General features: G+C 73.8%; 46 protein-coding genes and 1 tRNA gene (1 of these 47 running past the window's edge). 30 read left to right on the top strand and 17 right to left on the bottom strand.

What is annotated here, in order from left to right; all coding sequences use genetic code 11:
- Window positions 1-356: 356 nt before the first annotated feature.
- The 14 genes from ABD345_RS11130 to ABD345_RS11190 all read left to right on the top strand — a co-directional run bounded on the left by ABD345_RS11130 (window position 357) and on the right by ABD345_RS11190 (window position 15,719).
- Window positions 357-968, top strand: a complete 612-nt coding sequence (locus ABD345_RS11130; RefSeq protein WP_344551821.1) for a TIGR02234 family membrane protein — start codon at window positions 357-359, stop codon at window positions 966-968.
- Between the two features lie 313 nt (window positions 969-1,281).
- Entirely contained in the window at window positions 1,282-1,530 is a 249-nt protein-coding gene (locus ABD345_RS11135; protein WP_344551822.1) for an HGxxPAAW family protein, read from the top strand.
- Between the two features lie 132 nt (window positions 1,531-1,662).
- Window positions 1,663-2,115 carry a DUF2752 domain-containing protein gene (locus tag ABD345_RS11140; protein WP_344551823.1) on the top strand — a complete coding sequence of 151 codons (453 nt, stop codon included), beginning with the start codon at window positions 1,663-1,665 and terminating at the stop codon, window positions 2,113-2,115.
- A gap of 152 nt (window positions 2,116-2,267) precedes the next feature.
- Window positions 2,268-3,080, top strand: coding sequence for an indole-3-glycerol phosphate synthase TrpC (gene trpC, locus ABD345_RS11145; RefSeq protein WP_344551824.1), 813 nt, complete (start codon window positions 2,268-2,270; stop codon window positions 3,078-3,080).
- A gap of 9 nt (window positions 3,081-3,089) precedes the next feature.
- Window positions 3,090-3,239, top strand: coding sequence for a tryptophan biosynthesis modulator TrpM (gene trpM / locus ABD345_RS40275; RefSeq protein WP_198544994.1), 150 nt, complete (start codon window positions 3,090-3,092; stop codon window positions 3,237-3,239).
- 52 nt (window positions 3,240-3,291) lie between these two features.
- Window positions 3,292-4,524 (top strand): tryptophan synthase subunit beta, encoded by a 1,233-nt coding sequence (gene trpB, locus ABD345_RS11150; protein WP_344551941.1) that lies wholly within the window; start codon window positions 3,292-3,294, stop codon window positions 4,522-4,524.
- A 1-nt stretch (window position 4,525) separates the two neighbouring features.
- Window positions 4,526-5,335 (top strand): tryptophan synthase subunit alpha, encoded by an 810-nt coding sequence (gene trpA, locus ABD345_RS11155; protein WP_344551825.1) that lies wholly within the window; start codon window positions 4,526-4,528, stop codon window positions 5,333-5,335.
- Window positions 5,336-5,528: 193 nt separating this feature from the next.
- Window positions 5,529-5,699: a hypothetical protein gene (locus ABD345_RS11160; protein ID WP_344551826.1), complete on the top strand. Its 171-nt coding sequence runs from the start codon at window positions 5,529-5,531 to the stop codon at window positions 5,697-5,699.
- A 129-nt stretch (window positions 5,700-5,828) separates the two neighbouring features.
- On the top strand, window positions 5,829-6,341 hold the full coding sequence (locus tag ABD345_RS11165) for a MauE/DoxX family redox-associated membrane protein (protein ID WP_344551827.1): 513 nt from the start codon (window positions 5,829-5,831) through the stop codon (window positions 6,339-6,341).
- Between the two features lie 52 nt (window positions 6,342-6,393).
- Window positions 6,394-7,251: a DsbA family protein gene (locus ABD345_RS11170; RefSeq protein ID WP_344551828.1), complete on the top strand. Its 858-nt coding sequence runs from the start codon at window positions 6,394-6,396 to the stop codon at window positions 7,249-7,251.
- Window positions 7,252-7,329: 78 nt separating this feature from the next.
- Window positions 7,330-8,292, top strand: a complete 963-nt coding sequence (lgt, locus tag ABD345_RS11175; protein WP_344551829.1) for a prolipoprotein diacylglyceryl transferase — start codon at window positions 7,330-7,332, stop codon at window positions 8,290-8,292.
- Between the two features lie 187 nt (window positions 8,293-8,479).
- On the top strand, window positions 8,480-9,220 hold the full coding sequence (locus ABD345_RS11180) for a VIT1/CCC1 transporter family protein (RefSeq protein WP_344551830.1): 741 nt from the start codon (window positions 8,480-8,482) through the stop codon (window positions 9,218-9,220).
- Window positions 9,221-9,685: 465 nt separating this feature from the next.
- Window positions 9,686-14,266 (top strand): glutamate synthase large subunit, encoded by a 4,581-nt coding sequence (gltB, locus tag ABD345_RS11185; RefSeq protein ID WP_344551942.1) that lies wholly within the window; start codon window positions 9,686-9,688, stop codon window positions 14,264-14,266.
- Window positions 14,259-15,719, top strand: coding sequence for a glutamate synthase subunit beta (locus ABD345_RS11190; RefSeq protein WP_344551831.1), 1,461 nt, complete (start codon window positions 14,259-14,261; stop codon window positions 15,717-15,719). Before gltB ends, ABD345_RS11190 begins: the two co-directional genes overlap by 8 nt.
- 321 nt (window positions 15,720-16,040) lie before the next feature.
- Here ABD345_RS11190 and ABD345_RS11195 read toward each other — a convergent pair whose 3' ends face one another.
- Window positions 16,041-16,403: a nuclear transport factor 2 family protein gene (locus ABD345_RS11195; protein ID WP_344551832.1), complete on the bottom strand. Its 363-nt coding sequence runs from the start codon at window positions 16,401-16,403 to the stop codon at window positions 16,041-16,043.
- A gap of 96 nt (window positions 16,404-16,499) precedes the next feature.
- Here ABD345_RS11195 and ABD345_RS11200 point away from each other — a divergent pair, with 96 nt between their 5' ends.
- From ABD345_RS11200 to ABD345_RS11210, 3 genes are all read left to right on the top strand, one after another.
- Window positions 16,500-19,163, top strand: coding sequence for a helix-turn-helix transcriptional regulator (locus ABD345_RS11200; protein WP_344551833.1), 2,664 nt, complete (start codon window positions 16,500-16,502; stop codon window positions 19,161-19,163).
- 128 nt (window positions 19,164-19,291) lie between these two features.
- Window positions 19,292-20,161, top strand: coding sequence for a helix-turn-helix domain-containing protein (locus tag ABD345_RS11205; RefSeq protein ID WP_344551834.1), 870 nt, complete (start codon window positions 19,292-19,294; stop codon window positions 20,159-20,161).
- A 57-nt stretch (window positions 20,162-20,218) separates the two neighbouring features.
- The gene (locus ABD345_RS11210; protein ID WP_344551835.1) at window positions 20,219-21,676 is read left to right on the top strand and encodes an aldehyde dehydrogenase family protein; all 1,458 of its coding nucleotides are present in this window, start codon (window positions 20,219-20,221) and stop codon (window positions 21,674-21,676) included.
- A gap of 70 nt (window positions 21,677-21,746) precedes the next feature.
- Here the strand turns inward: ABD345_RS11210 and ABD345_RS11215 are convergent, their stop codons facing one another.
- Window positions 21,747-22,703 carry a hypothetical protein gene (locus ABD345_RS11215; RefSeq protein ID WP_344551836.1) on the bottom strand — a complete coding sequence of 319 codons (957 nt, stop codon included), beginning with the start codon at window positions 22,701-22,703 and terminating at the stop codon, window positions 21,747-21,749.
- A gap of 141 nt (window positions 22,704-22,844) precedes the next feature.
- Window positions 22,845-24,680 (bottom strand): bifunctional metallophosphatase/5'-nucleotidase, encoded by a 1,836-nt coding sequence (locus ABD345_RS11220; protein ID WP_344551837.1) that lies wholly within the window; start codon window positions 24,678-24,680, stop codon window positions 22,845-22,847.
- A 347-nt stretch (window positions 24,681-25,027) separates the two neighbouring features.
- Between ABD345_RS11220 and pyk the strand changes: the two genes are divergently transcribed.
- The gene (gene pyk / locus ABD345_RS11225) at window positions 25,028-26,455 is read left to right on the top strand and encodes a pyruvate kinase (RefSeq protein ID WP_344551838.1); all 1,428 of its coding nucleotides are present in this window, start codon (window positions 25,028-25,030) and stop codon (window positions 26,453-26,455) included.
- A 169-nt stretch (window positions 26,456-26,624) separates the two neighbouring features.
- A complete protein-coding gene (locus tag ABD345_RS11230; protein ID WP_344551839.1) occupies window positions 26,625-27,554 on the top strand; it encodes a hypothetical protein in 930 nt (309 codons plus the stop codon).
- Window positions 27,555-27,598: 44 nt separating this feature from the next.
- Here ABD345_RS11230 and ABD345_RS11235 read toward each other — a convergent pair.
- Window positions 27,599-27,672 (bottom strand) — tRNA-Leu (locus ABD345_RS11235).
- Window positions 27,673-27,741: 69 nt separating this feature from the next.
- Here ABD345_RS11235 and ABD345_RS11240 point away from each other — a divergent pair.
- The gene (locus ABD345_RS11240; RefSeq protein WP_380272879.1) at window positions 27,742-28,425 is read left to right on the top strand and encodes an ANTAR domain-containing response regulator; all 684 of its coding nucleotides are present in this window, start codon (window positions 27,742-27,744) and stop codon (window positions 28,423-28,425) included.
- A gap of 70 nt (window positions 28,426-28,495) precedes the next feature.
- Here the strand turns inward: ABD345_RS11240 and ABD345_RS11245 are convergent, their stop codons facing one another.
- The 6 genes from ABD345_RS11245 to ABD345_RS11270 form a co-directional block, all read right to left on the bottom strand.
- On the bottom strand, window positions 28,496-29,212 hold the full coding sequence (locus tag ABD345_RS11245) for an ABC transporter ATP-binding protein (RefSeq protein WP_344551841.1): 717 nt from the start codon (window positions 29,210-29,212) through the stop codon (window positions 28,496-28,498).
- Window positions 29,209-29,970, bottom strand: a complete 762-nt coding sequence (locus ABD345_RS11250; RefSeq protein ID WP_344551943.1) for an ABC transporter ATP-binding protein — start codon at window positions 29,968-29,970, stop codon at window positions 29,209-29,211. The genes ABD345_RS11245 and ABD345_RS11250 overlap by 4 nt, the downstream gene beginning before the upstream one ends.
- 80 nt (window positions 29,971-30,050) lie before the next feature.
- Entirely contained in the window at window positions 30,051-32,012 is a 1,962-nt protein-coding gene (locus tag ABD345_RS11255) for a branched-chain amino acid ABC transporter permease (RefSeq protein WP_344551842.1), read from the bottom strand.
- Between the two features lie 5 nt (window positions 32,013-32,017).
- Complete coding sequence (locus ABD345_RS11260; protein WP_344551843.1) at window positions 32,018-32,947, bottom strand: branched-chain amino acid ABC transporter permease; 930 nt, start codon at window positions 32,945-32,947, stop codon at window positions 32,018-32,020.
- 94 nt (window positions 32,948-33,041) lie between these two features.
- Window positions 33,042-34,292 (bottom strand): branched-chain amino acid ABC transporter substrate-binding protein, encoded by a 1,251-nt coding sequence (locus ABD345_RS11265; RefSeq protein ID WP_344551844.1) that lies wholly within the window; start codon window positions 34,290-34,292, stop codon window positions 33,042-33,044.
- Between the two features lie 727 nt (window positions 34,293-35,019).
- A complete protein-coding gene (locus ABD345_RS11270) occupies window positions 35,020-35,472 on the bottom strand; it encodes a PaaI family thioesterase (RefSeq protein ID WP_344551845.1) in 453 nt (150 codons plus the stop codon).
- A gap of 150 nt (window positions 35,473-35,622) precedes the next feature.
- Here ABD345_RS11270 and polA point away from each other — a divergent pair, with 150 nt between their 5' ends.
- Complete coding sequence (gene polA / locus ABD345_RS11275; protein ID WP_344551846.1) at window positions 35,623-38,355, top strand: DNA polymerase I; 2,733 nt, start codon at window positions 35,623-35,625, stop codon at window positions 38,353-38,355.
- A 43-nt stretch (window positions 38,356-38,398) separates the two neighbouring features.
- The gene (locus tag ABD345_RS11280; RefSeq protein ID WP_344551847.1) at window positions 38,399-38,977 is read left to right on the top strand and encodes a GNAT family N-acetyltransferase; all 579 of its coding nucleotides are present in this window, start codon (window positions 38,399-38,401) and stop codon (window positions 38,975-38,977) included.
- 46 nt (window positions 38,978-39,023) lie between these two features.
- Here ABD345_RS11280 and ABD345_RS11285 read toward each other — a convergent pair whose 3' ends face one another.
- On the bottom strand, window positions 39,024-41,855 hold the full coding sequence (locus ABD345_RS11285) for an ATP-dependent RNA helicase (protein WP_344551848.1): 2,832 nt from the start codon (window positions 41,853-41,855) through the stop codon (window positions 39,024-39,026).
- A 5-nt stretch (window positions 41,856-41,860) separates the two neighbouring features.
- Window positions 41,861-42,766, bottom strand: a complete 906-nt coding sequence (locus ABD345_RS11290; protein WP_344551849.1) for a class I SAM-dependent methyltransferase — start codon at window positions 42,764-42,766, stop codon at window positions 41,861-41,863.
- Between the two features lie 497 nt (window positions 42,767-43,263).
- On the opposite strand from ABD345_RS11290, the gene rpsA reads away from it, so the two are divergent.
- From rpsA to coaE, 4 genes are all read left to right on the top strand, one after another.
- Entirely contained in the window at window positions 43,264-44,757 is a 1,494-nt protein-coding gene (gene rpsA / locus ABD345_RS11295; RefSeq protein WP_344551850.1) for a 30S ribosomal protein S1, read from the top strand.
- A gap of 345 nt (window positions 44,758-45,102) precedes the next feature.
- Entirely contained in the window at window positions 45,103-47,208 is a 2,106-nt protein-coding gene (locus ABD345_RS11300; protein ID WP_344551851.1) for an MMPL family transporter, read from the top strand.
- Between the two features lie 56 nt (window positions 47,209-47,264).
- Window positions 47,265-47,909 carry an MBL fold metallo-hydrolase gene (locus tag ABD345_RS11305; protein WP_344551852.1) on the top strand — a complete coding sequence of 215 codons (645 nt, stop codon included), beginning with the start codon at window positions 47,265-47,267 and terminating at the stop codon, window positions 47,907-47,909.
- 132 nt (window positions 47,910-48,041) lie between these two features.
- On the top strand, window positions 48,042-48,638 hold the full coding sequence (gene coaE / locus ABD345_RS11310) for a dephospho-CoA kinase (protein ID WP_344551853.1): 597 nt from the start codon (window positions 48,042-48,044) through the stop codon (window positions 48,636-48,638).
- 7 nt (window positions 48,639-48,645) lie between these two features.
- Here the strand turns inward: coaE and ABD345_RS11315 are convergent, their stop codons facing one another.
- The gene (locus tag ABD345_RS11315) at window positions 48,646-49,251 is read right to left on the bottom strand and encodes a hypothetical protein (protein WP_344551854.1); all 606 of its coding nucleotides are present in this window, start codon (window positions 49,249-49,251) and stop codon (window positions 48,646-48,648) included.
- Between the two features lie 850 nt (window positions 49,252-50,101).
- On the opposite strand from ABD345_RS11315, the gene ABD345_RS11325 reads away from it, so the two are divergent.
- Complete coding sequence (locus ABD345_RS11325) at window positions 50,102-51,478, top strand: helix-turn-helix domain-containing protein (protein ID WP_344551855.1); 1,377 nt, start codon at window positions 50,102-50,104, stop codon at window positions 51,476-51,478.
- 88 nt (window positions 51,479-51,566) lie between these two features.
- Window positions 51,567-52,058, top strand: a complete 492-nt coding sequence (locus tag ABD345_RS11330; protein WP_344551856.1) for a toll/interleukin-1 receptor domain-containing protein — start codon at window positions 51,567-51,569, stop codon at window positions 52,056-52,058.
- Between the two features lie 254 nt (window positions 52,059-52,312).
- On the opposite strand, the gene ABD345_RS11335 is transcribed toward ABD345_RS11330, so the two are convergent.
- Together ABD345_RS11335 and soxR are read right to left on the bottom strand one after the other, a co-directional pair.
- The gene (locus ABD345_RS11335) at window positions 52,313-53,161 is read right to left on the bottom strand and encodes an SAM-dependent methyltransferase (protein WP_344551857.1); all 849 of its coding nucleotides are present in this window, start codon (window positions 53,159-53,161) and stop codon (window positions 52,313-52,315) included.
- Between the two features lie 91 nt (window positions 53,162-53,252).
- A complete protein-coding gene (soxR, locus tag ABD345_RS11340; protein ID WP_344551858.1) occupies window positions 53,253-53,750 on the bottom strand; it encodes a redox-sensitive transcriptional activator SoxR in 498 nt (165 codons plus the stop codon).
- A 67-nt stretch (window positions 53,751-53,817) separates the two neighbouring features.
- Between soxR and ABD345_RS11345 the strand changes: the two genes are divergently transcribed.
- Both ABD345_RS11345 and ABD345_RS11350 read left to right on the top strand, forming a co-directional pair.
- Window positions 53,818-54,525 carry a transketolase gene (locus tag ABD345_RS11345; RefSeq protein ID WP_344551859.1) on the top strand — a complete coding sequence of 236 codons (708 nt, stop codon included), beginning with the start codon at window positions 53,818-53,820 and terminating at the stop codon, window positions 54,523-54,525.
- Window positions 54,526-54,568: 43 nt separating this feature from the next.
- Window positions 54,569-55,459, top strand: a complete 891-nt coding sequence (locus tag ABD345_RS11350) for a transketolase family protein (protein WP_344551944.1) — start codon at window positions 54,569-54,571, stop codon at window positions 55,457-55,459.
- A 50-nt stretch (window positions 55,460-55,509) separates the two neighbouring features.
- On the opposite strand, the gene treZ is transcribed toward ABD345_RS11350, so the two are convergent.
- Both treZ and treY read right to left on the bottom strand, forming a co-directional pair.
- Window positions 55,510-57,246, bottom strand: a complete 1,737-nt coding sequence (gene treZ, locus ABD345_RS11355) for a malto-oligosyltrehalose trehalohydrolase (protein WP_344551860.1) — start codon at window positions 57,244-57,246, stop codon at window positions 55,510-55,512.
- Window positions 57,246-57,671: the 3' portion of a malto-oligosyltrehalose synthase gene (gene treY, locus ABD345_RS11360; protein ID WP_344551861.1), read on the bottom strand. The gene runs 1,965 nt beyond the window's last position; the window shows 426 of its 2,391 coding nt (coding positions 1,966-2,391); its start codon lies off the right edge, out of view — the gene reads right to left on this strand; its stop codon occupies window positions 57,246-57,248. Before treY ends, treZ begins: the two co-directional genes overlap by 1 nt.

Here is a 57,671-nt window from a genome sequence, read left to right on the forward strand (position 1 = left end):
GGGTGGGGCGGCGGAGATTTCGGCTGCGCGGGGCGGGGACGGGTGTCTGCCCGTTGGGCTCGGCTCGGTTGCGCCGGTGGGTGGGTGGGGATGAGGTTTTCGGCTGCGCTGGGCGGGGGCGGATATTCGCCCGTTGGGCCTGACCCGGCTGCGCCGGTGGGTAGGTGGGTGGGGTGGGGATTTCGGCTGCGTCGGCCGGGGTCTGCCCGCTGGGCCTGGCCCGGTTGCGCCGGTGGGTGGGCAGTGGGCCGGGCTTCGGCTGCGCCGGGCGGGGGGTGGGGGCTTGCTGCCGTTGGGCGGGGCGGCTCCGGCGGGGCGGCCATCAGGGCGGGGGTGAGGTCGGGGACACTGGGGGGGTGAGTGAGACGTCTGCTTCCCCCGCCGGTGCTTCCCCCGCCGCGAAGTCCCGCGGCACGTTGGGCCTGATGCTGCTGCTGACCGCGGTCGGTGCCGCGCTGGTGCTGACGGCGGTGGGGCGGACCTGGGCGGAGGGGGTGGCGCTCGGGATGGGCGGCGGCCGGGTCCCGGTGAGTGCGAGCGGGAGCAAGCTGACCGCGCTGCCGACCGGGATGGCGCTGGTGGCGATGGCGGCGGCCGTCGCGGTGTTCGCGGTGCGCGGCCGGACGCGGGTGCTGGTGGGCGTGCTGACGGTACTGGCGGGGGTGGGGGCGGTCGTCGGGGCGGTGATCGGGTACACCGATACCGCGGGCCTGCACGCCGTCGCGGCGGGGCAGCTCGCGCTGAGCAGCGGTCGGGCCGAGCAGATCACCCGGACCGCCTGGCCGTGGGTGGCGCTGGTGGGCGGGGTGCTGCTGGTGGCGGCGGGGGCGTTGACGGCGCGGTTCGGCAGCGGCTGGCCGGCCATGGGCTCGCGGTACGAGGCGCCGACCCGGAAGGCCCCGGTGCGCGCGGACAGCCCGTCCGACCTGTGGAAGGCGCTGGACCGGGGCGAGGACCCGACCGGCTGAGGCCGTCGTCCGGGGCTGTCGAGCGGTTGGCCGGCCATGGTGTCGCGGGCTGGTGGCCTTCTTCCGGTGGGCTCTTTCCCGGGCGTGGCGGCGCCGTTCGGGCTTCGGCCTCCGCTCCTTCCTCCGGCCGCCGGTCGGGGGCGGCGCCCGCTGCTCCGGCCCGCTGTTCGGCGGGGGGTCGAGTGTGCGCGGCACCACGTCCGCCCCGGCTTGGGGCTGTCGTGTTCGGCCCGGCACAATGGAGGGGTCAACCCGTCGAGCGCCGCCCAGGACCGCCCGACCGGGACCCGGAGAAACAAGGAGCACCAACAAGATGGCTGCAGCAGCGCACGGCCACACCCCCGCCGCGTGGACCGGCGTGGTCATTGCTTTCGTCGGCTTCTGCGTGTCGGGTGTCGCGATGATCATTCCGAACGTCGTGCTGGTCATCGCGGGCCTCGCCGTGGTCCTGATCGGCGGCGTGGTCGGCAAGGCCATGTCGATGGCGGGCATGGGCAAGCAGCCCAGCAAGAACTTCGCCCCGGCCACCACCGAGGAGCGCAGCGCGGTCGCCGCGGGCTGACCCCGGCGCGGAGCGGACCGAGCGGAACCGGACGGCGGGCCCCTGCGGCCCGCCGTCCGGCGTTCCCGGGGGCGGGCGGTCCGGCGTTTCGGTGCGGGCGGGCACCCGTGCGGCGGGGGCACAATCGTCCCCGTGAACGCTCCTGCCGCCCCCGGTTCCGCCGCGTCCGGTCCCGTCACCAGAGCGGGGCGGCTGCTGCGTCCGCTGGCCGCGCTGGCCGCGGTGGCGCTGCCCACCGCCTTCGTCGGGGTGGTGGACCCGAACGCGCCGGGGCACTACCCGGTGTGTCCGGTGCTGCGGGCGACCGGCTGGTGGTGCCCGGGGTGCGGCGGGTTGCGCTGCGTGCACGCGCTGACCAGGGGGGACGTGCTGACGGCGGCGCACGACAACCTGGTGGTGGTGCTGCTGGTGCTCGGGCTGGCGGTGCTGTGGGCGGGCTGGGTGGTGCGGGCGGTGCGCGGCCGGCCGGGGTGGCGGCCGCGCTGGACGGCCCGGCGGGCGGGGGCGCTGGTGGTGGTGCTGCTGCTGTTCGCGGTGCTGCGGAACCTGCCGATCGGTGCGGGGCTGGCCCCGCCGGGGGTGTGAGCGGGGCGCACGAGGCGTCCACCGGGGGGTCCGCCGTTCGAGACGCGCGCCGGGGGATGCGGAGTGCGCCCCCCGCGCCCGATACCATCGAAGAGCCGGGGCTGCGCTCGACGCCCCCGGCCTCACCACCGAAACACGATGGGGGCGCACGCGTGACTGTGCTCGACGAGATCATCGACGGGGTCCGGCAGGACCTCGCCGAGCGACAGGCCCGGGTCTCCCTGGACGAGCTCAAGGAGCTCGCCGCCAAGGCGCCCGAGGCGAAGGACGGCGTGGCCGCGCTGCGCGGCGACGGCGTCCGGGTGATCTGCGAGGTCAAGCGCTCCAGCCCGTCCAAGGGCGCGCTGGCGGCGATCGCCGACCCGGCCGCGCTGGCGGTCGACTACGCGGCCGGCGGCGCCGCCGCGATCAGCGTGCTCACCGAGCAGCGCCGCTTCGGCGGCTCGCTGGCCGACCTGGACGCGGTGCGCGCGGCGGTTCCCACCCCGGTCCTGCGCAAGGACTTCATCGTCACCGCCTACCAGCTGTGGGAGGCCCGGGCGCACGGGGCCGACCTGGCGCTGCTGATCGTCGCCGCGCTGGAGCAGCCGGCCCTGGTCTCGCTGATCGAGCGGGCCGAGTCGATCGGGCTGACCCCGCTGGTCGAGGTGCACGACGAGGAGGAGATCGCCCGCGCGGTGGACGCCGGCGCGCGGATCATCGGCGTCAACGCCCGCAACCTGAAGACCCTCGAGGTCGACCGGAACACCTTCGGCAACGTGGCGGACGCCATCCCGGCGCACATCGTCAAGGTCGCCGAGTCGGGCGTGCGCGGGCCGCACGACCTGATCACCTACGCCAACCAGGGCGCCGACGCGGTGCTGGTCGGCGAGTCCCTGGTCACCGGCCGGGACCCGAAGGCCGCGGTCGCCGACCTGGTCGCGGCCGGCGCCCACCCGGCGCTGCGCAACAACGGGCGGGGCTGAGTCTCCGCCGTGTCGATCGCCACCCGTCTCGCCCCCGGCTGCCGCCCGCGCGGCTGCCGCGCGCCCGCGCGCCGGGCGCTGGGGCGGCGGGTGCGCTACGTGATCGGCTGCGAGCCCGGACAGGTCCCCGGACGCCGATGGCGCGGTACCCGCGGCTGACCACCCGCCGCGCGTTCCACGTCCACGCCGTCAATCCTTCATCCGAGGACGGATCATGTCCGAGCACTACCTTCCGGGCGCCCAGGTGCCCGACGCCCGCGGTTACTTCGGCGCCTACGGCGGCCGCTTCATCCCGGAGGCGCTGGTCGCCGCCGTGGAGCAGGTCGCCGAGGAGTACGAGAAGGCCAAGAACGACCCGGCGTTCGCCGCCGAGCTGGACGTCCTGCTCAAGGACTACACCGGCCGGCCGAGCCCGCTGACCGACGTCCACCGGTTCTCCGCGGAGGCCGGCGGGGCGCGGGTCCTGCTCAAGCGCGAGGACCTCAACCACACCGGCTCGCACAAGATCAACAACGTGCTGGGCCAGGCGCTGCTGACCCGCCGGATGGGCAAGACCCGGATCATCGCCGAGACCGGCGCCGGCCAGCACGGCGTGGCCACCGCCACCGCCTGCGCGCTGTTCGGCTTCGACTGCACCATCTACATGGGCGAGGTCGACACCCGGCGCCAGGCGCTGAACGTGGCCCGGATGCGGATGCTGGGCGCCGAGGTGATCCCGGTGACCTCCGGCAGCCGCACCCTGAAGGACGCCATCAACGAGGCGTTCCGCGACTGGGTCGCCAACGTGGACTCCACCCACTACCTGTTCGGCACGGTGGCCGGCCCGCACCCGTTCCCGATGATGGTGCGCGACTTCCACCGGGTGATCGGCGTCGAGGCCCGCCAGCAGGTGCTGGACCGCACCGGGAAGCTCCCGGACGCGGTGGTGGCCTGCGTCGGCGGCGGCTCCAACGCGATGGGCATCTTCCACGAGTTCATCCCGGACGCGGGCGTCCGCCTGATCGGCTGCGAGGCGGCCGGCGAGGGCGCCGAGACCCCCAAGCACGCGGCCACCCTGACCAAGGGCGACCCGGGCGTGCTGCACGGCTCGCGCACCTACGTGCTGCAGGACGAGGACGGCCAGACCATCGAGTCGCACTCGATCTCGGCCGGCCTGGACTACCCGGGCGTCGGCCCGGAGCACGCCTGGCTGAAGGACAGCGGACGGGCCGAGTACCGCCCGGTGACCGACGCGCAGGCGATGGAGGCGCTGCGGCTGCTGTCCCGCACCGAGGGCATCATCCCGGCGATCGAGTCCGCGCACGCCCTGGCCGGCGCGCTCGAACTCGGCCGCGAGCTCGGCCCGGAGGCGACGATCCTGGTCTCGCTCTCCGGCCGCGGCGACAAGGACATGCACACCGCTGCCGAGTACTTCGGCCTCTACGACGCCGAGGGGACCAACTGACATGGCCGACACCAAGCTCACCACCGCCCTGGCGGCCGCGAAGGCCGAGGGCCGGGCGGCCCTGATCGGCTACCTGCCGGCCGGCTTCCCGACCGTGGACGGCGGCATCGCCGCGATCAACGCCCTGATCGAGGGCGGCTGCGACGCGGTCGAGGTCGGCCTGCCGCACTCCGACCCGGTGCTGGACGGCGCGGTCATCCAGACCGCCGACGACATCGCGCTGCGCGGCGGCGTGAAGATCAAGGACGTGCTGCGCACCGTCGCCGAGGTCGCGGCGGCCCACCCGGCCGTCCCGGTCCTGGTGATGACGTACTGGAACCCGGTGGACCGCTACGGCACCGCCCGGTTCGCCGCCGACCTGGCCGCGGCCGGGGGAGCGGGCTGCATCCTGCCGGACCTGCCGGTGGAGGAGTCCGAGGAGTGGCGCAAGGCGGCGGCCGAGCACGGTCTGGACACCGTGTTCGTGGTCGCCCCGTCCTCCAGGGACCACCGGCTGGCCGAGGTCACCGCGGCCGGCTCCGGCTTCGTGTACGCGGCGGCCGTGATGGGCGTGACCGGCACCCGGGCGGCCGTCGGCAACCTGGCCGAGGACCTGGTGGCCCGCACCCGCGCCACCACCGAGCTGCCGGTCTGCGTCGGCCTGGGCGTCTCCAACGCCGACCAGGCCGCCGAGGTCGCGGCCTTCGCGGACGGCGTGATCGTCGGCTCGGCGTTCGTCCAGCGGCTGCTGGACGCCCCGGAGCCGGCGGACGGCACGGCCGCGGTCCGCGCGCTCGCGGGCGAGCTGGCGCGGGGCGTCCGCCGCAAGTAGCACCGCAGTAGCACCGCACGCCGCCGAGGGCCGCCCGGGGAGCAACCGCCGCTCCCCGGGCGGCCCTTCGCGTCGCGGCCCCTTCGCGTCGCGGCCCTACTCCGCGAGGGTGAAAAACCGGTGGGGGCGGGTACTCCCGTCCCGGCCGGGGCCGTTGAACCCTCCGGTGGTTCGTCGGCGAAAGGGCATCCGGATGGCACGGGTTCACCGGGCGGTGCTGCTGCGGGCGCTGGCGGCCGGGCTGGCGCTGGCCGCCGCGCTGGCCGGGAGCGGCGGCGTGGAACGGGAGTTGGCCCGCCGGGGGGCGGAGCGGGCGGTGCTGTGCCAGCAGCCGGAGGCGGGCTGCGACGTGCCGGGACGATGATCCGGAAAATCGGACGTATGACCGTTTAGTGTCACTCATACGGCTTAATTCGCCAATGTGGAGGAACCGCCCGGCATCCCCTACGGTTCATCAGGCAGGAAACGGTGGAGCGCGTCCGAGGGGGAACTGATGGCCAGTCAGCAGGCTGACCGGGGCCGGGTCGGCGGACTGCGCCGGGCGGTGGACGGCGCGGCGGCCGAGTGGTTCGGGCTGGCGGTGCGACTGGGCCTGGCGGTGGTGTGGGGCTGGGCGGGCCTGGCGAAGGTCTCCGACCCGGCGGAGGCGGCGCAGGCGGTGCGGGCGTACGAGATCCTGCCCGAGTCGCTGGTGAAACCGGTCGGCTGGGGGCTGCCGTTCCTCGAACTGGCGCTGGCCCTGCTGCTGGTGCTCGGCCTCGGCACCAGGATCGTCGCGGTCGTCTCGGCCGTGCTGCTGCTGGTGTTCATCGCCGGCATCTCCTCCGCGTGGGCGCGCGGCATCTCGATCGACTGCGGCTGCTTCGGCGGCGGCGGCGCGGTGGACGAGTCGCAGACCAAGTACCTGCAGGAGATCCTGCGCGACACCGGGTTCCTGCTGCTGTCGGCGTGGCTGGTCTACCGGCCCCGGACCAGGCTCTCGCTGGACGCCTGGCTGGCCGCCTGAGCCGTCCGCCGACCCCGACGACCCCAACCCACTGGACTGGCAAGAGCACCCCATGAGCGAGAAGAACCGAGAAGGCAAGCGCAACGCCCGGGACAAGATGCGGGAGAGCCGGGCCGCCGAGGAGGCCAAGGCGCGGCGGACCAGGAAGCTGGCGGTCGGCGGCGTGGTGGTCGCGGTGATCGCGGCCGCCGTGGTGGTCGGCGTGGTGGTGCAGAACCAGCGCTCCAAGCCGGAGACCCCCACCGCCGCCCCGGCGGGCACCGTCGGCGACAAGAACCTGGTGATCCCGGTCGGCGCCGCCAACGCCCCGTCCACGCTGACGGTCTACGAGGACCCGCGCTGCCCGGCCTGCGGCAGCTTCGAGCGGAGCTTCTCGCCGACCATCGACCAGCTGGAGGACGCCGGCAAGATCGTCGTCCACTACCACATCGTCTCGTTCATCGACCGCTCGCTGGGCGGCAGCGGCTCCAAGTACGGTGCCAACGCGCTGGGTTGCGCGCAGGACGCGGGGCACTTCCGCGACTACCACGACGTGCTGTACCGCAACCAGCCGGAGGAGACCGAGGACTCCTTCGGCAGCAAGCAGACCCTGATCGACCTGGCCAAGCAGGTCCCCGGCCTGGACACCCCGGAGTTCCGGTCCTGCGTCAACGACAACAAGTTCGGCGGCTGGGTCTCCGCGGTGCAGCAGGACTTCGACAAGTCCAGCTTCAAGTCGACCCCGACGGTGCTGCTGAACGGCGAGGCGGTCTACCCGAAGAAGGGCGACGAGCAGATCAGCCCGGAGAACCTGGTGAAGTGGGTGGACGCGGCCAACCAGGGCAAGGAGCTCGGCACCGCCGGCTCGAACGGGCAGAGCCCGGCGCCCACCTCGACCGCCGGCGAGTCCAACAACCCGCCCTCGCCCTGACCGGTCGGTCGCGTGACGCTACCGTGACCCGCTCCGGTGCGGGTGGGGCCGGTGGGACACGGTAGCGTCGACAGTGCCATGGATCTCGCATACATTCCGAGCCCGTCGCGGGGCGTCCTCAACCTGGGGCCCATCCCGCTGCGCGCCTACGCCTTTTGCATCATCATCGGTGTCGTCGTGGCCGTGTGGCTCGGCAGCAAGCGGTGGGTCGCCCGCGGCGGCGGCCGCCACACGGTCGGCGACATCGCGGTCTGGGCGGTGCCGTTCGGCCTGGTCGGCGGTCGGCTCTACCACGTCATCACCGACAACCAGCTGTACTTCGGCGAGGGCAAGCACCCGGTCGACGCGCTGAAGATCTGGGAGGGCGGCCTCGGCATCTGGGGCGCCATCGCCCTCGGCGCGGTCGGCGCCTGGATCGGCGCCCGCCGCCGGGGCGTCCCGCTGCCCGCCTACGCCGACGCGATCGCCCCCGGCATCGTGCTCGCCCAGGCCTGCGGCCGCTGGGGCAACTGGTTCAACCAGGAGCTGTACGGCCGGCCGACCACCCTGCCCTGGGGCCTGAAGATCGACAAGACGCTGGCCGACGGCACCGTCGTCCAGGGCGTCTACCACCCGACCTTCCTGTACGAGTCGATCTGGTGCGTGCTGGTCGCGGTCCTGGTGATCTGGGCCGACCGGCGCTTCACCCTCGGCCACGGCCGGGCCTTCTGGCTGTACGTGGCGGCCTACACCTTCGGCCGGTTCTGGACCGAGTGGCTGCGGATCGACGAGGCGCACCGCTTCTTCGGCCTGCGCCTGAACGACTGGACCGCGATCCTGGTCTTCCTCGGCGCGATCGTCGCCTTCGTGCTCTCCGCCAAGCTCCGCCCGGGCCGCGAGGACCCGGACGAGATCGACCCGCAGGCCACCGAGGAGCGCGCCGCGGCGGCCGCCGCGGCCGCCGAGACGGAGCAGCCGCAGGACGGCGCGCCGGCCGCGGAGGCCACCGGCGCCGCGGCGGAGGACGCCGGGAAGCCCGGGAAGTCCGGCACCTCCTCCTGAGCGCAGCCGCTCGACCCCGTCGGGGCCGCCACCGCCGAGACCGGCGGAGGCGGCCCCAACTGCCTTTGGGCAGGCTTACTTTGCTGGAAAGCGGCAGGTCAAAACGGGTACGTTCGGGGGGCACCGGCAAGCCCGGCCGGAGCGCGGCCAGGGGGGTTCCGCCGTGCCCGGAAGGGGAGCCGCCCGCATGAGCACCATCACCGCCGAACCGCAGACCGACGGCCCGCAGCCCCGGATACCCGACGCCGACCACCACCGGGACGTCAACGGAGGCTGGCTGCGCCCGGCCGTGTTCGGTGCGATGGACGGCCTGGTGTCGAACTTCGCGCTGATGACCGGCGTGGTCGGCGGCGCCGCCGCGCCGAGCACCGTGGTGCTGACCGGCCTGGCCGGCCTGGCGGCGGGCGCGTTCTCGATGGCGGCCGGCGAGTACACCTCGGTGGCCTCCCAGCGCGAGCTGGTGGAGGCCGAGCTGGAGGCCGAGCGGATCGAGCTGCGCCGCAATCCGCAGGGCGAGCTGGCCGAGCTGGCCCAGCTGTACGTGGCCCGCGGCGTCGACCCGGAGCTGGCCCACGAGGTGGCCCGGCAGCTGTCCGCCGACCCGGACACCACGCTGGCCGTGCACGCCCGCGAGGAGCTGGGCGTCGACCCGGAGGACCTGCCCTCGCCGCTGGTGGCCGCGCTCTCCTCGTTCGGCTGCTTCGCGCTCGGCGCGCTGCTGCCGGTGCTGCCCTACCTGCTGGGTGCGACCACGCTGTGGCCTGCCGCGCTGCTGGCGGTGCTCGGCCTGTTCGGCTGCGGCGCGGTGGTGGCCCGGGTGACGGCCCGCAGCTGGTGGTTCTCCGGCCTGCGGCAGCTGGTGCTGGGCGGCGCCGCCGCGGGCGTCACCTACCTGCTGGGCCGGCTGATCGGCGGGGCGGTCGGCTGACCTGCGGACTCGTCCGCCGACCGGCCGCCACCCGGACAGCCTTGTACGAAAATCCAGACCTCTGTATAGTTATGCCATGGAACGCGTGATGTTCCGCACATGGGCCTGAGCCTGCGCCTTGCCCTAGTCTCGACACACGGCTGTCGACCCCCGGAATCAAAAGCGGGGGCGGCGTCGACTTCGAAGAATCCCAGGTGGGACTCCTGTGACAGGTGTGCCGGGGGCGTTTCGCCCCTGTTTCGCGCTGTTCGGCCCAGGGCACACTGGAGGGAACGCGCGACGCTGCGCCTACCCTCGATCCGCCCTCTGACCTGGGGTTCAGTCCGCGATGTGGACGCAGGAATCCACTTCCCGGGGCGAGCGGCATCATGTAACCTGCACCGACAAATCGCATCAGGGCCAACGTCGTCCCTTTGCATGAAGCAACTGTTTACGACGACGGGAGAGCCGATGCTGTCTGCATCCATGCACTCCGGCCACGAGGACGCCAAGGCCGCCGGCCCCTACGCCCTCGTTCCGGACGCGCGTCCCCAGGCCCAGGGTCTCTACGACCCGCGCAACGAGCACGACGCGTGCGGTGTCGGCTTCGTGGCCACGCTGACCGGCATCGCCGACCACAAGATCGTCGAGCAGGCGCTGACCGTCCTGCGCAACCTGGAGCACCGCGGCGCCACCGGCGCCGAGCCGGACTCCGGTGACGGCGCGGGCATCCTGACCCAGATCCCGGACGCGTTCCTGCGCGCCAACACCGACTTCGAGCTGCCGGCCGTCGGCTCCTACGCGGTCGGCATCGCCTTCCTCCCGGACAGCGACGAGGAGGCCGCCGCCGCGGCCACCCGGATCGAGGTCATCGCGGCCGAGGAGGGCCTGACCGTCCTCGGCTGGCGCGACGTCCCGGTCACCCCCGACCTGCTGGGCGCCACCGCCCGCTCCGTCATGCCGCGCTTCCGCCAGCTCTTCGTGACGCACGGCGAGCGCACCGGCATCGCGCTGGACCGGCTCTCCTTCGTGCTGCGCAAGCGCGCCGAGCGCGAGGCCGGGGTGTACTTCCCCTCGCTCTCCGCCCGCACCCTGGTCTACAAGGGCATGCTGACCACCGGCCAGCTGGAGCCCTTCTTCCCCGACCTGTCGGACCGGCTCTACGCCTCCGCGATCGGCCTGGTGCACTCCCGCTTCTCCACCAACACCTTCCCGAGCTGGCCGCTCGCCCACCCGTACCGCTTCGTCGCGCACAACGGCGAGATCAACACGGTCAAGGGCAACCGGAACTGGATGACCGCCCGGGAGTCCCAGCTCGCCACCGACCTGATCCCCGGCGACCTGGACCGGATCTTCCCGATCTGCACCCCGGACCACTCCGACTCGGCGTCCTTCGACGAGGTCCTGGAGCTGCTCCACCTCGGCGGCCGCTCGCTGCCGCACTCGGTGCTGATGATGATCCCGGAGGCGTGGGAGAACCACGCCACCATGGACCCGGCCCGCCGCGCGTTCTACCAGTACCACTCCAACCTGATGGAGCCCTGGGACGGCCCGGCCTGCGTCACCTTCACCGACGGCACCCAGATCGGCGCGGTCCTGGACCGCAACGGCCTGCGCCCGGCCCGGTACTGGATCACCGAGGACGGCCTGGTCGTGCTCTCCTCCGAGGTCGGCGTGCTCGACATCGACCAGGAGAAGGTCGCCAAGAAGGGCCGCCTGCAGCCCGGCCGGATGTTCCTGATCGACACCGCCGAGCACCGCATCGTCGAGGACGAGGAGATCAAGTCCGCCCTCGCCGCCGAGCACCCCTACGAGGAGTGGGTCGCCGCCGGGCAGATCCAGCTCGCCAAGCTCCCCGAGCGCGAGCACATCGCCCACACCCACGCCTCCGTCACCCGCCGCCAGCAGACCTTCGGGTACACCGAGGAGGAGCTGCGGGTCATCCTCGCGCCGATGGCCAAGACCGGCGGCGAGGCGCTCGGCTCGATGGGCACCGACTCGCCGATCGCCGCGCTCAGCGAGAAGCCGCGCCTGCTGTTCGACTACTTCACCCAGCTGTTCGCCCAGGTCACCAACCCGCCGCTGGACGCGATCCGCGAAGAGCTGGTCACCTCGCTGCACAGCAACCTCGGCCCCGAGGGCAACCTGCTGGACGCCAGCCCGGCGCACTGCCGCTCGGTCGGCATCACCTTCCCGGTGATCGACAACGACGAGCTGGCCAAGCTCGTCCACGTCAACGCCGACGGCGACCAGCCCGGCCTGAAGGCCGTCACCCTGTCCGGCCTGTACAAGGTCGCGGCCGGCGGCCAGGGCCTGGCGGCCCGGCTCGCCGAGATCGCCGCCGAGGCCGACGCCGCGATCGCCGACGGCGCCCGCATCGTCGTCCTCTCCGACCGGCACTCGGACGCCGAGCACGCGCCGATCCCGTCGCTGCTGCTCACCTCGGCGATCCACCACCACCTGATCCGCACCAAGCAGCGCACCCAGGTGTCGCTGCTGGTCGAGGCCGGCGACGTCCGCGAGGTGCACCACGTCGCGCTGCTGGTCGGCTACGGCGCCGGCGCGGTCAACCCGTACCTGGCGATGGAGTCCGTCGAGGACCTCGTCGCCCAGGGCGTCTTCGTGCAGGGCATCGAGCCCGAGAAGGCGATCCGGAACCTGATCTACGCGCTCGGCAAGGGCGTCCTGAAGGTGATGTCCAAGATGGGCATCTCCACCGTCGCCTCCTACCGCGGCGCGCAGGTCTTCGAGGCCATCGGCCTCGCCCAGGAGCTGGTGGACGCCTACTTCGCGGGCACCACCACCAAGCTCGGCGGCATCGGCCTGGACGAGATCGCCAAGGAGACCGCCGCCCGCCACGCCAAGGCGTACCCGGCCTCCGGCATCTCCGCCGCGCACCGCGCGCTGGAGATCGGCGGCGAGTACCAGTGGCGCCGCGAGGGCGAGCCGCACCTGTTCGACCCGGAGACGGTCTTCCGCCTCCAGCACTCGACCCGCACCAAGCGCTACGACGTCTTCAAGCAGTACACGGACCGGGTCAACGCCCAGTCCGAGCGCCTGATGACGCTGCGCGGCCTGTTCCAGCTGGACGGCCTCGGCCGGGCCCCGATCTCCGTCGACGAGGTCGAGCCGGTCTCCGAGATCGTCAAGCGGTTCTCCACCGGCGCGATGTCCTACGGCTCCATCTCGATGGAGGCGCACGAGACCCTCGCGATCGCGATGAACCAGCTCGGCGGCAAGTCCAACACCGGCGAGGGCGGCGAGGACCCGGAGCGCCTGTACGACCCGGCCCGCCGCTCGGCGATCAAGCAGGTCGCCTCCGGCCGGTTCGGCGTCACCTCCGAGTACCTGGTCAACGCCGACGACATCCAGATCAAGATGGCCCAGGGCGCCAAGCCCGGCGAGGGCGGCCAGCTGCCCGGCCACAAGGTCTACCCGTGGGTGGCCAGGACCCGGCACTCGACCCCGGGCGTCGGCCTGATCTCCCCGCCGCCGCACCACGACATCTACTCCATCGAGGACCTGGCTCAGCTGATCCACGACCTCAAGAACGCCAACCCCGACGCCCGCGTCCACGTGAAGCTGGTCTCCGAGGTCGGCGTCGGCACGGTCGCGGCCGGCGTGTCCAAGGCGCACGCGGACGTGGTGCTGATCTCCGGCCACGACGGCGGCACCGGCGCCTCCCCGCTCACCTCGCTCAAGCACGCGGGCGGCCCCTGGGAGCTCGGCCTCGCCGAGACCCAGCAGACCCTGCTGCTCAACGGCCTGCGCGACCGCATCGTCGTGCAGACCGACGGCCAGCTCAAGACCGGCCGCGACGTCGTCATCGCCGCCCTGCTGGGCGCCGAGGAGTTCGGCTTCGCGACCGCCCCGCTGGTGGTCTCCGGCTGCATCATGATGCGGGTCTGCCACCTGGACACCTGCCCGGTCGGCGTCGCCACCCAGAACCCGGTGCTGCGCGACCGGTTCTCCGGCAAGCCCGAGTTCGTGGTCAACTTCTTCGAGTTCATCGCCGAGGAGGTCCGCGAGATCCTCGCCGAGCTCGGCTTCCGCTCGATCGAGGAGGCCGTCGGCCACGCCGAGCACATCAACGCCCAGGCCGCCATCGACCACTGGAAGGCCGCCGGGCTCGACCTGGCCCCGCTGTTCCACGTCCCGGCGCTGCCCGAGGGCGCGGCCCTGCACAACACCACGGGCCAGGACCACGCGCTCGACAAGGCGCTCGACAACCAGCTCATCGAGCTGGCCGAGGACGCCCTGGAGCGCGGCGAGGCCGTCCGGATCCAGCTGCCGATCCGCAACGTCAACCGCACCGTCGGCACCATGCTCGGCCACCGGGTCACCAAGAAGTACCGCGGCGAGGGCCTGCCCGAGGGCACCATCGACGTCACCTTCACCGGCTCGGCCGGCCAGTCCTTCGGCGCCTTCGTCCCCAAGGGCGTGACGCTGCGCCTGGAGGGCGACGCCAACGACTACGTCGGCAAGGGCCTGTCCGGCGGCGTGCTCGTGGTCCGTCCCGCCCGGGACGCCGCCGCGATCGGCGCCGACGCGCAGAACCACGTCATCGCCGGCAACACCATCGGCTACGGCGCCACCGCCGGCCGCATCCACCTGCGCGGCAAGGCCGGCGAGCGCTTCGCGGTCCGCAACTCCGGCGCTACCCTGGTGGTCGAGGGCGTGGGCGACCACGGCCTGGAGTACATGACCGGCGGCCGGGTGGTCATCCTCGGCGAGACCGGCCGCAACCTGGCGGCGGGCATGTCCGGCGGCATCGCCTACGTGCTCGACCTTCGCCCGGCCAACGTCAACAGCGGCATGGTGGGCATCGAGGCCCCCAGCGCCGCCGACCGGGAATGGCTGCGCGACACCGTCCAGCAGCACTACGAGGAGACCGGCTCCACCGTCGCCGCCGAGCTCCTGGCCGACTGGGGCAGCGGGGTCTCCCGCTTCTCCAAGATCATGCCCACCGACTACAAGGCTGTGCTCGCCGCCAAGGACGCCGCTGAGCGCGATGGCCTCTCCGAGGTGGAGACCACTCGCAAGATGATGGAGGCGGCAAATGGCTGACCCCAAGGGCTTCCTGACCACGCCCAAGCAGCTGGCGGAGCGCCGTCCGGTGGACGTCCGGCTCCGTGACTGGAACGAGGTCTACGTCGAGCGCAGCCTCCTTCCGATCATCACCAAGCAGGCCGGCCGCTGCATGGACTGCGGCATCCCGTTCTGCCACAACGGCTGCCCGCTCGGGAACCTGATCCCCGAGTGGAACGACCTCGCCTACCGGGACGACTGGACCGGCGCGATCGAGCGGCTGCACGCCACCAACAACTTCCCGGAGTTCACCGGCCGCCTGTGCCCGGCTCCGTGCGAGTCGGCGTGCGTCCTGGGCATCAACCAGGACGCGGTGACCATCAAGAACGTCGAGGTCACCATCATCGACAAGGCCTGGGACCGCGGCGGGGTCACCCCGCAGGTGCCCGAGCGCCTGTCCGGCAAGACCGTCGCCGTGATCGGCTCCGGCCCGGCCGGCCTGGCCGCCGCCCAGCAGCTCACCCGGGCCGGCCACACCGTGGTGGTGTACGAGCGCGCCGACCGCATCGGCGGCCTGCTGCGCTACGGCATCCCCGAGTTCAAGATGGAGAAGCGCCACATCAACCGCCGCATCGAGCAGATGCGCGCGGAGGGCACCCGCTTCCGCACCGGCGTCGAGGCCGGCGTCGACATCAGCGGCCAGGACCTGCGCTCGCGCTTCGACGCCGTCGTCATCGCGGCCGGCGCCACCACCGCCCGCGACCTGCCCGTCCCGGGCCGGGAGCTGAACGGCGTCCACCAGGCGATGGAGTACCTGCCGCTGGCCAACAAGGTCCAGGAGGGCGACTACGTCGACTCCCCGATCTCGGCCAAGGGCAAGCACGTGGTCGTCATCGGCGGCGGCGACACCGGCGCGGACTGCGTCGGCACCGCGCACCGCCAGGGCGCCCTCTCGGTCACCCAGCTGGAGATCATGCCGCGGCCGTCCGAGGACCGCCCGGCCAACCAGCCCTGGCCGACCATGCCGATGACCTACAAGGTCACCTCGGCCCACGAGGAGGGCGGCGAGCGGATCTACTCCGTCTCCACCACCCACTTCGCCGGCGACGAGGACGGCAACGTCCAGGAACTGCACCTGGTCGAGGTCGAGTTCAAGAACGGCAAGTTCGAGCCCGTGCCCGGCAGCGAGAAGGTCATCCCGGCCCAGCTGGTCACCCTCGCGATGGGCTTCACCGGCACCGACGTCAAGAACGGCCTCGTCGAGCAGCTCGGCGTCGACCTCGACGCCCGCGGCAACGTCGGCCGGGACGGCAAGTTCGGCACCAACGTCGACGGGGTGTACGTTTGCGGTGACGCCGGTCGCGGCCAGTCGCTGATCGTCTGGGCGATCGCGGAAGGCCGTTCGGCCGCCTCGGCGGTCGACGCCTACCTGGGCGGCAAGACCCCGCTCCCCGCCCCGATCAAGCCGACCGACCGCTCGCTGGTGGTCTGACCGACCACCGCCCCGAGAACGCCCACGCCCCCCGCGAGGGGGGCAAGGCCGACAAACACCGACCCGCCAGAGCCGCCGGGACCCGGTCATCACGACGCCTGCCCACTCCCCGACCAGGTAAGGGCAGGCGTCGTTGTCTGTTTTCCGAAGGACCCTCAGGGGCTCGGGGAACGGCGAGTCCGTGCTGCTGGTGGCCGGAGCCCATCGGAGGTTCGTGCTGCTGCGTGTCTTGAACGGAACCGGAAGCCGATGCGCGCTCCGGCAGTGAACCGTCAGCAGACCCGGGCTCGCCGTTCCCCGAGCCCCTGGTTCGTTCCCCTCCTAGGCCGTCGGGACCTTGTCCAGGAAGCCGACCACGGTGGCGATCCGGCCGTCCTCGGTGGCGGTGAGGACGTCGAAGCCGATCACCAGGGGCTCCGTGGCGCCCGCCGGGGCCAGCTCCCAGGTGAAGCGGGCCACGTCGTGGTGGGCGTCGACCGGGCCGAGGGTGAAGACCAGGCCGGCGAACTGGGCCTGGACGGCGGCCAGGGTGGCGTCGAACTGCTCGTGGCCGCGGGCCACCACCAGCGGGTCGGTGTAGCTGCCGTCGGCGGCCCAGGTCTCCTCGACCAGCTTGCGGCGGGCGGCCGGGTCGGTCTCGTTCCAGGCGGCGAGGTAGCGCTCGGCGAGGTTCCGCAGGTCCATCGGGGGCTCCTTCTGGGTGGTGGTTTCCCTTGCGGGACAAGAAGTTACGGAGATCGCCGGCCCGGGGAATCAGTCGCCTATAGGTAGGGTCGACCCATGCTGTACGGACGGGGGACGGAACGGGCGGCACTCGACCGGCTGCTCGCGGCGGCGGCCGGGGGACGGGCCGGGGCGCTGGTGCTGCGCGGCGAGCCGGGCATCGGCAAGAGCGCGCTGCTGGACGCGGCGGCCGCCGGGGCCGCCGGGTGGCGGGTGCTGCGGGCGGCCGGGGTGGAGTCGGAGGCCCGGCTGCCGTACGCGGTGCTCAGCCAGCTGCTGGCGCCCGTCCTGGACCGGACCGGCGCGCTGCCCGGTCCGCAACGGGCCGCGCTGGAACGGACGTTGGGGCTCGCCGACGGCCCGGCCGGGGACCGGCTGCTGGTCGGCCTGGCGGTGCTGACCCTGCTCGGCGACCTGGCCGAGCAGGGGCCGGTGCTGGCGCTGGTGGACGACCTGCAGTGGGCCGACCCGGAGTCCGCCGCGGCGCTGCGGCTGGCCGCCCGCCGGCTCGGCGCGGAGCGGGTCGCCCTGCTGCTCGCCACCCGGGAGGACGCCGGGCCCGACCCGGCCGGGCTGCCCGAACTGCCGGTGGGGCCGCTCGCGGAGCCCGACGCGGCGGCGCTGCTGGCCCACCTCGCGCCCGGACTCGCCGACCCCGCCCGGGCGTTGGCCGCCGCCCGGGGCAACCCGCTGGCGCTGCGCGAACTCCCGCAGGGCGAGGACACCGGGGCGCTGCCGCCCGACGGACGGCTGCGGCTGGCCTACCACGGCCAGGTCAGCCGGCTGCCCGGCCGCACCCAGCGGTGGCTGCTGTTGGCCGCGTTGGAGGAGACCGGCGAGGCGGAGGTGCTGCTGCGGGCCGCCGCGGCGAGCGGACTGGACGCCGCCGACCTGGCGCCCGCCGAGGAGCGGGGCCTGCTGCGGGTCGCCCTGGCGGCGGGCCGGGTCACCTTCCGGCACCCGCTGCTGCGCTCCGCCCTGGTCGACCGGGCGCCGCTCGCCGACCGGCTGGCCGCGCACCGGGCGCTGGCCGCCGCGTACGGGCCCGGCGAGCCGCTGCGCCGGGCCTGGCACCGGGCGCTGGCCGCCACCGGGCGGGACGCGGAGGCCGCCGCCGACCTGGCCGTCGCCGCCGCCACCGCCGCCTCCCGGGGCGGCCACCAGGGCGCCTGCGCCGCGTACGAGCGGGCCGCCCGGCTCAGCCCCGACCCGGTGCTGGCCCGCCGCTGGACGGTGGAGGCGGTGGAGGCCGCGCTGGAGGCGGGCGAGGTGGAGCGGGCCGAGCGGCTCGCGCTGGCCGCCGACCGGCCGGACGCCGACCCGGTCACCCGGGCGCACCTGCTGTTCGCCCGCGGCGTCGCCGAGTTCTGGCGCGGCGAGAACGCCTCCGCGCACCGGCGGCTGACCGAGGCCGCCGCCCTGGTCGCGGCCGCGCACCCCGGCCCGGCCGCCCGGGTCCTGGTGCAGGCCGTGCACGTCGCCTGGTACGACGGGCTCCCGGCCGTGCACCGCTCGCTGGACGCGCTGGCCGCCCTCCCGCTGCCGGACGGGGACCCGCTCGGGCCGGTCGTCCGCTACCTGGGCGCCGCGCTGGGCGGCGGGGACGGGCCGACGCTGGCCGGGGCCGAGCGGGCGGCCCGGGCGGCGGGGGCGGTCGTCCCGGTCGACCTGGTGCTGGCCTGCGGGGCCGGGCTGGTGCCCGGGCACGACGCCGAAGTGCTGGACCTCGCCCGCCGACTGGTCCGGGAGGCCCGGGAGGGTGGCGCCTTCGGGACGCTGCCCACGCTGCTGTTCTTCCTCGCCGAGGCGGAGCTGTTCGACGGCCGCCCCGGCCTGGCCGCCGACCACGCCGCCGAGGCGCTCGGGCTGGCCCGGGACACCGGACAGCCGCTGTGGACCGGCCAGTTGCACGGCTTCCAGGCGTACCTGGCGGCCGCCCGCGGCGACTCGGAGCCCTGCCGGGAGCAGGCCGCCGCGGCCTTCGCCCGGGGCGGGGCGGGCGTCCCCTGGGCCCGCTGGGCGCTGGGCCTGCTCGACCTGGGCGCCGGGCGGGCCGAGGACGCCCACGGGCAGCTGGCCGCGCTCACCGGCGGCCCGTTCGGCTACCAGGTCGCCGCCGTCCGGGCCGTGCCGGACCTGGTGGAGGCCGCGGTGCGGCTGCGCCGCGGCGAGGAGTGCGCCGAGCCGCTGGCCCGGTTCGAGCGGTGGGCGGAGCGCGCCGACCGCCCCTGGGCCCGGGCCCTGGTGGACCGCTGCCACGCGCTGCTGGCCCCCGACGAGTTCGCCGAGGAGCTGTACCGGCGGGCGCTGGCCCGGCACGCCGAGCAGCCCCGGCCCTGGGAGGCGGCCCGCACCGAGCTGCTGTACGGCGAGTGGCTGCGCCGGGGCCGCCGCAAGGCCGAGGCGCGGGCCCCGCTGCGCTCCGCCGAGCAGGCGTTCCGGCTGCTGGGCGCGGCGCCCTGGGCCGAGCGGGCCCGCGCCGAGCTGGACGCCACCGGCGGCCCGGCCGCCGGGTCCGGTCCGGTCCGGGCGGTGGCCGGGCTGACCCCGCAGGAGTCGCAGATCGTCCGCCTGGCGGCCCGCGGCCTGTCCAACCGGGACATCGCCGCGCAGCTGTTCCTGAGCGCCCGCACGGTCGGGCACCACCTGTACAAGGCGTACCCGAAGCTCGGGGTGGGTTCCCGGGCCGATCTCGCGCGGGTGCTCCCGGCACTGTCCTGAGCGGAGTCGAAACCCTCGCCCGTACAACGGATTGGCCAAATGCCGGAAGGACCTCGCGGAGTGTCGTCACGCAGTGGCAGACTGCTTCCCACGGGGTCCACTTGGCGTTCCTGGGGCGGAGGGTTTGCATGACGGGCCTGCAGACGGGCAGCGGTGCGACCGCGCGTCGCATCCAGTTGGGCGCCCAGCTCCGGCGCCTGCGCGAGGCCCGCGGCGTGACCCGGGAGGACGCCGGCTACTCGATCCGGGCCTCGGAGTCGAAGATCAGCCGGATGGAGCTCGGCCGGGTCGGCTTCAAGCAGCGCGACGTGGCGGACCTGCTGACGCTCTACGGCGTCGACGACGAGGAGTCCCGCGGCGCCCTGCTCGGCCTGGTCGGCGGCACCAACGCCCCGTCCTGGTGGCACGGGTACGGGGACGTGGTGCCCGGCTGGTTCCAGACGTACCTCAACCTGGAGGACGCGGCGAACCTGGTGCGCAGCTACGAGGTGCAGTTCGTGCCCGGCCTGCTGCAGACCGCCGAGTACGCGTACGCGGTGATGCGGGCCGGCAGCCCCGCCGCGTCGGAGGAGGAGATCGGGCGCCGGGCCGCGGTCCGGATGCGCCGTCAGCAGCGCTTCCTGGCCGAGGGGGCGACGGCCCGGTTGGAGCTGATCGTCGACGAGACGGCGCTGCGCCGCCCGTGCGGCGGGCCGGAGGTGATGCGGGCCCAGCTGGCGCGGCTGTCGGAGCTGTCGCTGCGCGGGACGATCAGCCTGCGGGTGCTGCCGCTGGGGATGGGCGCGCTGGCGGCGGACAGCGGGGCGTTCTCGGTGCTGTGCTTCCCCGAGCCGGACCTGGCGGACGTGGTCTACGTCGAGCAGTTCACCACCGCGCTGTACCTGGACAAGCCGGCCGAGGTGGCCGAGTACGCGACCGCGCTGGAGCGGGTGTCGGCGGCGGCGCTGTCGGAGGGGGAGACCAGGGATCTTCTCGCGGAGATCCTCCAAGGGACCTGAGCCGCAATTAAGATGATGATCCGTCAGTAGGTGTTCGCCAGCGCCGAAAGGGATCACATGTCCTTGATCGCCGAACTCGCCCAGCAGTACATCGACGGCCAATGGCGCCCCGGTAGCGGCTCCTGGGACATCGTGGACCTCAACCCCTTCAACGGGGAGAAGCTCGCCTCGTTCACGGTCGCCACCGCCGAGGAGATCGACCAGGCGTACCGCGCCGCCGAACGGGCCCAGCCCGCCTGGGCGGCCACCAGCCCCTACCAGCGCCGCCTGGTCTTCGAGCGCGCGCTGCGGGTGGTCGAGCAGCGCCAGCGGGAGATCCTCCAGGTGATGACCGCCGAGCTCGGCGGCACCCTGGTGAAGTCCTTCTTCGAACTCTCCCTGGTCAAGGACATGCTGCGGGAGGCCGGCTCGCTGGCGCTGCGCGCCGAGGGGAAGATCCTGCCCTCGCCGGTGCCCGGCAAGGAGAACCGGCTGTACCGCCTCCCGGTCGGCGTGGTCGGCGTGATCAGCCCGTTCAACGCCCCGGTCTTCCTCTCGCTGAAGGCCGTCGCCCCGGCGCTCGCCCTCGGCAACGCGGTCGTCCTCAAGCCGCACCAGGACGCCCCGGTGGCCGGCGGCACCCTGATCGCCAAGATCTTCGAGGAGGCCGGGCTGCCGGCCGGCCTGCTGAACGTCGTCCTCACCGACATCGCCGAGATCGGCGACGCGTTCATCGAGCACCCCGTCCCCAAGGTGATCGCCTTCACCGGCTCGGACGGCGTCGGGCGGCACGTCGCCGCCGTCGCCGCGGGCCACCTCAAGCGCACCGTCCTCGAACTCGGCGGCAACAGCGCGCTGGTGGTCCTCGACGACGCCGACCTCGACTACGCGGTGGACGCCGCCGTCGCCAGCCGCTTCGTCCACCAGGGCCAGATCTGCATGGCCGCCAACCGGATCCTGGTCGACCGCGCGCTGTTCGCCGAGTTCAGCGAGAAGTTCACCGCCAAGGTCGCCTCGCTGAAGGTCGGCGACCCGGGCGACTCGACCACCCAGCTCGGCCCGCTGATCAACTCCGCCCAGGCCGAGTCGATCACCGCCGAGGTCGACCGCGCGATCGCGGCCGGCGCCCGCCCGCTGCTGCACGGCGCCACCGTCGGCACCCTGGTCCGCCCGACCGTCCTCACCGACATCCCCGCCGACGACCCGATCCTGCGCCGCGAGGTGTTCGGCCCGGTCGCGCTGCTGATCCCGTTCGACGGCGAGGACGAGGCCGTCCGGATCGCCAACGACACGCCCTTCGGCCTGTCCGGCGCCGTGCACACCGCCGACACCGAGCGCGGCGTGCGGTTCGCGCAGCGGATCGACACCGGCATGATCCACGTCAACGACGGGACGATCGCGGACGAGGCGGGGGTGCCGTTCGGCGGCGTGAAGAGCTCCGGCAGCGGGCGGCTCAACGGCGAGGCCAGCGTGGACGCGTTCACCACCCTCAAGTGGATCTCGGTCCAGCACGGGCGCTCGCGCTTCCCGTTCTGAGCGGCGCGGTGAGATGAGGGGGCCGGGCAGCCGGCCCCCTCACGCTTCCCCTTCCGCCTTCCGCCTTCCGTCAGCGGCCCGCGGGCTGCGGTGGTGGCGGCAGTTGGGGCAGGCCGTCGGCGAGGCCCAGGACGACCCGGGTGCCGAGCGGGCGGGCGAGCCGGAACTCGACCGGGGCGGCGTTCAGGCTCGCCGGGCACCCCTCGTCCGGGGCGAGCGCGCGCGGGGTGGTGCGGCCGATCAGGACGACCGCCAGGTCGGTCTCGTAGACGCTCCCGGGGTCGACCGTGGCGCAGCCGAAGGGGACGTAGCCGGTGAGCAGCAGGCCGTCGGGGGAGACCGCGGTGAGGGAGACGGGGACGCCGTCGGCGCTCCACGCGCCGGTCCCGGTGGGCCACGGGCGGGGGAGCGACCAGCCCGCCCGGGGCAGCACGGCGGGGTAGCGGAACGGCTCGGCGTAGCCCGCGAAGGTGAACTCCCAGACCGGGACGGTGGCCTCGCCCCGGCTGGTGGCGACCCGGCGGGTGCCGGGCCGGGCGGCGGTGACGGCGAGCGAGGGGCAGTCGTCGGCGCAGCCCGTGGCGGCGGCGGGCAGCGGGTCGAGGACGTCCGCGGCGGAGCGCTGCGGCAGGGCGAGCGTGGAGCCGTCGGCGAACCGCACCTCGGAGAGGCCGGAGAAGGAGACCGGCAGCGGCACCTCCAGGTCGAACCGGCGCATCAGGTACGCCTGCTTGTCGGCGCCGCTGTGGAAGGCGTCCGGGGGCAGCCACTCGGTGGTGTCCTCGACCGGGTAGTAGCCGTGCTCCCACTCCTGCCGGGTGCTCGACCCGGGCCAGGCCGCCGCCACCTTCGCGGCCTGTTCGGCGGCCGCGCCGGTCGCGGGCCGCGGCTCGGGCCCGGCCGGGACGGTCGTGACGGGCGCGGCCTTGCCGCCCCCGACGCCGCCGGTGCCGACCGGCTCGCTCGCGCACCCGGTGAGCAGCAGGGCCGCCGCCGCGCCCGCCGCGAGTGCTGTCCGTACGCGCATCCTCCGTCATCCCCCCGGGTCGTGGTCCGTGGCCGGACGGGGCTTGGACGGGCCCGGGCGGGGAACGGTTCCCGGACGCGCGCGGGGCCGCCCGGGGACGGATCCCCGGGCGGCCCCGGCGGGTTGACGGCTCGTCAGTGACTAGAAGACCGGGACGCCGGCCCGGACCAGGCGCCAGGTGCTCTTGCCGTAGAAGTCGGCCGGGTCGATGACGCCCTTGGCCTTCACCCAGGCGATCATCGTGTTGCGGATCTCGTCGGAGTTGGCCCACACCTGCTGGGCGGCGGCGACGTGCGGGAAGTTGCCGCCGCCGCTGGCGCGGTAGTTGTTGACGGCGAGGACGAACCGCGCCGCCGGGTCGACCGCCGCGCCCTGGTACGACAGGTTGACGATCCGGCTGCCGACCGGCTGCGCGATGTCGATGTCGTAGGACAGGCCGTAGATCGAGTCGTAGTTGTAGTCGGGGGTGTTGTTGGCCTGGTTGGTCAGGGTGGCCGGGTCGACCGGGGCGCCGGGGGCGAGCTGGGCGTAGTACTTGGCGGAGTACTCCAGGTAGTCCTTGAGCTGGGCGCCGGTCAGGATCCGGGCCTCCAGGGTGTTCTCGTAGATGTACAGGCCGGCCGCGTCGCGCAGCTTGACCTCGCCGGCCGGGATGACCGCGGTGCGGTTGAACGGCGCGGCCTGGGCGAGCACCGGCAGGGCGGCGTACTGGCCGCCGGCCAGCGCGTCGCGGACCGCGTCGGCCTGGACGCGGCCGATCAGGTCGATGATCGGGGTGTCCTTGAACCGGGCGTCGGCGATGGAGAGGGTCTCCTCGCAGCTGCCGATGACCTGGTTGACGTAGGCGACGACCTTCTTGTGCTGGTCGGCGACCAGCTTGACGACCTTCGGGTCCTCGGCGACGGTGTTGGCGTTCAGCAGCCGGGCGCTGACGCCGGTGACGGTCCACTCGCCGCGGGCGAACTCGACCTCGAAGTCGAAGCAGGTCAGCCGCTCGCCCCAGAGCGCGGGCTCGGAGAGGACGACGCCCCTGCCGGTCTCCTCGTTGACCACGATCCGCTGCGGGACCTCCTTGTGGGCGTGGCCGACCAGGATCGCGTCGATGCCGGGCACGGTGGCGGCGGTCTCGGCGCCCGCGTTCTCCGAGTAGGGCAGCTGGTCGCCCCAGGAGGAGCCGCCGTCCACGCCGGTGTGCGCGGTGATCACGACCACGTCGGCGCCGGCCGCGCGGACCTTGGGGACCCACTTGGCGGCGATCTCCGGGATGCCCGGGAAGGCCAGCTGCCCCTGCACGTTGGCCTTGTCCCAGATGGCGATGCCGGGGTTGGTCAGGCCGAGGACGCCGACCCGGATCGGGCGGCCGTGGCCCAGGCGCAGTTCGCGGATGACGTACGGCGGGAAGGCCGGCTTCTCGCTCTTGGCGTCGACCGCGTTGGCGCCCAGCAGCGGGAAGTCCAGCTGGTCCTGGTAGGCGCGCAGCAGCGGGATGCCGTAGTTGAACTCGTGGTTGCCGAGCGCGGCGGCGTCGTAGCCGATGGCGTTCATCGCGGCGGCCATCGGGTGGCGCGGGGCCTTCTTGCCGGTGATCGGCTCGATCCGGGCGAAGTAGTAGGAGAGCTGGGTGCCCTGGATGGTGTCGCCGGCGTCGATCAGCAGGGTGCGGCCGCGGCCCTTCTCCTGCCGGACCTGCTCGACCAGGGTGGAGATCTTGGCCAGGCCGACGTCGTTGTGGGCGGCGTCGTCGTACTCGGAGTCGGTGAAGTACTCCCAGTTCAGGACGTGGCCGTGCAGGTCGGTGGTGCCCATCACGGTGAAGGCGGCCTTGAACGGGACGGGGCCCTTGCCGCGGGAGTCGTCCCGGTCGTGGTCCGCGGCGGCGGCGGGGGTGGCCGCGGCGGCGGACAGGCCGCCGGCCAGGGCGGCCCCGGCCGCGGTGGCGGCGGAGCGGGTGACGAAGTCACGGCGGTTCAGGGACATCGAGGACTCCAAGTGGGGCGTGCGGGCGGTCAGCGGGCGTCCGGGCCGGGGCGGCTGACACCCCGCCACCCGTGGTGACGCGCGTAGAAAACGCGTCTGGCAGTCTGCCGCTTTCCGGCCGCCGGGGCCAGACCCTCCGGCCATCCAACAGGTGAGACGTGGATGACCTCCGCGTGACGCCGCCCGTCCCGCCCGCACGCGCGTGCGTCAATCCGCCGCCCGGACGCTCACCCCGCGCGCCACCCGCCGCACGCTGCGGGCCCGTTCACCAAATCTTTCGCCAACTGCCATGGGGGGACTGGCCGGAACCGCTCTGTTACGTCCCGGTAATGCCTAGGCTCTGCTGTATGCGCCGAGCAAAAATCGTTTGTACTCTCGGGCCGGCCGCGGATTCGTACGACCAGATCAAGGCCCTGGTCGACGCCGGCATGGACATCGCCCGACTGAACCTCAGCCACGGCTCCCACGCGGAGCACGAGGACCGTTACCACCGGGTCCGCAAGGCATCGGACGAGTCAGGCCGCAGCGTCGGCGTGCTGGCCGACCTGCAGGGCCCGAAGATCCGCCTCGCCACCTTCGCCGACGGGCCCGTCCTGCTGGAGCGCGGGGACGAGTTCACCATCACCGTCGACGACGTCCCGGGCGACCGGGAGATCTGCGGCACCACCTACAAGGGCCTGGCCGCGGACGTCTCGCGCGGCGAGCGGATCCTGGTCGACGACGGCCGGGTCTGCCTGGAGGTCACCCACGTCGAGGGCCCCCGGGTGCACTGCATCGTCATCGAGGGCGGACTGGTCTCCGACCACAAGGGCCTCAACCTCCCCGGTGTCGCCGTCTCGGTGCCCGCGCTCTCCGACAAGGACGTCGAGGACCTGCGCTGGGCCCTGCGGACCGGGGCCGACGTCATCGCGCTGTCGTTCGTGCGCAGCGGGAAGGACGTCGAGGAGGTGCACCGGATCATGGCCGAGGAGGGCCGCCGGGTCCCGGTCATCGCCAAGATCGAGAAGCCGCAGGCGGTGGAGAACCTGGAGTCCATCGTGGACGCCTTCGACGGCATCATGGTCGCCCGCGGCGACCTGGGCGTCGAACTCCCGCTGGAGCAGGTGCCGATCGTCCAGAAGCGCGCGGTCAAGCTGGCCAAGCGCAACGCCAAGCCGGTCATCGTCGCCACCCAGATGCTGGACTCGATGATCAACGCCTCCCGGCCGACCCGCGCCGAGGCGTCCGACGTCGCCAACGCGGTGCTCGACGGCACCGACGCGGTGATGCTCTCCGGCGAGACCTCGGTCGGCAAGTACCCGGTCGAGACGGTCAAGACCATGGCCCGGATCGTCGAGGCCGCCGAGGAGGACATCCTCGCGGCCGGCCTGCCCGCCCTCACCGTCAGCAGCAAGCCCCGCACCCAGGGCGGCGCGGTGGCCCGGGCCGCCGCCGAGATCGGCGACTTCCTGGACGCCAAGTACCTGATCGCGTTCACCCAGAGCGGCGACACCGCCCGCCGGCTGACCCGCTACCGCTCGCCGATCCCGGTGCTGGCCTTCACCTACGAGCCCGCCGTGCGCAGCCAGTTGGCGCTCACCTGGGGCGTGGAGACCTTCCTCGGCCCGTTCGTCACCACCACCGACGAACTCGTCGCCCAGGTCGACTCCGCCCTGCTGAGCCTGGGCCGCTGCAAGCCCGGCGACGTCGTGATCATCACCGCCGGCTCCCCGCCCGGCCTGGCCGGCTCCACCAACCTGGTGCGCGTGCACCACGTCGGCGAACCGGCCAACTGACGCCGGGCACCGCGCGGCCCGCTCCTCCGGCCCGGCCGGGGGGACGGGCCGCGCCCCGCCTGACGCACCGTCAGGCACCCCGCGCCGGAGCGCGACACCTTGTCGGTAGCATGCCCTGGGTGGTGTCCCGGGGATCGGGCCCGCGCCGGGACCGGGGGGAAGACGCAGGTTGATACGCCGCCGCATCGCAGTGGTCTGGACCGCGGTCGTCCTCACCGCGGGCTGCACGCCCTACGGCGCGGACACCCTGCGGGCGGTGCAGACCAGCAGTCCCGGGCGGCCGCCGACCCGGACCGTGACGCTGGACCGGACCGCCTGGTGGGGCGGCGACTCCTACCGGCTCACCGCACTGACCACCACCCCGCAGCCGGACGGCCGGACCTCGGTCGAACTCGTCCTGGGCGTCGCCATCGAGTCCCCGGTGCCGGTCGCCGCCGCCCTGCCCCGGGCCACCCTGGAGTCCGACGGGGTCACCGTCAGCGGCCCGCTGGAGATGACCCCGCCGCCGTACGGCCGGGCCTCGCTGACCGCCACCGTGCAGGACGTCGGCACCGCCGGGCAGCAGCTCGACCCCGACCGGCTCGCCCTGGTGCTCACCGCCCCCGGCGCGGCCCGCGCGGTGATCCCGGTCGGCGCCCGGGCCGGCCAGGACCAGGTCGACCTGGCCCCGACCCCGCTGCGCCCCTCGGCGGACGGCGTGCGCACCGGCCGCCACCGGCTCGCGCTGGCCTCCGCCCGGCTGCGCGAGGACTGCAGCGGCGGCACCGGTAGCGCGCCGACCGTCCTGCTCGGCACCGTCCCGGTGGTGCCGCGGGTGCTGAGCGCCCCGAAGCCGGGCCGGCACGCGGTCGAGGTGCTGTTCGAGGCCCCGGCCGGCAGCACCGCCGACGGCCTGCTGCTACACCTGACGCTCCCGGACGGGCGGCGGCTCGCCCCCGCCGTCCCGGTCGACGCCACGCCCTACCCGGACCTGACCGGCCGGATCAGCCTGGCCGCCTGGTTCGACTTCTACGGGGACACCACCGGGACGTACACCCTGGAGGCGGCGGACGCGCAGCAGCCGGACGAGCCGACGGTGCTCACGCTGGTGGCCGGCTGAGGCCGGGACCGGCCCCGAGGTCGGGGCCGGGGAGCGAACTGGGGTGCCCCGAGTGGGATTCGAACCCACACCGGACGGTGTTTGAGACCGTTGCCTCTGCCGATTGGGCTATCGGGGCCCAGCGGATCGGAGGTCGGACCCCCCACCCGTGGTGAACCAAACATACCGTGTCTGGGTAGGCTCATGCATGCAGCACCCCGCCGGACCGAGGAGCCCCGTGAGCACCCCCGACGAGCAGCCACAGCCGCTTGAGACCGACTCGCCCCAGATCACCCGAATCGTCATCGCCGAGGACGAGGCACTGATCCGCCTCGACCTCAAGGAGATGCTGGAGGAGGAGGGCTACACCGTCGTCGGTGAGGCCGGTGACGGCGAGACGGCGGTCAAACTGGTCGAGGAGCTCAAGCCCGACCTGGCCATCCTGGACGTCAAGATGCCCGTCCTGGACGGCCTCTCGGCCGCCGAGCGGATCCACGAGCAGCACCTCGCCCCGGTGCTGATGCTCACCGCGTTCTCCCAGCGCGAGCTGGTCGACCGGGCCCGGGACGCCGGCGCGATGGCCTACATCGTCAAGCCGTTCAGCAAGAGCGACCTGGTGCCGGCCATCGAGATGGCGGTCTCCCGCTACACCGAGATGCGCACCCTGGAGCAGGAGATCGCGGACCTCTCGCAGCGCCTGGAGACCCGCAAGCTGGTCGACCGCGCCAAGAGCGTGCTGCAGACCAAGTTCGGCCTGAACGAGCCCGCCGCGTTCCGCTGGATCCAGAAGACCTCGATGGACCGCCGGATGACGATGGCCGCGGTCGCCGAGGCCGTGATCGAGGAGGGCGCGGCCCAGGACCGCAAGAAGGCCGAGACCGCCGAGGGCTGAGCCCCGCCCGCGCGCGAGCGCCCCCGCCCGGAGCGATCCGGACGGGGGCGCTGACGCGCGGTCGGCGCGGTCAGTCCTCGCCGAGGTACTGCCGGCGCACCGACTCGTCGCGCAGCAGGTCCGCGCCGGTGCCGGAGAGCGTGATCCGGCCGGTGGTCATCACGTACGCCCGGTCCGAGAGCGACAGCGCGGCCTGCGCGTTCTGCTCCACCAGCAGGATGGTGGTGCCCGCCGCCCGCAGCTCCACGATGGTCGCCATGATCTTCTGCATCATCAGCGGCGACAGGCCCATCGACGGCTCGTCCAGCATCAGCAGCTTGGGCCGGGACATCAGCGCCCGCCCCATCGCCAGCATCTGCTGCTCGCCGCCGGACAGTGTGCCCGCGGCCTGCTTGCGGCGCTCGGCGAGGATCGGGAACAGCGTGCAGGCCCGCTCCACGTCCTCGGCGATGCCCGCCGCGTCGCGCCGCAGGAAGGCGCCCAGCAGCAGGTTCTCCTCGATGGTCATCCGCGGGAAGATGTGCCGTCCCTCGGGGGAGTGCGCCAGGCCCAGGGCGACGATCCGGTGCGCGGGCACCGTGTCGATCGCCTGCCCGTCGAACAGCACCTTGCCCGCGGTGGGCCGCAGCAGCCCGGACAGGGTGCGCAGGGTGGTGGTCTTGCCGGCCCCGTTGGTGCCGATCAGGGTGGTGACCCCGCCCTGTTCGACGGTGAACGAGATGCCCTTGACGGCCTCGATCTTGCCGTAGGCGACACGGAGGTCCTCGACCTCCAGCAGAGCGGTCACTGGCCGTCCTCCTGAGCTGCGGTGGTTCCTTCGAGCGGGGCCCCCAGGTAGGCGGTGACGACCCGTTCGTCGTTCTGGACGGTCTCCCGGTCGCCCTCGACGATCTTGCGGCCCTGCACCAGCACGGCGGTGCGGTCGCACAGGTTGAAGATGAACTTCATGTCGTGCTCGATCACCAGCACCGCGGTGCCCAGGTCCCGGATCGCGAAGACCAGTTCCTCGGCGGCCCGGGTCTCCTGCGGGTTCATGCCCGCCGTGGGCTCGTCCAGCAGCAGCAGGCCGGGGTCGGAGGCCAGCGCCCGGGCGATCTCCAGCTTCCGCTGCTCGCCGTACGGCAGGTTGCGGGCCAGGTGGTCGGCCTTCGCGCCGAGGCCGCAGAACTCCAGCAGCTCCCGGGCCCGCTCCCGGCCCTCCGCCTCGGCCCGCCGGTAGCCCGGGCCGCGCAGGATCGCCGAGAACAGCCCCTCCTTGGTGCGGGTGTGCCGGCCCACCAGGACGTTCTCCAGCGCCGTCATGTTGGCGAACAGCCGGATGTTCTGGAAGGTCCGGGCGATCCCGGCCTGCGTCACCAGGTGCGGCTTCGGCGGCAGCACCCGGCCCTTGTACTTCACGGTGCCCTCGGTCGGGACGTACAGCCCGGTCAGGCAGTTGAAGAAGGTCGTCTTCCCGGCGCCGTTCGGGCCGATCAGGCCGACGATCTCGCCCTGGCGGACCGTCAGGTCCACGTCGTTCACGGCGGTCAGGCCGCCGAAGCGCATCACCACGCCGGCGGCCTCCAGCACGGGGGCGGCGAGCGGCTCGGGGGTCGGAACGGTCTCGGTCTCGGTGCTCACGGTGCTCACGCCCCCGCCTTGGTCGGTACGTCGTCGGCCGGGGCGGCCTGCGCGGGCAGCTGCACCTCGTGGAACTCCAACTGCTGCCGGCGGCCCGCGATCAGGCCCTCCGGCCGGAAGCGCATCAGCAGGATCAGTGCCAGGCCGAACGCCAGCAGCTGGTAGGACTGCAGGAACTCCAGCTTCGCCGGGATCAGGAACAGCAGCGCCGCGCCCACCAGCGGGCCGCTGATGGTGCCCATGCCGCCGAGGATCACCGCGGCCAGCAGGAACGCCGAGTTCGGCGGCGTCGGCCCGGTGAACAGGTACTGGTCGGGCGAGACCGCGCCCGACACGTGCGCCTGCACCGCGCCGGCCAGGCCCGCCAGGGTCGCGCCCAGCGCGAAGGCGATCAGCTTCACCCGGAAGCCGTTGATGCCCATCGCCTCGGCCGCCGTCTCGTCCTCCCGGATCGCCACCCAGGCCCGGCCGATCCGGGAGTTGGCGACCCGCGCGAACACCGTCACCACGACCGCGGTGGCCACCAGCATCAGCAGCAGGTAGTTGCCGTTCTTGCCCAGGTGCAGGGCCCCGAAGTCGTGCGCCTCGCCGAAGTCGAAGCCGAACAGGCTGACGTCCGGGATCGCCGCGATGCCGTTCGGGCCGTTGGTCAGGCTCGGGCCCGACCTGCCGTCCAGGTTGTTCATCGCGATCCGGAAGATCTCGCCGAAGCCCAGCGTCACGATCGCCAGGTAGTCGCCGCGCAGCCGCAGCGTCGGCGCGCCGATCACCACGCCGAACACCAGCGCCGCCAGCGCGCCGATCAGCACCGCGACCGGGAACGGCAGGTGCAGGTCCCGGAAGACCGAGAACTTCGACCCCGACACCAGCGCCGCCGCGTACGCGCCCACGCCCAGGAAGGCCACGTAGCCGAGGTCCAGCAGGCCCGCCAGGCCGACCACCACGTTCAGGCCGAGCGCGACCGTCGCGAAGATCAGGATGTTGGTGCCGATCAGCACGTACGTCTCGCTGCTCTGGGTGAACGGGAACGCGCCCGCCGCGGCGAACGCCGCGCCCGTGGTCACCGCCCGGTGCCGGGAGGTCAGTTCGCGCAGCCGGCCCACCGCGCCGGACGCCAGCAGCGCCGCGGTGCCGAAGCCGGTCAGCAGCAGGAAGCCGATGAACAGCTCGCCGTACTCGGTGGAGATGCCGAACTCGACCACGCCCAGGCCCACCGCGAACACCGCGGTCACCACCAGGATCTCCGCCCAGCCGGGCAGCGGGCGGGCGGCGGGCAGCGGGCGCTCGATCCGGCCGATCCGCAGCCACCCGTCCAGCAGCCGCCACAGCCGCAGCGCCGCGATCGCGGCCGGCAGGGCCACGAAGAACCACAGGTTCCCGGTGAACAGCGGCCGGATGCCGGGCGGCACCGCGTGCAGCGCCCAGCCCTGGCCCAGGCCCTGCCGCAGCACCGCGGAGACGACCAGGACCGCGTACAGGCCCCAGTGCAGCTCGGCGTGGCGGACGGCGCGCCGGCGGTCCAGCGGCAGGCCCAGCGCGCCCAGCACGGCCAGCAGCGAGCCGACCGCGGCCAGCCAGCCGCCCGGGTCCAGGTTGACCAGGCCGTCCAGCTCGACGGCGATCGAGCCCGCCGCGTACCAGCACACCGCGAGGGTGCCGAGCGCGGCGAACAGCACGCCGTTCGCGCTGCCGGACGGGTTCAGCCAGCGCAGGCCCTTCAGCCCGCGGTGGGCCAGCGCCAGCAGCGCGGTCAGCACGCCGCCGGCCAGCGCCAGCCACTGCAGGCCGGCCGGGGAGCCGTAGTACGTCAGGTCGCCGGGGAAGTCCGGCGTCCAGGTCCAGGACATCGCCGCGGAGGCGGCGGCCAGCACCCCGCCGCCGACCGCCGCGCCCAGCGCGAGGTGCGCGGGCAGCGGCAGGACCGGGGAGGTCTCGTGGATGCCCTCGTGGGTCGTCGTCTCGGTCATCGCGCTCACACCCGATCCGCGACGCGCTCGCCGAGCAGGCCCTGCGGCCGCACCAGCAGGACGACGATCAGCAGCACGAACGCCCACACGTTGGCCCAGGCGCCGCCGCCGAGCTGGTGCATGCCCGGGACGTCCTGCACGTAGGCGGTGGCCATCGACTCGGCGACGCCCAGCACCAGGCCGCCCAGCATCGCGCCGTAGATGTTGCCGATGCCGCCCAGCACGGCCGCGGTGAACGCCTTCAGACCGGCCAGGAAGCCCATCGCGAAGTCGACCTGGCCGTACCGCAGCCCGTGCGCGACCGCCGCGACGGCGGCGAAGGCCGCGCCCAGCGCGAACGCGACCACGATGATCCGGTCGGTGTCGATGCCCATCAGCTTCGCGGTGTCCGGGTCCTGCGCGGTGGCCTGCATGGCCCGGCCGGTGCGGGTGAGCCGCACGAAGCCGGCCAGCACCAGCATGCACAGCGGCGCCGCCACCAGCAGGAACAGGTCGTTGCGCTGCAGGTGGAAGGAGCCCAGGCCGATCGGGTCGCCGCCGAACTGCGGGAAGGACAGCGCCTTCTTGCCGTCCGGGTAGAACGCCCACACCACCTGCTGCAGCGCGATCGACAGGCCGATCGCGGTGATCAGCGGCGCCAGCCGGGGCGCGGTGCGCAGCGGCCGGTAGGCGAAGCGCTCGGCGGCGGTGGCGGTGAGCACGGAGGCGATCACACCGCCGAGGATCATCACCGGCAGCGCCAGCCAGAGGGAGGTGCCGTGCGGCAGCGCCGCGTAGGCGGTCAGCGCGCCGAAGCCGCCGACCATGAAGATCTCGCCGTGGGCGAAGTTGATGAGCTGGACGATGCCGTAGACCATCGTGTAACCGATGGCGATCAGGCCGTACATCAGGCCGAGCATCAGTCCGTTGGCCAGGTTTTGCGGCAGTTCGTGCACCGCGGGCCTCCGTGGATAGGGGGGTACGAGAAGGCGGAGGGCACTTGTGGTGCCCTCCGCCACACGGCTGTCTTGCGGGGAGGTGCGGTGCGGATCAGCCGCTGTACGTACCGCTCTTGACCTTCTTCCAGGCGCCGCCCTGGACGCTGTACACGGTCAGCTGCTTGTTGGTGGTGTCGCCGTACTCGTCGAAGGCGACCGGGCCGGTGACGCCGGTGAACTTCACCTTGCCGAGCTCGGTCAGCACCTGGGTGCGCAGGTCGGACGGCACCTTGCCGCCGTTGTGCTCGACCGCGGCCTTGACCGCCTCGATGATCGACCAGGCGGCGTCGTACGAGTAGCCGCCGTACGCCGCGTACGGCTCCGGGTACTTGGCCGCGGTGTAGTTGGCGACGAACTCCTTGGCGGTGTCCAGCTCCTCGACCGGGACGCCCACCGAGGTGGCCAGGTCGCCCTCGCCGTTGCCGTTGGCGAGCTTGACGAACTCCGGGTCGTAGATGCCGTCGCCGCCGAACAGCGGGACCTTGGCGCCGCCCTTCTTCAGCTGGTCGCTGAGCGGGCCGGCGTCCGGGTACTCGCCGCCGTAGTACACCGCGTCGGCGCCCGCCGAGGCGACCTTGGTGGCGATGGCGGAGAAGTCCTTGTCGCCCGGGTTGATGTGGTCGGTGCCGACCACGGCGCCGCCGAGCTTCTTGAACTCGTCCGCGAAGATGGCAGCCAGGCCCGCGCCGTAGGTCTTCTTGTCGTCGACGACGTAGACCTTGGTCTTCTTGGCGTCGTTGTACAGGTACTGGGCGGCGAACTTGCCCTGCACCACGTCGGTGGTGGCGGTGCGGAAGTACGACTGGTACTGGCGGGTGAACTTGCCGCTGCCCCAGTCCGGGCCCAGCGACAGGTCGGGGCTGGTGTTGGCGGGCGAGACCTGGGCCAGCTTGGCGTCGTCGAAGACCTTCTGCATGGTCAGCGAGACGCTGGAGTTGAGCGGGCCGACCACGCCGACCACGTCCTTGCTGTCGACCAGCGCGGTGGCGTTCTGCTTGCCGGTGGTCGGGTTGGCCTGGTCGTCCTTGGCCTCGATGGCGAAGGTCACGCCGGGGACGTAGTTCTTCGCGTTGGCCTGCTTGGCCGCGAGGTCCACCGAGTTCTTGATGCCCAGGCCCAGCGCGGACAGGCTGCCGCTGGTCGGCGCGTCGATGCCGATCACCACCTTGACGCTGCCCCCCTTGCCGCCGCCGCTCGCGTTGTCCGCGCCGGAGTCGGACTTGCCGCCCCGCGAACCGCAGGCGGACAGGGTGAGCGCCCCCGCCACGGCAATGGTCACGACAAGAAGTGAGCTCTTTCGCACGACGAGGGTCTCCTTCTGGATCTGGAGGACACGCGCACAGGGCAGGCGGTGCCGGGTCGCGGCGGCCGACCCGGGAACCGGACGGCGCGGTGACTGGGCGTGACTCTAGACCGCCCGTGCCGACTCGGGCAGTGGGACGGGGGAGGCTGTGATTCTCTTGTTATGACCACGGCGGATGTTGATCTCACATCATGGTCCAAAACCCCAGGTGGATCACCGGGTTCCGGGATCCGTCCCGAGTAGTGGATCTCCCTCCCGCTCAACTCCCAGGTCACACAAGGGTTCACCGATTATCGGACAGGTTTGTCCGGGGATCGCGGGCTGGTCACGTACGTCCGATAATCGGACGCGGGATGGTTCGGGTGCGGTACTGCGGGGACGTCCCGGAGGGGGTGGCGGCCGGCGGTCCGGCGCGCGGTCCTCATTGCACGCGTGTTACGCAGCGTTACATCGGGGAAAGGAAGGGGCCCGCCCGTCGGTGCCCCGGGCCGCTCAGCGTAGGCCGCGGCCCGCCGCGGCGGCAGGGGCGGGCCCGGGAGCGGCAAGAAACTTGCCGGCGGGCGCTCCTGACGCCCGCTCGACCCCGGCCCGGCCCGGGGTGGTTCGCGCTCTGCGGACACGGCGACGCCCCCTCGTTCCAGCCGAGACTGCCCCTGGCGGGGCACGGCCAAACCACGAGGGGGCGCGTGGGGCGGGCGGGCGCCCGCGCGGGGCGGGAGGCGCGCGCCTAGAGGTCGCGCAGCATGCAGGTCAGCCGGCAGGAGGTGATCCGGCGGCCGGTGTCGTCCGTCACCGCGATCTCGTACGTCGCCGCGGTGCGGCCCTTGAACACCGCCGTCGCCACGCCCGTCACCAACCCGGAGGTCGCCGAGCGGTGGTGCGTCGCGTTCAGGTCCACGCCCACCGCGTAGCGGCCGGGCCCGGCGTGCAGCATCGCGCCGATCGACCCCAGCGTCTCGGCCAGCGCCGCCGACGCCCCGCCGTGCAGCAGCCCGTACGGCTGCTGGTTGCCCTCCACCGGCATCGTTCCGACCACCCGGTCCGGGGACGCCTCGACGATGGTGATGCCCAGCTTCTCGCCCAGGTGCCCGCCGGAGAAGGTCTCCGGGTCCACCCCGAGCTTGGCGAAGTGGTCCAGCACGTCCTGGGGCACTTTCAGTACGGGCGCCGCGTCGGTCATGGTGCTCCCTGCTTCCGGGTTCGCTTCGTTGCGCGTCGATCGTACGACTGTCTACCCGCCAGTAGGGAGGCGCTCCGCGCCGCGCCGGAGATGTCGGCCGCGCCCCCTAGGATCGGGGAGGCAGAGCAACCGGCAGGAACGGGACGTGACGTGGCGACACAGGGTGCGGGCAAGAGTGCGGCCGGGCGGCCCCGGCTGATGCTGCTGGACGGGCATTCGATGGCCTACCGGGCCTTCTTCGCCCTGCCGGTGGAGAACTTCTCCACCGCGACCGGCCAGCACACCAACGCGGTCTACGGCTTCGCCTCGATGCTGGCCAACACCGTCCGGGACGAGCGGCCCACCCACCTCGCGGTCGCCTTCGACCTGTCCCGGCAGACCTTCCGGTCCGCCGAGTACCCCGAGTACAAGGCCAACCGCTCCGCCACGCCGGACGAGTTCCGCAGCCAGATCCCGCTGATCGGCGAACTCCTGGACGCCATGCGGGTGCCCCGGATCACCGCCGAGAACTTCGAGGCCGACGACGTCATCGCCACCCTGGCCACCGCCGCCGCGGCCGAGGGCTTCGAGGTGCTGGTCGTCACCGGCGACCGGGACTCCCTCCAACTGGTCACCGAGGACGTCACGGTGCTGTACCCGACCAAGGGCGTCTCCGAACTGACCCGCTACACCCCGGAGAAGGTCGCCGAGAAGTACGGCGTCCGCCCCGACCAGTACCCGGACCTCGCCGCCCTGCGCGGCGACCCGTCCGACAACCTGCCCGGCATCCCCGGCGTCGGCGAGAAGACCGCCGCCAAGTGGGTCAACCAGTACGGCTCCTTCGCCGAACTGGTCGAGCACGCCGACGAGGTCAAGGGCAAGATCGGCGAGAAGCTCCGCGAGCACCTCGACTCGGTCAAGCGCAACCGCTTCCTCACCGAACTCGTCCGGGACGTCGAACTCCCGCTCGGCGTCGCCCAGTTGGAGCGTGCCCCGTTCGACAAGGACGAGGTCGCCCGGCTGATGGAGGCGCTGGAGTTCCGCAACCCCAACTTCCGCGACCGGGTGGCCGGCATCGACCCGGCCGGCGCCGAGTCCGCCGCCGCCGTCGAGGTCCCGGCCGGCCCCGCCGTCGACGGCGACCTGCTCACCGAACCCGGCGCGCTCGCCGACTGGCTGGAGCGGCACACCGGCGAGGCCGGGCGCACCGCCCTCGCCGCCGACTACACCTGGGCCCTGGGCAGCGGCAAGGTCGACCAGATCGGCCTCGACACCGGCACCGCCGCCGCCTGGTTCGACCCCGCCGCCCTCGCCGAGGACGACGACCGCGCCTTCACCGCCTGGCTCGCCGACCCCAAGCGCCCCAAGGCCCTGCACATCGCCAAGCAGGTGATGCGGGCCTTCGCCGAGCAGGGCTGGCAGTTCGCCGGCGTCACCGCCGACACCGCGCTCGCCGCCTACCTGGAGAAGCCCGGCCGCCGCGCCTTCACCCTCGACGTCCTCGCCGAGGAGTACCTCGGCCGCTCGCTCGCCCCCGCCGCCGAGGCCGAGACCGGCCAGCTCAGCTTCGACTCCGACGAGCCCGACCCGACGGCCGGCGCCCAGGCCCTGATGACCCGGGCCCGCGCCGTCCACGACCTGGCCGTCCTGTTCGACACCCGGCTCGCCGAGGTCGGCGCGGTCGAGCTGTTCCACGACATGGAACTGCCGATCGCCGAACTCCTCGCCCGGATGGAACGGCACGGCATCGCCGCCGACCGCGAGTGGCTCCAGGGCCTGGAGGCCCGGTTCGCCGTCGAGATCCAGCGCTGCGTCGAGGAGGCGCACGCCGCCGCCGGCCGCGAGTTCAACCTCGGCTCGCCCAAGCAGCTCCAGGAGGTCCTGTTCGGCGACCTCGGCCTGCCCAAGACCAAGAAGATCAAGACCGGCTACACCACCGACGCCGACGCCCTCACCTGGCTCGCCACCCAGACCACCAACGAACTCCCGGTCATCCTGCTCCGCCACCGGGACCAGGCCAAGCTCCGCACCACCGTCGAGGGCCTGCTCAAGACCGTCTCCCCGCAGGGCCGGATCCACACCACCTTCAACCAGATGGTCGCCGCCACCGGCCGGCTCTCCTCCCAGGACCCGAACCTGCAGAACATCCCGGTCCGCACCGAGGAGGGCCGCGCCATCCGCCGCGCCTTCGTGGTCGGCGCGGGCTACGAGACGCTGCTCACCGCCGACTACTCGCAGATCGAACTGCGCATCATGGCCCACCTCTCCGAGGACGAGGCCCTGATCGAAGCCTTCACCAGCGGCGAGGACCTGCACACCACCGTCGCCTCCCAGGTGTTCTCGGTCGCCCCGGCGGACGTCGACGCCGAGATGCGCCGCAAGATCAAGGCCATGTCGTACGGCCTCGCCTACGGCCTGTCCGCCTACGGCCTCTCCCAGCAGCTCGGCATCAAGCCCGCCGAGGCCCAGGGCCTGATGGACACCTACTTCGAGCGCTTCGGCGGCGTCCGCGACTACCTGAACGACGTGGTCGAGGAGGCCCGCGCCGTCGGCTACACCGAGACGCTGCTCGGCCGCCGCCGCTACCTGCCCGACCTCACCAGCGACAACCGGCAGCGCCGCGAGATGGCCGAGCGGATGGCCCTCAACGCGCCCATCCAGGGCTCCGCCGCCGACATCGTCAAGATCGCCATGCTCCGGGTCGACGAAGCCCTGCGCGCCGCCGGGCTCACCACCCGGATGCTGCTCCAGGTGCACGACGAAATCGTCCTGGAGGTCGCCCCCGGCGAGCGCGAGCAGGTCGAGGCGCTGGTCCGCGAGCAGATGGCCGGCGCGTACCCGCTGCGCGCCCCGCTCGACGTCTCGGTCGGCGCCGGGGCGAACTGGGAGGCCGCGGCGCACTGATATCCCGTTGCGGACGTCCGGCCGGCCCTCCGAGACTGGCCGGATGACCGCCATCGCGACCTTCGCCGACAAGCCCACCCTGGTGGGGGAGAAGGTCCTCCTGCGGCCCGTCCGGCCGGAGGAGGACCTCCCCATGCTCCGCGCCACGATCGACGACCCGGACGTGCTCCGCTACACCTCCGACTCCTACACTCCGGTCGCCCCCGGGTGGGACGAGGCCAGGGAGCGCCACTTCGTCGACTGGTACACCACCCGCAACGACCAGCCCGACCGCCTCGACCTGATCGTCGTCGACCGCGCCACCGGCCGCGGCGTCGGCGAGGTCGTCCTCAACGAGTGGGACGAACCCAACCGCGCCTGCAACCTCCGGATCGCCCTCGGCCCCGACGGCCGCGACCGCGGCCTCGGCACCGAAGCCGTCCGCCTCCTCACCGGCCACGCCCTCCGCGCCCTCGGCCTCAACCGCGTCTCGCTCTCCGTCTACGCCTTCAACCCCCGGGCCCGACGCGCCTACGAGAAGGCCGGGTTCAAGGTCGAGGGGGTCCGCCGGCAGGTGCTGCGCCACGCGGACGAGTGGATCGACGACATCGACATGGCGGCCCTCGCGGAGGACTGGACCTGACGGCCCGCCGCCCACCCGCGCGCCCGCGGCACCGGGTGGCGCGGCCTCACTTGCGCGGGTTGGCCCGGCGGGTGGCCTCCGCCGTCGTCGGGTCCTCCGGCCAGGGGTGACGGGGGTAGCGGCCGCGGAGGTCGGCGCGGACGGCGGGGTAGCCGGTGCGCCAGAAGGAGGCGAGGTCACCGGTGACGGCGGCCGGCCGCCCGGCCGGCGAGAGCAGGTGGACGGTGAGCGGGACGCGCCCGCCGGCCAGGGCGGGGGCCGCGGACCAGCCGAACAGCTCCTGCAGCTTGACCGCGAGGACGGGCCGTTCGGGGTCGGACGCGTAGTCGACCCGGATCCGGCTGCCGCTCGGCACGGCGATCCGCTCCGGGGCGAGTTCGTCCAGCCGCCCGGCCTGGCCGCCCGCCCAGGGCAGCAGCCGCTGCAGCGCGGCGGCGGTGTCGATCCGCTCCAGGTCGGCGCGGCGCCGGGCCCGGGACAGCTCCGGCTCCAGCCACTGCCCGGCGGCGGCCAGCAGCGCCGCGTCCGCGACGTCCGGCCACGGCTCGCCTACCGCCCGGTGCAGGAAGGCGAGGCGCTCGCGCAGGCCGTTCGCGGCGGGCGACCAGCGCAGCAGCGCGGAGACGCCCTCCCGTTCCAGGCCCTCCAGCAGCGCGGACCGCACCAGCGCCGGATCGGGCGCCGGGAGCGGCACGGCGGCCAGTTCGACCGCCCCCAGCGCCTCCACCCGCCGGGCGGTCACCTCCCGCTGCCGCACCGACCAGTGCACCTCCTCGCGGGAGCCCAGCAGCGGCGCGGCCGCCCGCCGGGCGGTCGCCTCGTCCACCGCGACCGCCCGCAGCACCCGCGCGGACGGCGCCCCGGCGGGCCGGTCCGCCACCGCGACGGCCAGCCAGCCACCGGCCGGCAGCCGCGAACCGGGCGGCAGCTGGGCCGCCGTCCCGGACGCCATCAGGTACGCCCCGTCCCCGCCCTCCCGGGCCCGCGCCACCCGCTCCGGGTACGCCAACCCGACCACCAGCCCGGCCGCGACGGCGTCGGACAGCCCGGCCGCGGCACCGGACGCCGCGGCCTCCCGGCCGGGGCGCCCCCCATCGGCTGCGCCGCGCCGGCCGGCGGTGGCAGCCGCGGCACCGGCGGCCCGCCGTTCCGCCGCGCGGCTGCCGCCGCCCGGTCCGGCGGTCGGGTCCGCCCCGCGGGGCGTGGTCCGCCGCGCGGCGCCGTCGCGGTCCGGGCCGTCCGTCGGGTTCGTGTCGCCGTCCGACTCCGCCGTCGCGCCCGCTCCGACTGTCGTGGCCTGCCGTCCAGCTGCGCTGCCGCCGCCCGGTCCGGCGGTCGGGCCGTCGCCGTCCGGGCCGTCCGTCGGGTTCGTGTCGCCGTCCGGGCCGGTCAGCGCGCGTTCCAGGCGGCGGGTCTCGTCCTTCCAGCGGCGGGCGTACGGGTCGGCGGGGGAGCGGCGGACGGTGCGGTGGATCTCGGCGAGGTCGTCGCCGAGGGCGCGCGGGGGTTCTTCGGAGAGCAGGGCGACGAGTTCGGCGGCGCGGCGGGGGCCGACGGCGGGGGCGCCGTCGAGCAGGGCGCGGGCCAGCCGGGGGTGCAGGCCGGTGCGGGCGATGGTGCGGCCGCGGTCGGTGGGGCGGCCGGTGGCGTCGACGGCGGCCAGGGCGCGCAGCACCTCGCGGGCGGCGGCCATCGCGCCGGCCGGCGGCGGGTCGGGGAGGGTGAGCCCGGTGGCGTCGGGGTCGCCCCAGCAGGCGGCCTGGAGGGCGAAGGGGGTGAGGTCGGCGAGGGCGATCTCGGGGGTGGGGAAGCGGGCGGCGCGGGCGTCCTCGGCCTCGGCCCAGCAGCGGTAGACGGTGCCGGGGGCCTCGCGTCCGGCGCGTCCGGCGCGCTGCCGGGCGGCGGCCAGCGAGGTGCGGACGGTGACCAGCGCGGACAGGCCGCGGGCGTGGTCGGTGCGCGGCTCCCTGGTCAGCCCGGAGTCGACCACCACCCGGACGCCGGGCACGGTCAGCGAGGACTCGGCGACCGAGGTGGCCAGCACCACCCGCCGCCGCGTCCCGGGGCCCAGCGCGGCGTCCTGCACGGCCTGCGGCGCCTGCCCGTGCAGTTGCAGCACCTCGACGTCCTCGGCGGCCAACTGCCCGGCCACCCGGGCGATCTCGCCGACGCCGGGCAGGAAGCAGAGCACGTCGCCGTCGCGTTCGGCCAGCGCCCGGCGGACCGTCGCCGCGACGTGCGCGAGCAGTGCCGGGTCGACCCGGGTGCCGTGCGCGGGGCGGACGGCGGCGGGCGGCGGGGCCCAGACGGTGGCCACCGGGTGCGAGACGCCCTCGGCGGCCACCACCGGCGCGCCGCCGAGCAGTTCGGCCCAGGCGTCGGTGTCGGCGGTCGCGGAGGCCAGCAGCAGCCGCAGTTCGGGGCGGAGCGCGGCCCGGACGTCCAGCAGGAAGGCGAGCGCGGTGTCGGCGTCCAGGTGCCGTTCGTGGCACTCGTCGAGCACCACCGCGTCCACGCCCGGCAGTTCGGGGTCGCGCTGCAGGCGCTGCAGCAGGACGCCGGTGGTGACCACCTCGACCCGGGTGCCGGGTCCGGCCCGCCGCTCGCCGCGCACGGTGAACCCGACCGAGGCGCCGACCGGCTCCTCCAGCAGCCAGGCCATCCGGCGGGCGGCGGCCCGGACCGCCAGCCGGCGCGGTTCGGCCACCAGCACCCGGCGCGGCGGGCCGCCGAGCAGGCCGGCCAGGGCGAGCGGCACCAGGGTGGTCTTGCCGGTGCCGGGCGGCGCGGAGAGCACCGCCGCGCCGCTGCGGTCCAGTGCGGCGGCCAGTGCGGGGAGCACCGAGCTGACGGGCAGGTCGAGCCCCCCGGGGCGCACCGCGGTCAGCCGTTCCGGCGGGCGACGAAGATCGCCGTCCCGGGGATGTGCTCGCCGCGCAGCGGGCTCCAGCCGCCCCACTCCTGCTCCAGCCCCTCCGGCCACTCCGGTTCGACCAGGTCGAGCAGGGTGAACCCGGCGGCGACCAGCTCCCGGACCCGGTCGCCCAGGGTGCGGTGGTGCTCGACGTAGGTGGCGGTGCCCTGCTCGTCCTGCTCGACGTACGGGGTGCGGTCGAAGTACGAGGAGGTGGCGGTCAGGCCCTCCACGCCGGGCTCGTCGGGGAACGCCCAGCGGATCGGGTGGGTCACCGAGAACACCCAGCGCCCGCCGGGCCGCAGCACCCGGTGCACCTCGCGCATCAGCCGCTCGGTGTCGGCGCTGAACGGCACCGCGCCGTACGCCGAGCAGGCGTGGTCGAAGGAGCCGTCGGCGAACGGCAGCACCGAGGCGTCGGCCTGCACCACGGCGACGGGCTCCAGGCCGCGGCCCAGGTCGATCCGGCGGGAGTGCTGCAGCTGCCGGTAGGAGATGTCCAGCGCGACCGGGCGGGCGCCCCGCGCGGCCAGCCAGCGCGAGCACTGCGCGGCGCCGGAGCCGATCTCCAGCACGTCCGCGCCCTTCAGGTCGGCCGGGTCGCCGAGCAGCCGGGCCTCGGCCTCGTCCACGCCCTCCGGGCACCAGGTGAACCGGTCGTCGCCGAGGAACTCGCCGTGCTCGTCCTGGTAGTCGTCGGCGTTGCGGTCCCACCAGTGCCGGCTGGCCCGGCTCGACTCCTGCGCCCCGGCGTCCCGTCGCAGCGCCTCGTCGCCGTCCTCCTCCTCGTCCGGCTGCCCGGGGGAGGAGGGGACGTCGTACCCGGCCGGGTCGTAGTCGCGGGGTTCGGCGTCGCCGGGGGTGGGGTGGGTCATGGAAATCCGTCACCTGGTGCATCGGGGGCCCGGCCGGGGCCGGGGCGGGCGGGCCCCTGGCGCGAGCCGGGGCGGGACGTCAAGTAGGCTATGGGCTTGCGGAAGCGCTGCTGCTGCGGAGCCGGTCCCGAACGGGGACCGGGTCGGGCCGTGGCATCCGGGGTAGGGCCGGTGCTCCAGCCGCCGCGAGGTGCGCCATCGGAGGATATGGCCTGATCCGTCCCGGCCTCCACCGTCTCGTCGGCTTCGACGTTGACCGTGCCCGGGTGTCCCCGTATGCTACAAGTTGCGCTGCGGGCCTGCGCGCCTCGGACGGAGCAGGTCGCGCTCGCATCTGTCGAAGACCCCACGGTCGTCAGACGGACACCGGGATCCTGTCGTTGCGGGAGTCCTTTCGGTGGGCCGTTTTCTGGCCTGTACGGCTTTCGGTGGGAGCGATCAGGGCCCTCCGCGTGGCATTACTACGACTTCATGTCCGTACCGGAGCCCTTTTCCTAATGACGAGCCCCACCGACACCTCTGTCAGCACCACCCCGCAGGTCGCGGTCAACGACATCGGCGACGCGGACGCGTTCCTCGCCGCGATCGACGAGACCATCAAGTACTTCAACGATGGCGACATCGTCGAGGGCATCATCGTGAAGGTCGACCGTGACGAGGTGCTCCTCGACATCGGTTACAAGACCGAGGGTGTCATCCCCTCCCGCGAGCTCTCGATCAAGCACGACGTTGACCCGCACGAGGTCGTCAAGGTCGGCGACGAGATCGAGGCCCTGGTTCTCCAGAAGGAGGACAAGGAGGGTCGTCTCATCCTGTCCAAGAAGCGTGCGCAGTACGAGCGCGCCTGGGGCACGATCGAGAAGATCAAGGAAGAGGACGGCATCGTCACCGGTACCGTCATCGAGGTCGTCAAGGGTGGTCTCATCCTCGACATCGGCCTCCGTGGCTTCCTCCCGGCCTCGCTGGTCGAGATGCGCCGCGTCCGCGACCTCCAGCCCTACGTGGGCAAGGAGCTCGAGGCGAAGATCATCGAGCTGGACAAGAACCGCAACAACGTGGTCCTGTCCCGCCGCGCCTGGCTGGAGCAGACCCAGAGCGAGGTCCGCCAGACCTTCCTCACCACCCTGCAGAAGGGTCAGGTGCGCTCCGGCGTCGTCTCCTCGATCGTCAACTTCGGTGCGTTCGTCGACCTCGGCGGCGTCGACGGTCTGGTGCACGTCTCCGAGCTGTCCTGGAAGCACATCGACCACCCGAACGAGGTTGTCGAGGTCGGCCAGGAGGTCACCGTCGAGGTTCTCGACGTGGACATGGACCGCGAGCGCGTCTCCCTGTCGCTGAAGGCGACCCAGGAGGACCCGTGGCAGCAGTTCGCCCGGACCCACCAGATCTCCCAGGTCGTCCCGGGTAAGGTCACCAAGCTGGTTCCGTTCGGTGCGTTCGTCCGCGTGGACGAGGGCATCGAGGGCCTGGTCCACATCTCCGAGCTGGCCGAGCGCCACGTCGAGATCCCGGAGCAGGTCGTCCAGGTCGGCGACGAGATCTTCGTCAAGGTCATCGACATCGACCTCGAGCGCCGCCGCATCAGCCTCTCGCTGAAGCAGGCCAACGAGTCCCTCGGTGCCGACCCGGCGTCGGTCGAGTTCGACCCGACCCTGTACGGCATGGCCGCGTCCTACGACGACCAGGGCAACTACATCTACCCGGAGGGCTTCGACCCCGAGGCGAACGACTGGCTGCCCGGCTTCGAGAAGCAGCGCGAGGAGTGGGAGCGGCAGTACGCCGAGGCCCAGTCCCGCTTCGAGCAGCACCAGGCCCAGGTCATCAAGTCCCGCGAGGCCGACGCGGCTGCCGCCGCCGAGGCCGGCGAGGAGGCCCCGGTCTCCGGTGGCGGCGGTTCCTACTCCTCCAGCAGCGACGAGACCTCCGGCGCGCTCGCCTCGGACGAGGCCCTGGCCGCGCTCCGCGAGAAGCTGGCCGGCGGCCAGAGCTGAAGCACCGCGCTTCGGCAGCTGCCTAGCTGACTGAACAGCGACCCCCGTTCCAGGGTTTCCTGGGGCGGGGGTCGCTGTTTTGCGCTGCCCGCCCACCCGTGCGCGCACCGCTGGGCGGGTGGCTGGAGCGTGGGGCTTAAGTGGCGTTTATGTGAAGGGAATTGTGAGATGAGGCTCATCGTCCGTCTATAGGACGAAAGCGTGGTCACGCATACATTGAGGGGACTTGTCCGAAAGGCTCCCCGCATGCGCAGCTCCCGCTCCACCGCAGCAGAGGTCCAGGTCTCCCAGGTTCCCGGCCGGTTGGCCGCTCTGGGGCGAGTGTGTTTCCGGCACCGTCGTTGGGTGTTGGCGTTCTGGGCGCTGGTGCTCGCGGTGGGGGTGGTGATCGGCGGGCGGGTGTTCGAGGGGTCGGTGGCGTCGACCGGCAGCGGGGGGTCGGAGTCGGCGGCGGGCAGCGCCGTCGTGCAGGCGGCGGACCCGGTGCGGGGCACCGTGACCGCCGTGGTGGACGGGCCCGAGGTGGGCGGCGCCGGCGTGCGGGCGGCGGTCGAGCGGGCGAGCGCGGAGGTGGCGGAGCTGCCGGGCGTGGTCTCGGTGGCGGACACGTACGCGACGGGCGGGCAGCTGACCGCGGGCGACGGCAAGGCGTCGCTGGTGAACGTGCGGATGGCGGACGGGTCGACGGCCAAGCAGCTGGCGGCGGTCACCGACCGGCTGGAGCGGATCGACGCGGACGGCGCGCACACCGTGGTCGGCGGCGATCTGGTGCTGCAGCAGGAGGTCAAGGACCAGACCGCGAAGGACACCCGTTTCGGCGAGATCGTCACGCTGCCGTTGACGCTGATCGTGATGGTGCTGGTGTTCGGCGGCCTGGCCGCGGCGGGCCTGCCCGGCATCGGGGCGATCGCCTCGGTGGGCGGGGCGCTGCTGGCGATGTTCGGTTTCAGCCGGATCATGGACATCGACACCTCGGTGCTGCCGATCGCCACCGTGCTGGGCCTGGGCCTGTCGATCGACTACGCGCTGCTGATGGTGAACCGGTTCCGGGAGGAGCGCGGCCACGGCGCGGACATCGCGCAGGCGGTCGAGCGGACGGCGGCCACGGCCGGCCGGACGGTGGCGTTCTCCGGCCTGACGGTGGCGGTCGCGCTGAGCGGGCTGTTCGTGTTCACCAGCCCGGTGTTCCGGGCGGTCGCGGCGGCGGGCGTCAGCGTGGTGGTGATCGCGGTGGCGGCGGCGCTGACGCTGGTGCCGGCGCTGCTGGGCTTCATGGGGTCGAAGATCAAGGCGCCGACCGCGCCCGTCCCGGACGAGGGCTTCTTCTCCCGGACGGTGCGCCGGGTGCAGCGCCGGGCGGTCCCGGTGATGCTGGCCTGCGTGGCGCTGCTGCTGGCGGCGGGCGCGCCGTTCCTGGGCTCGGAGTTCCGCAACTCGGGCGCCGACGTGCTGCCGAAGAGCTTCGCGTCCCGGCAGGTCGCCGAGACCGTCGAGGCGCGCTTCCCGAACCAGGCCCCGGCGGCCGTCCAGGTGGTCGTCGAGGGCTCGTCGCAGCAGGCGCAGCAGTACGCGGACCGGGTGGTCTCGCAGCTGCCGGGCGTGGCGGGCGTCCGGGCGGTGACACCGGTCTCGGACCGGGTGCAGACCGTGGACGTGCTGGTGAACGGCGACCCGCAGGGCGCGGAGGCCAAGAAGGTGGTCGGCGAGCTGCGGGCGGAGCGCGGCGGGCTGGACACGTACGTGACGGGCGACGCGGCCTCGCTGGTGGACTTCCAGCACGAGATCGGCTCGCGCGGGCCGTGGGCGCTGGCCCTGGTCGCCGCCGGGACGCTGGTGCTGCTGTTCATGATGACCGGCTCGGTGGTGCTGCCGGTGAAGGCGCTGCTGATGAACGTGCTGTCGCTGGGGGCGTCGCTGGGCGCGCTGACCCTGGTGTTCCAGCACGGGTACTTCAGTTCGCTGCTCGGGTTCACGCCGACCGGCGGCCTGGAGACGGTGATCCCGGTGCTGGTGTTCGCCTTCGCGTTCGGGCTGTCGATGGACTACGAGGTGTTCCTGCTCTCCCGGATCAAGGAGCTGCACGACCAGGGGTACGACTGCGCGAAGTCGGTGGAGCTGGGCCTGCAGCGCAGCGGCCGGATCATCACCTCGGCCGGGCTGCTGATGGTGATCGTGTTCGCCGGGTTCGCCGCCGGGCAGATGCTCATGGTCAAGCAGATGGGCATCGCGCTGGCCGTCGCCGTCGCGGTGGACGCCACCCTGGTCCGGACCCTGCTGGTGCCCGCCACCATGACCCTGTTCGGCCGCCTCAACTGGTGGGCGCCCGCCCCGCTGCGCCGCCTGCACCGGATCATCGGCCTGCACGAACACGTCGAACTGCCGCCGCTGCGCCCGGTGGTGCTGCCCGTGCCCCGGCTGGTGAAGCCGCGCGGCCTGGTGGGCACGCCTTAGGCCCTCTCCGGCCGGGCCCCCTCCGGCCCGCCCTGGACCGGTCGTACGCTGGCCGCATGCGACTGACGAAGTACGGCCACGCCTGCGTCCGGATCGAGCACGCCGAGGGGGCGGTGCTGATCGACCCCGGCATGTTCTCCGGCCCGGAGGTGGTGGCGGGCGTGAGCGCCCTGCTGATCACCCACGAGCACGCCGACCACTTCACCGAGGGGCAGGTCCGGGCCGCCGTCGAGGCCAACCCGGGCCTGCGGGTGTACACCAACTCCTCGGTGGCCCGGCAGCTGGACGGCATCGGCGCCAAGGTCACGGTGGTCGGCGACGGCGACGCGTTCGACCTGGACGGGCTGCCGGTCACGGTGCACGGCGAGTGGCACGCGGAGATCCACGCCGACATCCCGCGGATCCCGAACATCGGCTTCCTGCTGGGCGGCCGGGCCTTCCACCCGGGCGACGCGCTGACCGTCCCGCCGGACACCGTGGACACCCTGCTGCTGCCGCTCGGCGCGCCCTGGCTGCGGGCCGGCGAGCTGGTCGACTACCTGCGCGACGCCCGGCCCCGGCAGGCGGTGGCGATCCACGAGGCGACGCTCAGCGAGGCCGGGCAGGCCATCCACGGGCGGCTGCTCGGCCCGCAGGGCCCGGGCACCGGCGGCGTGGAGTACCGGACGCTGGCCGCCGGGGAGTCCCTGGACCTGGCCTGACCCCGGCTGACCCACTCCGGAGTCGGCCCGGACCCGTTCCGGCGCCGGGAAACGGGCACCGCCGCCCGCCGCCCGCCGCCCGCCGCCCGCCCTCCCCGGTCCCGCCGCCGCCCGCCCCGGTAGCCTGACGGCATGCTGAGGATCGGACTGACCGGCGGGATCGGCGCGGGCAAGAGCGAGGTCTCCCGCCAACTGGCCGCGCGCGGCGCGGTGATCGTCGACTCGGACGTGATCGCCCGCGAGGTGGTCGCCGCCGGGACGCCCGGACTGGCGGCCGTCGCCGCCGGGTTCGGGCCCGGCGTGCTGCTCCCCGACGGCACGCTGGACCGTCCCGCGCTGGGCCGGGTGGTGTTCGCCGACCCGGTCCGGCTGGCGGAGCTGAACGCCATCGTCCACCCGCTGGTCCGGGCCCGCTCCGCCGAACTGGAGGCCGCCGCGGGCCCGGACGCGATCGTGGTGCACGACGTCCCGCTGCTCGCCGAGAACGGCCTCGCCCCGCTGTACGACCTGGTCGTGGTGATCGACGTCCCGGACGCGGAACGGCTGCGCCGCCTGGTCGAACTGCGCGGCATGGCCGAGGACGAGGCCCGGGCCCGGATGGCCGCCCAGGCGAGCCGCGAGGAGCGCCTGGCGATCGCCGACCTGGTCCTCGACAACAGCGGCGACCTGGAGCAACTGACCGATCGCGTCGACGGGTTGTGGCGGGAACTGGAGCGCCGTCGGTCCTGACGGCCGGTCAGGGCAGCAGGTTGAACACCGTGTCGCTGTACTTCGTGCCGGTGCCGGCCTGGGCGCGCAGGTAGGTGTTCTTGTCCTGGTAGTCCTCCAGGTCGGACGGGATGGACACCTCGACCGAGAAGGCGCCGGCGGAGTCGGACTTGGTGTCCCGCAGGTCCCGGTGCTGGTACTCCAGACCCTCGGTCTTGACCACGAAGGAGACCCGGATGACCGTGTCGGGCGGGAACCCCTGCCCGGTGAGCACCGTCCGCGTCCCGCCGCGCCCGGTGTCCGGCGAGGCCAGCAGCACCCGGGCGGCGCTCGCGGCCGGGCCGGTCGGCACCCCGCTGGGCAGGGCGTCGACGGGCGGCGCGGTCGCCGGCGGGGCGGCGGCCGTCGCGGTCGCCGTGACGGTGACCGTCACGGTCGGCTGCGGCCCGCCGTCGGGGGCGGCCTGCGACTGGGTGAGGTAGCCCCCCGCGAACCCGGCGCCCAGGGTGGCGACGCCCACCAGGGCGGTCACCACGGCGCTCCAGCCCTGCAGGTCGAGCCGGCGGGACGGCGGTGCGGGCGGCGGAGCGGTCGGGTACGGCGGCGTCCCGTCGGGTGAGGTCGGCGCGGTCAAAGAGATCCCCCGTGCTGATCGGCGAAGTCCTGGTTACCACAGTGCGGCGTTTCGTGTCCCGATCGGTTCGTCCCCGTACGGGTGTCCCGGGCAAACGCCCCGGGCCCGTTCCACGGCGCGTCCGCCCCGCAGCGCGCCGCCGGGTGCGGGGCGTTGACCGGGGCGCGATGGTGGACGGGGGAGCGCGCGGGCCCGGACGGGCCGCTGCGGGACGGTGACGGGAAGCCGGTGCTGCTGGGTCCCGGGAGGAGAACGACCGCGCTGCCGTGCGGGCCGCACGGCAAGTGGGTGGTGCTCGGCCGGTGGCTGCCGGTGCTGCTGGTGGCCGCCCGCTGCTGCGGGCGGTGGTCGCGCCGCTGGCGCTGTCGTACGCGGCGGCGCTCGGCATCAGCGCGTTCTCCTTCGCGCACGTCTTCCGCGTCGAGGGCCAGGACCGGGCGTTCCCGATCCTGGCCGCGACCTTCGCCGTCCTCGGCACCCTCCCCGTCGTGGGCTTCGCCGAGATCGGCTTCGCGGTCGCCCTCGGCGCCCTGCTCGACACCCTGGTCGTCCGCTCGGTGCTGGTCACCGCCCTCACCGCCGACCTCGACCACCGCACGTGGTGGCCCGGCCGCCTCGCCCGCGCCGGGCCCGGGTCGCCGCCGCCAACCGGTGCCGGTCGCCCGACAGGGGCCGAGGGGCGCCCGGCCGGGTGGCCTGCCAGCGGAATTGGCAACGGGAAACCGTTCCGTAACGCTCCGGAAGCGATCAGTCGCATGCCAAGATTCCCTCGGAGCGCCGGGGAGCGCTCCCGAACCGCACATCCCGCGCACCCGTCCGTGCCAGGGACGTACCCAGGGGGTGATTTGGCATGCTCGCGTCTCGTCGCTTCGGGGCCGAACTGCGCCGGCTGCGCGAGGAGAACGGCCTCTCGCTCGAAGGGCTCGCCCGACAACTCAGCTACAGCAAGGGCTACTTGAGCAAGGTCGAGAGCGGCCAGCGGAAAGCCTCCCAGGAACTCGCCCGCCGCTGCGACGCCCTGCTCGGCGCCGAGGGCCGCCTCCAGCAACTCGCCGTCCGCCCCGTCCCCGCCCCGGCCGCCGACCGCACCGCACCCGGCGACTGGCCCCGCATCCACCCCGGGGGCGCCGGGGACGGGAGCGGCGGCGCGGAGGGCGGGAGCGCTCCCGCCCGGGCGGGCCGGCGCGGCGGCCGCCCCGGGGACGAGAACCGCCCGGCGGACGCCCCCGGCACCCCCTATGCGGCCCACGCCTCCTACGCGCCCCTCGCGCCCCTCTCACCCCTCGCGCCCGAGTCGGTCGGCGACCCCTTCCCGCACCGCCCCACCGCGCTCGACCCCGCCGTCCCGGCCCTGCTGCGCGCGCAGCTCACCCAGTACCGGGCGCTCGGCCAGCACCTCGACCCGGTGCTGCTCGTCCCCGCCCTGCAGATGCAGAGCGAGACCGCCGTCCGGATCGCGCTGCGCTGCGACGGCCGCTCGCGCGCCGAACTGCTGCTGATCGCCGCCCACTTCATCGAGTTCGGCGGCTGGATGGCCCAGGAGGCGGGCGACCGGCACACCGCCCTCGCGCACACCGAACGGGCCGTCGAACTCGCCCGGGCCGGCGGCAACCGCCACCTCGCCGGGTACGCGCTGGTCCGCCGCGCCCTGATCACCTTCTACGCCGGGGACGCCGCCGCCACCGTCGCGCTCGCCACCGCCGCCCAGGACCGCCGCCTGCCGCCGCGCATCCGCGGCCTCGCCGCACTCCGCGAGGCCCAGGGCCACGCCCTCGGCGGCGACCGCAACCGCTGCCTGCGCGCCCTGGAACGGGCCGAGGTGCTGCTCGCCACCGCCGCCGCCGACCACGACGGCGGCCCGGTGATCGGCAGCGCCAACGTCGCCGACCCCGCCGCGATGACCACCGGCTGGTGCCTGTTCGACCTCGGCCACGCCCGGCGCGCCGCCGAGGTCCTCGACCGCGAGTACGACCGCCTCCCGCCGCACGCCACCCGGGCCCGGATCCGCTACGGGCTGCGCCGCGCCCTGGCCCACGCCGGCGCCGGCGAGGCCGAGCACGCCTGCGCCGTCGCGGCCGAACAGCTCGGCGCGCTGGCCGACGTCCCCTCCGCGACGGTCGCCACCGACCTGCGCCGGCTCGACCGCGAACTGCGGCGCTTCCGGGCCAGCCGGACGGTGCGCGCGTTCCAGCCCGTGCTGCTCCGGGCGATCACCGGCGGCTGCTGACCGCCCCGGCCCGTCCCCCGCACCACCGTTTCCCTCCTCCCGGGCGGGTCCGCCGCCGGGACACCCCGCACAGAGAGGTCGACGCACCATGCCCGCGATCTTCGTGAACTACCGCACCGGAGACCAGGAGGCGGTCGCCGCGCTGCTCGACCACGGACTGTCCTACCGGTTCGGCAGCGACCGGGTGTTCCGGGCGAGCAAGTCCATCGCCCCCGGCCGCCACTACCCGAGGGAGATCATCGCCGGGGTCCGCAGCTGCGCGGTCCTGCTCGCGGTGATCGGCCCCCGCTGGTTCGACGTGCCGGGCCGCGACGGCCGCCCCGCCGTCGAGGACCCCGGCGACTGGCCGCGCCGCGAGATCGCCGAAGCCTTCGCCGCCGGAGCCCTGGTCGTCCCGGTCCTGGTCGGCGACACCCCCAGGCTCCGCCCCGAACGCCTCCCCGAACCGCTGGCGCCCCTCGCCGACTGCCAGCACCGCCGCCTCGACCTGCGCAGCTCGCACACCGACCTGGCCCGTATCGCCGACGAACTCGCAGCGCTGATACCGGAGCTGGCCGCCCACGACACGGCCCGCGTCTGACCGGGAGCACCACCGGGGGCTCGGCAGTGCGCGCATCCAGGGGCTCGGGGAACGGCGAGAGCCCCGCCAGGGGCTCGGGGAACGGCGAGGCCGTGGCTGCAGCGGGTTCACTGCCGTTGCGTGCGTCTGCTTCGGGTTCTGTTCACGGCACGCAGCAGCACGGACACTTCGATGGGCTCCGGCCGTCAGCAGCATCGACCCGCCGTTCCCCGGGCCCCTGGTGGTTGCTCTCCCGGATCCTCGCGATCCGCCCGTCAGGGCTTGCGGGCGACGCCGGCCCAGATGGCGACCTCGTGGTCGGTGTCCTGCGGGGCCTGGTCGGGGCGCCAGAGCGGGGCGGTGACCAGGCCGGGCTCCAGCAGTTCGAGGCCGTCGAAGAAGCGCAGCACCTGTTCGCGGCTGCGCATGCTGAGCTGCGCGCTCGCCGACCTGTAGGCGGCGGGGCCCTTGGCGGCCTCCTGCGGGGGAGCGAAGTCGCCGGTGGCGTGCGAGAGGGCGAGGTGGCTGCCGGAGGGCAGGGCGTCGACCAGGGTGCGGACGATCCCGTACGGGTCGTCGGCGTCGTCGATGAAGTGCAGGATCGCGAACAGCTGGAGGGCGACCGGCTGTTCGAGGTCGAGCAGCTCGCGGACGGAGGGGTCGGCGAGGATCGCCTTCGGGTCGCGCAGGTCGGCCTGCAGGACGCTGACCGTGCCGGGGCGGGCGCCGGCCAGCAGGGCCCGGCCGTGCACCAGGACGATCGGGTCGTTGTCCAGGTAGGCGACCTTCGCGGCGGGGTCGACGGCCTGGGCGATCTCGTGGGTGTTCCCGGCCGAGGGGATGCCGGTGCCGATGTCGAGGAACTGGCGCACGCCCTGCTCGGCGAGGGTGCGCACGGCCCGCTGCAGGAACGCCCGGTTGGCCCGGGCGCTGATCCGCACCAGCGGGCTGATCGAGAGGACCTGGTCGGCGGCGGCCCGGTCGGCGGGGAAGTTGTCCTTGCCGCCGAGGTAGTAGTCGTACATCCGGGCCGGGTGCGGGATCTCGGGGCGCAGTTCGGCGGACGGCGGCGGCTCCTGGCCGCCGGACATCCAGTCGAGCGCGATTTCCTGATGGTCGGTCATGTCTGGCTCCCCCGTCGGTGGAACGCGTTTTCGGGGGCAGCATAGACGGCCCGGCGGGGGGGTGCGGCGGCCGCCCGGGGAAAGGGGCGGATCAGCTCTCCGCGTCCGGGTCGGGCCCGGGTTCGGGGCCGGTGTCCGGGTCGCGGGTGAGCAGGTAGCGGGCGCCCGGTCCGGCGGCGCCGGCCCGGTCGGCGGCGTTGTAGAGGCCGCAGCGGGTCAGGGAGAGGCAGCCGCAGCCGATGCAGCCGGTCAACTTGGCGCGCATCAGCTGGAGTTCGGCGATCTGCCGGTCGATCCGGTGCTGCCAGGCGGCGGCCACGGCGTCCCACTGGCGGGTGCTGGGGGCGCGGTCCTCGGGGAGCCGGGCGAGTGCGGCGCGGGCCTCGTCGAGGCTGAGCCCGACCTGCTGGGCGGCCCGGACGAAGGCGATCCGGCGCAGCGCGGAGCGGGGGTAGCGGCGCTGGTTCCCGGCGGTGCGGGTGGAGTGGATCAGCCCGAGGCTCTCGTAGTAGCGCAGCGCGGAGGCGGCCAGGCCGCTGCGTTCGGCGAGCTGGCCGATGGTGAGGACGTCGTGCCGGGTGGGTGCCATGGCCGTCCAGGGTACCGGGGAGCGTCCGCTTGACTTCAAGCGCGCTTGAAGTCGGAGGCTGTTCCCCATGACGAGCGAAGCGACCCGCACCCTCGGCGGCGGGTACACCGACCTGCCGCACCTGATCTCCCTGATGACCGGCGACGAGAAGCACTCCCCGGCCGCGAACTCCACCCTGGACGCGCTGTGGGTGCTGTACGACCGGGTGCTGGACGTGCGCCCGGAGAACGCGGACGCGCCGGAGCGGGACAGGTTCCTGCTGTCCAAGGGCCACGGCCCGATGGCGTACTACGCGGTGCTGGCCGCGAAGGGCTTCTTCCCGGTGGAGCTGCTGCACAGCTTCGGCGCGTACGACTCGCCGCTGGGCCACCACCCGGACCGGCTGCTGGTGCCCGGCGCGGAGATCGGCTCCGGTTCACTGGGCCACGGCCTGCCGCTGGCGGTGGGCACCGCGCTGGGCCTGCGGGCGCAGGGGCTGGAGCGCCCGGCGGTGTGGGTGCTGATCGGGGACGCCGAGTTCGACGAGGGCTCCAACCACGAGGCGGTGGCCTTCGCGGGGGCGACCGGCCTGGACCGGCTGCACGTCCTGGTGATCGACAACTCCTCGGCCACGCACGGCTGGAGCGGCGGCATCGCGCCCCGCTTCGCCGGTGAGGGCTGGTCGACGGCCACCGTCGACGGCCGCGACCACGAGCAGCTGTACCGGGCGTTCACCGCCCCGCACCCGGGCCGCCCGCACGCGGTGGTGGCCCGCACCGAGCCCAAGTACAGCTGAGAGCAGGGGAGAAGAGACCGTGTACAGCACCCACGAGCCGACCATGCGCGAGCAGTTCGCCACCACCGTCACCGAGTTGCTGGAGCGCGACCCGCGCACCGCGCTGGTGCTCGCCGACATCGGGGTCGCGCAGTTCCCCGGGGCGGCCCGCGCCCACCCCGACCGGGTGGTCAACGTCGGCATCCGCGAGCAGCTGCTGATCGGCGTCGCGGGCGGCCTGGCGCTGACCGGGATGCGCCCGATCGCCCACACCTTCGCCAGCTTCCTGATCGAACGGCCCTTCGAGCAGGTCAAGTTGGACCTGGTGCACCAGGGCGTCGGCGCCGTCCTGGTGTCCGCCGCGGGCTCCTACGACTGGCCGGCCGGCGGCCGCACCCACATGTCCCCGGGGGACGTCGCCCTGCTCGACACCCTGCCCGGCTGGCACGTGCACGTCCCCGGCCACCCCGCCGAGGCCGACCTGCTGCTGCGCCACGCGGTCGCCGCCGGCGACACCCTGCAGTACGTCCGGCTCTCCGCCCACCAGAACGCCGAGCCCCGCCCGGTCGCGCCCGGCAGGTTCCTGACCGTCCGCCAGGGCTCCCGGCTGGCCGGCACGGTGCTGGCGGTCGGCCCGATGCTGGACGCCGTGCTGGCGGCCACCGAGACGCTGGACGTGACGGTGCTGTACGCGGCCACCGTCCGCCCGTTCGACGCGGCGGGCCTGCGCGCGGCGCTGGGCGAGCGGGCCGACGTGGTGCTGGTGGAGCCGTACCTGGCGGGCACCTCCGAGCGGGCGGCGCACCAGGCGCTGGCCGACCTGCCGCACCGGGTCCTGGCGCTGGGCGTGCCGGTGGCCGAGCACCGGCACTACGGTTCGGTCCCCGAGCACCTGGCCGCCTACGGCCTCGACGCCGCCGGGCTGCGCGCCCGGATCGCCGAGTACCTCTGGTGACGGCGGCGGCAGGGACGGCGGCGGCAGTGACGGCGGCGGTGCGCAGCCGCTCAGGCGGTGCGCACCACCGCCACCGCGTCCGGCCCGAGCAGCACCGCGCCGCCCGGACCGGCCGCCACCTCGCCGAACGACGCCTCCAGCGCGGCGAGTTCGCCCTCCAGCGGGACGGGCAGCGGCTGCGCCCCGCCGCCGAGCCGCACCAGCACCCGGTAGCGGCCGCGGTGCACCACCAGCCACCCGGCGGCCGCGTCGTGGCGGACCAGGACGGCCGCCAGGTCGCCGTCCGCCAGCTCCGGGGCGGCCCGCCGCAGTCGGATCAACTCGCGGTACCAGGCGAGCAGTTCGGCGTGCGGGGCGCGCCGCGGTTCGGACCAGTCCAGGGTGGAGGCGCGCACCGTGTCGGGGCTCTGCGGGTCCGGCACGTCCTCGGCCCGCCAGCCGTGCCCGGCGAACTCCCGCCGCCGCCCCTGCCGGACGGCCTCGGCCAGCTGCGGGTCGGTGTGGTCGGTGAAGTACTGCCAGGGGGTGCCCGCGCCCCACTCCTCGCCCATGAACAGCATCGGCGTGAACGGCGAGGTCAGCACCAGCGCGGCCGCCGCGGCCAGCCGCCCCGGCGGCAGCGACGCGGAGAGCCGGTCGCCGGTGGCCCGGTTGCCGACCTGGTCGTGGGTCTGCGCGTAGCCCAGCAGCCGGTGCCCGCGCTCGGCCGGGAACGGGCGGCCGTGCGAGCGGCCCCGGAACGAGGACCAACTCCCGTCGTGGAAGAAGCCCTTGGTCAGCGTCTTGGCCACGGCCGCGTACGGGTCGGCGGCGAAGTCCGCGTAGTAGCCCTGGGATTCGCCGGTCAGCAGGCAGTGCAGCGCGTGGTGGAAGTCGTCGCTCCACTGCGCGTCCAGGCCCTGCCCGCCCGCCTCCCGGGCGGTGGTGGTGCGCGGGTCGTTCAGGTCGGACTCGCCGACCAGGAACAGCGGACGGCCGGTCGCCTGCGCCAACTTCCCTACCTCGGAGGAGAGTTCCTCCAGGAAGTGGCGGGCCCGGGTGTCCACCAGGGCGTGCACCGCGTCCAGCCGCAGCCCGTCGATCCGGTAGTCGCGCAGCCAGGACAGCGCGCTGTCGATCAGGAAGGCCCGCACCTCGTCCGAGCCCGGCGCGTCCAGGTTGACCGCCGAACCCCACGGCGTCTGGTGCCGGTCGGTGAAGTACGGGCCGTACTGCGGAAGGTAGTTGCCGGACGGGCCGAGGTGGTTGTGCACCACGTCCAGCACCACGCCCACCCCGCGCCGGTGCGCCGCGTCCACGAACCGCTTCAGCCCGTCCGGGCCGCCGTACGGCTCGTGCACCGCCCACAGGTCGACCCCGTCGTAGCCCCAGCCGGAGCGGCCCGGGAAGGCGCACACCGGCATCAACTCGACGAAGTCCACGCCCAGTTCGACCAAGTGGTCGAGCCTGGCGGCGGCCGCGTCGAACGTCCCCTCCGGGGTGAAGGTGCCCACGTGCAGCTCGTACACCACCGACCCCGGCAGCGGGCGGCCCCGCCAGGCGGTCTCCGACCAGGCGAACGCCGCGTGGTCGACCGGGCGGCTCGGCCCGTCCGGGCCGGAGGGCTGCCGGGTCGAGCGCGGGTCCGGCAACGCCGCCCTCCCGTTCAGCCGGAACCCGTAGTCGCCCTCCGGCGCCTCGCCGCGCCACCAGCCCGGCCGGTCCGGATCGCGCTCCAGCAGGTACGGGATCGCCCCGACCTCGACCTCGACCACCTTGGCGTCCGGCGCCCACACCTGGTACCGCATCACGACCCCTCCGAGAGCAACGCCACCGGCAACTGCCGGAACAGATAGGACAGTTCGACCGGACCGCCGGTGAAGCGGCGCTCCGTCAGCAGGTCCGTCCAGCGGCCCGGCGGCAGCTCCAGCACCGTCTCGCGCCAGCCGCCCGCCCGGTGCAGCCCGTACGGCAGCCGGGTCGCCGCGGACAGCACCCGCTCGCCCCGCCCGAACGCCACCAGGTGCTCCGCCGCCGGGCCGTCCGCCGCCAGCGGCCGGTACGAGCCCAACTCGCCCGCGCGGCGCAGGTGCAGGGCCGTGGTGGTCAGGTGCAGCTTCTCCCGGGCCAGGTCGCCCGGGCGCGGCTCCGGCGAGTCGGTCAGCCGCACCGCCAGCGCGCCCAGGTCCACCGGCGCCCGGTTGTCCGGGTCGACCAGTGTGTACAGCGGCTC

The organism is Kitasatospora saccharophila (assembly GCF_039529925.1).
GTDB lineage: Bacteria > Actinomycetota > Actinomycetes > Streptomycetales > Streptomycetaceae > Kitasatospora > Kitasatospora saccharophila.

What these genes read in the sequence shown, in the direction of transcription:
- ABD345_RS11135 (WP_344551822.1), top strand. Translation starts at nt 1,282, where the DNA reads ATGGCTGCAGCAGCGCACGGCCACACCCCCGCCGCGTGGACCGGCGTG.
- trpA (WP_344551825.1), top strand. Translation starts at nt 4,526, where the DNA reads ATGGCCGACACCAAGCTCACCACCGCCCTGGCGGCCGCGAAGGCCGAG.
- ABD345_RS11160 (WP_344551826.1), top strand. Translation starts at nt 5,529, where the DNA reads ATGGCACGGGTTCACCGGGCGGTGCTGCTGCGGGCGCTGGCGGCCGGG.
- ABD345_RS11165 (WP_344551827.1), top strand. Translation starts at nt 5,829, where the DNA reads ATGGCCAGTCAGCAGGCTGACCGGGGCCGGGTCGGCGGACTGCGCCGG.
- ABD345_RS11170 (WP_344551828.1), top strand. Translation starts at nt 6,394, where the DNA reads ATGAGCGAGAAGAACCGAGAAGGCAAGCGCAACGCCCGGGACAAGATG.
- lgt (WP_344551829.1), top strand. Translation starts at nt 7,330, where the DNA reads ATGGATCTCGCATACATTCCGAGCCCGTCGCGGGGCGTCCTCAACCTG.
- ABD345_RS11180 (WP_344551830.1), top strand. Translation starts at nt 8,480, where the DNA reads ATGAGCACCATCACCGCCGAACCGCAGACCGACGGCCCGCAGCCCCGG.
- gltB (WP_344551942.1), top strand. Translation starts at nt 9,686, where the DNA reads ATGCACTCCGGCCACGAGGACGCCAAGGCCGCCGGCCCCTACGCCCTC.
- ABD345_RS11190 (WP_344551831.1), top strand. Translation starts at nt 14,259, where the DNA reads ATGGCTGACCCCAAGGGCTTCCTGACCACGCCCAAGCAGCTGGCGGAG.
- ABD345_RS11195 (WP_344551832.1), bottom strand. Translation starts at nt 16,403, where the DNA reads ATGGACCTGCGGAACCTCGCCGAGCGCTACCTCGCCGCCTGGAACGAG.
- ABD345_RS11200 (WP_344551833.1), top strand. Translation starts at nt 16,500, where the DNA reads ATGCTGTACGGACGGGGGACGGAACGGGCGGCACTCGACCGGCTGCTC.
- ABD345_RS11205 (WP_344551834.1), top strand. Translation starts at nt 19,292, where the DNA reads ATGACGGGCCTGCAGACGGGCAGCGGTGCGACCGCGCGTCGCATCCAG.
- ABD345_RS11210 (WP_344551835.1), top strand. Translation starts at nt 20,219, where the DNA reads ATGTCCTTGATCGCCGAACTCGCCCAGCAGTACATCGACGGCCAATGG.
- ABD345_RS11215 (WP_344551836.1), bottom strand. Translation starts at nt 22,703, where the DNA reads ATGCGCGTACGGACAGCACTCGCGGCGGGCGCGGCGGCGGCCCTGCTG.
- ABD345_RS11220 (WP_344551837.1), bottom strand. Translation starts at nt 24,680, where the DNA reads ATGTCCCTGAACCGCCGTGACTTCGTCACCCGCTCCGCCGCCACCGCG.
- pyk (WP_344551838.1), top strand. Translation starts at nt 25,028, where the DNA reads ATGCGCCGAGCAAAAATCGTTTGTACTCTCGGGCCGGCCGCGGATTCG.
- ABD345_RS11240 (WP_380272879.1), top strand. Translation starts at nt 27,742, where the DNA reads ATGCAGCACCCCGCCGGACCGAGGAGCCCCGTGAGCACCCCCGACGAG.
- ABD345_RS11250 (WP_344551943.1), bottom strand. Translation starts at nt 29,970, where the DNA reads ATGCGCTTCGGCGGCCTGACCGCCGTGAACGACGTGGACCTGACGGTC.
- ABD345_RS11255 (WP_344551842.1), bottom strand. Translation starts at nt 32,012, where the DNA reads ATGACCGAGACGACGACCCACGAGGGCATCCACGAGACCTCCCCGGTC.
- ABD345_RS11270 (WP_344551845.1), bottom strand. Translation starts at nt 35,472, where the DNA reads ATGACCGACGCGGCGCCCGTACTGAAAGTGCCCCAGGACGTGCTGGAC.
- ABD345_RS11280 (WP_344551847.1), top strand. Translation starts at nt 38,399, where the DNA reads ATGACCGCCATCGCGACCTTCGCCGACAAGCCCACCCTGGTGGGGGAG.
- ABD345_RS11290 (WP_344551849.1), bottom strand. Translation starts at nt 42,766, where the DNA reads ATGACCCACCCCACCCCCGGCGACGCCGAACCCCGCGACTACGACCCG.
- rpsA (WP_344551850.1), top strand. Translation starts at nt 43,264, where the DNA reads ATGACGAGCCCCACCGACACCTCTGTCAGCACCACCCCGCAGGTCGCG.
- ABD345_RS11305 (WP_344551852.1), top strand. Translation starts at nt 47,265, where the DNA reads ATGCGACTGACGAAGTACGGCCACGCCTGCGTCCGGATCGAGCACGCC.
- coaE (WP_344551853.1), top strand. Translation starts at nt 48,042, where the DNA reads ATGCTGAGGATCGGACTGACCGGCGGGATCGGCGCGGGCAAGAGCGAG.
- ABD345_RS11325 (WP_344551855.1), top strand. Translation starts at nt 50,102, where the DNA reads ATGCTCGCGTCTCGTCGCTTCGGGGCCGAACTGCGCCGGCTGCGCGAG.
- ABD345_RS11330 (WP_344551856.1), top strand. Translation starts at nt 51,567, where the DNA reads ATGCCCGCGATCTTCGTGAACTACCGCACCGGAGACCAGGAGGCGGTC.
- ABD345_RS11335 (WP_344551857.1), bottom strand. Translation starts at nt 53,161, where the DNA reads ATGACCGACCATCAGGAAATCGCGCTCGACTGGATGTCCGGCGGCCAG.
- soxR (WP_344551858.1), bottom strand. Translation starts at nt 53,750, where the DNA reads ATGGCACCCACCCGGCACGACGTCCTCACCATCGGCCAGCTCGCCGAA.
- ABD345_RS11345 (WP_344551859.1), top strand. Translation starts at nt 53,818, where the DNA reads ATGACGAGCGAAGCGACCCGCACCCTCGGCGGCGGGTACACCGACCTG.
- ABD345_RS11350 (WP_344551944.1), top strand. Translation starts at nt 54,569, where the DNA reads ATGCGCGAGCAGTTCGCCACCACCGTCACCGAGTTGCTGGAGCGCGAC.
- treZ (WP_344551860.1), bottom strand. Translation starts at nt 57,246, where the DNA reads ATGCGGTACCAGGTGTGGGCGCCGGACGCCAAGGTGGTCGAGGTCGAG.